We start from the raw sequence: 57671 nt of genomic DNA, 5'->3' as shown, positions 1-57671 counted from the left end.
GGCGGATGGGTAATCTATGAAGGAAGGAACGATAACAACAGCTTTGGGAAGGAGTGACGGAGTATGCCTCAACTCGAAACCGCAATCAACCCGAATCTGGGGCGCGTCAAGGACCGGGTAGCGTTCGTGACGGGAGCCGGCTCGGGAATCGGCCGGGCTGCTGCGTTAAAGCTCGCGTCGGAAGGCGCCCGAGTATGTCTTGCGGATCTCAAGGACAACCGCACCGACGAAGTGAAGCAGCTGATCGAGGAGAAGGGCGGTGAGGCGTTCGTCGCCGACGTCGACGTATCAGATGAAGCGAGGGTCCGGGAAGCCATCGAGAAGGCGGTAGGGAAATGGGGCCGTCTCGATATCGTCTTCGCCAACGCCGGAATAAACGGAACCTGGACGCCAATCGAAAATATGACATCCGAGCAGTGGGACGATACGCTGGCGACCAATCTGAAAGGGACGTTTCTTGCGGTCAAATATGCGATCCCCTATATGAAGGAGCACGGGGGCAGCATCATCGTCACCAGCTCGATCAACGGCAGCCGCAAGTTTTCCAGCTTCGGCGCGTCCGCCTATAGCGCTTCGAAAGCGGGACAGGTCGCGTTCGCCAAAATGGCTGCACTCGAGCTGGCCCGATACCGCATCCGGGTAAATGTCATATGCCCGGGAGCGATCGACACGAATATCGGCGAGAATACGAACATCACGCCGGAGCTGAAAACCATTCAAATTCCGGTTAAATACCCGGAAGGCAGCCAGCCGCTGGAGCACCGGTCCGGCAAGCCCGAACAGGTGGCGGATCTCGTGTTGTTCCTTGCCTCGGACGAGTCCAGCCATATATCCGGCACGGAGATGTTTATCGACGGGGCGGAGTCGCTGTTGTAACTGCTGTAAAGGCGGCGCCCAAACCAGTTTAGACGCCCTGGTATTTCAATAAAAGGAGCCGGCATAAGCTGCCGGCTCCTTTACTATAGTCCACGATGCTTACTTGCTGGTCATTTCCTTCAGGACGGATTCGATCGCTTCCAGCGTGATGTCTACTTCCTTGTCGGTATGGCTGTAGCTGAGGTGATTGCGCTTCAGGTTCATCGGCATTTTGTAGATGCCTTTTTCGATCAGCTTTTTCCGGTACGTCACGTAAAACTCGGCGTCGTTATGCTGCAGGTCCGTGTAGTTTTTCGGTTCGAAGTCCATGAAGTAAGTCGTCCAGGTCGAGCCGAAGCCCGCGACTTGACCGGTGATGCCCAGACGGTCCAGGATACCGCGAATTTCCGTACGCATCCGGTCGCCGAGGCGGAAAATGTGCTCATGAACCGGCTCGTTCTCCATGACCTCGATCGTGGCGATACAAGCAGCGGTGCCTACCGCATGGCCGTTGTACGTGCCCGCGAACCACACGTCGCCGCCCGGCTGCGTGTTGAAGCGCTGCATATACTCTTTCTTGCCGGCTACGGCTGCGATCGGGAAGCCGTTGGCCATCGCTTTCCCCATCGTCGTCAAGTCCGGAGTTACGCCGGCTACTTTCTGGTAGCCGCCGAGGTTGTGACGGAAGCCGGTAATAACTTCATCGAAAATAAGCAGCGCGCCGTTGGCGTCGCACAGCTCGCGAAGTCCTTCCAGGAAGCCCGGCTGCGGCATAATGATCCCGATGTTGTGCGGAATCGGTTCGAGAATGATGCAGGAGATTTGGTCTCTATTCTCCTTGAACGTCCGTTCGACGTCGTCCAGATCGTTGAAGGTGCAGACGAGCGTATTGTCGATCGCTTCTTCGAGCATGCCCGCCGATCCGGGATCGCGCGTGCCGATTTTGTCCCAGGAGCTGAGCATGTTGCGGGCGACGTAATCGTGCCAGCCGTGGTAGCAGCCTTGGAACTTGATCAGCTTCTGACGGCCGGTTACGCCGCGTGCCAGACGGATGGCGTGGAACGTCGCTTCCGAACCGGAGTTTGCGAACAGCACTTGCTCGGCGGAAGGAACGTGTTTGTTGATTTTGCGTGCGGCTTCGATCTCGAGATCCGTCGTGCCTACGCCGTACATATCGGTTCTGCTGAGAGCCTCGATTACTTTGTTGTTGACGTAAGGAAAGTTGTGACCAAGAATATAAGGGCCGAAGGCGGCCTGGTAATCGATGAATTTATTACCGTCGGCGTCATAGATGTAGGCGCCTTCCCCACGGGTAAATACGTGAAACGGTTCTACGTTTCTTGTGGCCGAATGAACGCCTCCCGGCGTATACAAATTAGATTCCTGACGAAGTCGAGCGCTGTTGTTCATGTCGTTCCTCCGAATGTTCAATATATTAAATTCCATTCAATAAGTTGATTATAAGGCGGACTCAAATCGGAAGTCAACAGCCGATTGACTGAAATCGCCGTGCTGGTCCGATGAGTAATATCCTTTATAGATAGCGGGCCAATGAATATGAAACGATTGTGCTTTATCAATTGACAATAAAAAAGGGATTCCACTATTATTATATTGAACATTGTTCATTATATTAAGTTATCTATCCGAATCAGATGTCGGAGGAGGAACCTACAGAATGAAGCTTGCCGGTAAAAAAGTGCTGATCACAGGCGGCGCACAAGGGATCGGGCAAGGCATTGCCGAGAAATTCGCCAAGGAAGGCGCCGACCTGTTTCTACTCGATGTCAAAAGTGAAGAGCTGAAGCAAACCGTGGAGCAGCTGCGAGCCGAAACTTCATCGCAGATCGAAAGCCTGGTGTGCGACCTGAGCGATCTGGACGCCGTACAGGCGGCGGCGGATCGTGCCTGGGAGCAATGGGGCGGGATCGACATCCTGATCAACAATGCGGGAATCGCATTTCGCGAGCCGTTCACCGCAATATCGCTCTCCACCTGGAAGAAAATTATGGACGTCAACGTCAACTCGATGTTCGTGCTGAGCCAGGCGATCGCAAGCAAGATGCTGGAGCGCGGTCAAGGCGGATCGATCGTGAATATGGCTTCCAAAAACGGTCTGGCCGGCAGCTCGATGCTGGCGCACTACAATTCGTCCAAAGGCGCGGTCGTGCTGCTTACCCAATCGCTCGCCGTCGAGCTTGCGCCTCGCGGGATTCGCGTGAATGCGGTCGCTCCCGGCTTCATCGATACGCCGCTTGACCGCAAGCTGAAGCAACTGGACCAGTCACTCGATTTGACGGCACGCACACCGATGGGCCGCACCGGGACGGTGGAGGAAGTCGCGAACGCGTTCCTGTTCCTCGCTTCCGACGACGCTTCTTATATTACAGGCACGACACTCGTCGTGGACGGCGGCCATCTGGCCAACGCAGGCGAGCTGTGAGCATAACGAAAGGGGAGGGACCGGCCTTGAAAAAACAGCCGAAAGAATATTCGGTTCCGGCCATCGACAAGACGGTGGCGATCCTGAATGCACTTACCGAGCGGCAGCTGTCGATTCAAGACATCCATTCCACCTTGAACGTACCGAAGTCAACCGCTTTTGTCATCTTGAACACCCTCGAGCAGTATTCACTGATCCAGAAAACGCCGGAAGGCAAATACCGGCTCGGTCACGGCGTGCTTCGCTGGGGAATCGGTTATATGAAATCGATGGATCTCGTGGCGATCGCCCGTCCGCATCTGGAACGGCTGGTCGCGGATACGCCATATACCGCGCATCTGGCTGTAGCCGAGAAAGACAAACCGGTTTATGTCGATAAGGTCGAGGGCAGCGGGTTCGTCCGGTTCGCTACGAAGATCGGGCAGACGCAGCCGCTCCATCAATCGGGCGTAGGTAAGGCGATCGCTTCCGGAATGACGCCGGAGGAGATCGAGCATGTCGTGCGCGCCGAGCTGGAAGCGGCTCCGGATAAGATAAGCAAGGCGCTGGACAAGATGATGGAGGATGTCCGGCACGTGCAGCAGTACGGCTACTCGATCGAGGATGAAGAATTCGAGGAAGGCATACGCTGCATCGGAGCTCCGATCCGGGGCGAGAACGGGCAGGTGTTCGCTTCCATCAGCATCACCTCGCTGAACAAAGACCTGCCGGCGACGAAGTACCAGCAGATCGGCAATTTGCTGAAAAGCACGGCTGACCGGATCTCCGCGGAGCTGGGATACTTGCCGGATGAAGTGTTGCCGGGCGAAGCGCCGGGCAATCAGAGCACAAGATCGTAACTTGCAGATGCCAGGACGGCATCGTTTTCTATACGTGCGAGTTCAAAAAGTCCGGTTTTCAGCACCGAGAAGATGGGATGAAGCTAGGAAATGAGGAGCGGAGCGTAGTGAAGCTACGTGAGCACCGGAAGTTCCGGCTGAATTCCATATTCGATGTCGAGTACGCTTTCGGATCGGCTTCGTGATCAAAAGTGGACTTTTTGAACATCCTCTATACGATGAAACGGAGTGGATCAGGGTGACGTTAAAGGTTGGGATAGTCGGAGCAAGGGGCCTAAGCAATCTGCTGGGCTTCCGGGCGATTCCGGACGTAGAAGTAACCGCTTTATGCGATTTGCACGAGTCGTTTCTCCAGGAGCAGGCACAGAAATTCGGAATTCCGAAGACGTACCGGATTTATGAAGACATGCTCGAGTCCGACATCGACGCAGTCGTCGTCTCGACTCCGATGCAGTTGCACGTGCAGCAGACGATCCAGGCGCTGGAGGCGGGCAAGCACGTCCTGTGCGAAGTAACCGCCGGCGTGACGATGGATGAGCTGTGGTGGCTGAAGGAATCGGTGGAGAAGCACAGCGACAAGGTGTATATGTTCGCCGAGAACTATTGCTATATTCCGACTAACCAACAGATCGCGAATATGATCAGCCAAGGCGTATTCGGCGACATTTACTTCGGAGAAGGCGAATATTTGCACGATATCAAATATTTGACCCAAGGCTTTAACCGCCGCGTCTCCCAAGAGGATGCGTCCGCGAGCAAAACGTCCTGGCGCAATTACTGGCAGTTCGGCAAACGGGGCAATTTTTATCCGACGCACAGCCTCGGTCCGCTGATGCAATGGTTTAGAGGGGACCGGATCAAGTCCGTATCGACGTTCGCGACAGGTTGGCATACGGCGCCCGAGCTGCGGCAGGAGGACACGTCGATTACGATGTGCCAGATGGAGAGCGGCAAGCTGATTAAGCTTCGGCTCGATTGCGTCTCGAACCGCCCGCACAACGGCGCATATTACACGATCCAGGGGACGAAAGGCTGCTACGAAGCGCCGAGAGGGCTTGGTGACGACCACAAGATCTATATCAAGGCGGACGGAGAGCATCCGGAAGATGCCAAATGGCGTCCGCTGTCCGATTTCCAGGAATATATGCCTGAGCGGTATCAAAACGTGACCGAGGAACAAAGTGAGGCCGGACACTGGGGCGGCGACTTTTTTATCGTCCAGGATTTCGTCAACGCGATCCGCGGCGGCACGAAACCGCCGATCGATGTGTACGACGCTTGCGAGTGGACCGCCGTCGCGCTGCTCTCCGAGCTCTCGGTCATGAACGGCGGCAGAACGATGGATATGCCGGATTTCCGCAAATCGGGCTCGTACAAAGACCAGATCATCCGTCTATAACGGCGGCTTACGGGAGGCGCATGGCTGTCCATGCGCCTTTGGCCGTCTGTGTCTGCTGTCGGGGAACCGGAGGACGGATCGGCAGAACGACGGATAATCGGATGAACCCGGGATTCCATTTGCGAAACCGCTTCCAAAACTCGCATCAATCCGAAGGCCTGCTGGAAAAACGGCGGCGGCGAGCAGATGGAGAAAGAAGCGAACGAATGGTTCGCCAAGCTGAAAAAGTAACAGCCGTACGCTGACTCAGGCAGGCGATGCAGACAGAGGGGCGCTACGTGTGAAGTCCCCGCCTTAGCTTGACCAGCGGACAAATCCCAAAGACGCCTTCATTTCCACTTTCCTGGTGGATTTGGAGGCGTCTTTTATCCGATTCCTGATACGGGCCTGGGCCCGTTGAGCGGTTACCCTTTGGGGTGAACTTCCCCGGGTTGTTGGGTCCTCGGGAGTATGGGGCAAGGACAAGACGATACGCCGTCCAGCTTTTCCGCAGGTACGGAGCGCAACCGGTCCAGCACAGAGAAGGGAACGCCGGTAGCCGTCCATACGGTGATAGCCGGCAGCAGCAGGATCAGCGCCCCGATACGTATAGCTTTCCAGCGGCTAAGCCGGATCGTAGCCGCTTCGCCAGGTTTGTGTTCAGGCAGATAACTGTTCGTCTGCAGCACCCGGGCCAACTGGTTCATGAACTCGGCGATCAGTAGCGTGCCGACCATGCTGTAAACGACCAGAGACACATACAGATCGATTGGCCGGTGCAGTTGAACGAGTACGCTCATCAATCCGGTCACGAGCATGGTGAATACGCCAAATGGCAGCAAGCGGAGGATCAATTGAAAATAAAGCCGCGGAGCGATCCGGAAAGCATGCCCCAGCGGGCAATCGAGTAGAACGACCAGATAAGGCACCAGCGAATACAAAAACGCGGCGAATAAGAGGATCGAACTGCTCCAGCCGAACGCCGCCATCATCCATGAACCCGAAGCGGAAGCGATGAGAAACAGCGCCGACCAAACGAACATCCGTCGGAAGTAGAGACGGCCGTATTGAAGCAGAGGCAGCGGCTTATCGCGGAGCACGGCGCATTTGATCCCGCCCAAAAAAATCGCTCTGGCGAAACTTTGCACAATAAGCACTCCGGCCGAGATTAGGATACTCCACCCGATGGAGCCGATCCCGTTCGCGGGCAAAAAGGAAAGAGGCGACTTGAGATCCCGGGCCGAAGGCATCCACATCGGGATAAACATGCGGAAGCCGGCCGAGTCCGGGTTGTGCAAGCTGCCGCTCCAGGCTGCCGGGTATAAGGAAAAGCCGAAGTAAACCCCTAACCCGGTCATCGCGGACAGAAACAAGTCCGTCAGCAGGACAAGCACGATCATCTTGGCATACAAGGCAGCAGATTTCCTCTCTAGTGTGTTTACTACTTAAGACTCCGCCAGAGAAGGAAAGGTTGCTGCTGGGTGGAAATGAGACGGTTGGACAATTAAACGATCAGTGCGATTGCCAGCAAGTCGAATAAGACGAGCGGGAGAATAAAGGGAGCGAAGAAAAAGCGGGTTCCGGTCTTCCCTTTTTTGCGCCGGCTTTTCTGCAAATAAACATGAGTATTGGTTACTTTGACGACTTTCCCGATATGCGTTTTTCCGGATTTCATCCGGATACGTACACGGCGGTTCAGCAGCGAGCGGCAAGAATGATAGATGGCGGTCATGGCGGTCACCTCCCTCATATTCTAGTGTATGTCCGGCATCATAGATTGTGAGGGCGCGTCCAAGATTCATATGGTAAACTTTGTGTAGATCGGAATCATCAAATGCTGCAAGAAATGACAGTTCCGAACAGGGAACGATGCACTAGCGAAGGAGGCGATTCGTGTGTACATAGTAGCGAATCCGGCCCGGATACAGGGAGAACAATATATGGAGACGGTTGAAGCCGGGGCGCAAGTCGAACTGCCCGCCGGATACCGGCGATTTCTCGAGCAATACGGGCCGGGAACGTACCGGGATTGGCTGTATGTTCAACTGCCGGACCCGGAGGTGCTGAAGCCGTTCGTGGAGTACGAGTTCTGGGAGCATGACGAGGAGAGTCCGATTACGCTGGAGCAGCTCGCCGAGTGCGTGGTGACGATGTCTACCAGTGACGGCGACTTTATCGCCGTTCATCCGGCTGTAGACGGGTTGATTTGGCTGCCGCGCCATTCCGAGCAGCTGCGCGTATGGACCGTGGAGGCAGGGGAGACGTGGACGGAGACGATGGACCGGATTATGAGAGAGTCCAATGTGCAGGACGTGTCCGGTGTTGCGACTTTCGATCCGGAGAGCGAGTCGCGGCAGTTTGTATTTATGCTGCTTCCGGATGGAGGGACAGAAGCGCTAAGGCAGTTGGCTTCCGAGTGCAGCCGGCAGTTAGGCGGCTTCGACCTGGTTAAGGAAAAGGAGCACAGCTGTTATCAATACGTGAAACGGATGGGCGGCTGGATTCGTTACAATTATGCGTACGGGAAAGAAATCGCGGTTTGTTATGAGGCCGAACAGGAGCAGGTGGCGGAAACGTTCATCCGGTGGCTGGAAAGCCGGGGGTGCAGACGCCATGCTACCTAACCGGGAATCGCTCGTTGGAGGCATGCTGCGGAAATGAAGCGGAGTAATGAGGGCTGTGGCGGCAGCGACGTACATCCGGTAGGTCCCGCGGTTCCGACTTTCGGATCATTTCCGGACCTGAGCTTGCGCGAGTCCGGCGTCGATCGATATAGTGAAAGGAATAACTTGCGAACAAGAGGAGAACGAGACAGTGAGCGAACAAGTGTTAAAGCAAGACTTGAACGAAAAAAGCGAGTTTCAAAGGTTGTTTCAAATGTACTTGTTGTTTGAAGAGCAAGCCGAACGGCCGGATGCGGCAACGATCCGGGAGGCGCTGCAGGCCCGCTGCGGACAGGTGGATACGGTTTCGGGGAATGAGGCGTTGTCTTCTTTTGCGATAGAGGCTTACAAGGTGGCTTACCGGGACGGGGAGCTGCCTGCGCAGGTGATGATGGCGGATGTGACCCCGTTTCAGCAAGAGACGATCACCGATCTGGAGCGCACCCAGTTCTGGACGATGCCGGATGGGGAAGACGTGCTGCAGCGCTGCCGCTACAAGCTGTTGATCAGCGACTTTATGGCGGCGGGGCTGGACTACCAATCGCGGGCGTCCTTGCTCGCCGACTGGCTCGAAGCCGCCGTCAGCCTGTTCCCGACGTGCCAAGCGGTCTGGATTCCTTCGAGCGGCAAACTGCTGGTTCCGTCCGAGATTGCGGACAATCCGTACGAAGGAGCGAGCCGGTTTTTGCAGTTCGGCGTTAATATTCGTTTTTTTAACGTGCACGGAACTGAGGACAGTCTGATCGATTCGCTTGGCTTATTTGCACTCGGACTGCCGGACGTCCAATACCACTTTCACACGCTGGACCCTAACGATGTGTCGCGCCATGCGTTTAATGTTGCCGCATATATATTCGAAGCGGAGGCGCCTGTCCAGGATGGCGAGACGATCGCCGGATTGCGGGACGGGGAGATGGCACAGGATGTGTACTGGACGTGTCAGTATGAGATGTCGTTGATCCAGCCGTCGAGAGACGTGATGGACGTCTGCCCCGGCGAATATGCGGCGGGAGGACGGGAATGACGGACGAGATCGGGCAACTGTCGAGGCAGTGGAAGGAAGAAGGGCTGCGCTACGCTTCTGAAGTGAACGCCTTCGTACGACGCGGCTTGGCAAGCAATTGGCAAGAGGTCGGGCCGGAACCTTCGGAAGATACGCGAGGTGAACTGGCGTCCCGCGTGTTCCGGTACATCCAGCAAGCGAATCGATCCGGGGATACGGAAACGTTGCGGGAACGATTTCCTCCCGCCTCCTGGCCGTTCAACAAGTCGCACCAGCAGCTGATGCGGGCTGTGCAGCCGGTTGCGCTGCTCACGGACGGCAGCGCGCTCCTGGCCGGACGCAACAAGGACCAGACCAACGCGATCTATGTGGCCGACCTGGAACGGGTGACGCAGGTGGAGCATCTCCGGGCCGCGAGCTGCTCTGCGGATGGGCGGGATGTCGCGCTGATGGACGAGCGAGGCGTCCGGGTCGTTCGCGAACCGGATCGGACTTTGCAAGGACGATTGCTTGCAGCCTATACGTGGGAGGATATCATCCGCCGCTTGCGCGAAAAATATCCGGAGATCGAAACCCTTCAGGAACAAAGCTACCAGACGGCGGATGTCATTCCGTTCGCGAACGGACAAAAGCTGCTTTTTGTATCACATGACGGCATCTACCTCATCGAAGAGAACGGGGTGCTCCTGCTTCATCCGTCGGAAGAGGAGCTGAAGGAACAAGCGGACGGGGACGAGCTAAACGCGTCGCTGGCGATGCCGCACGGCGCTGTGTCCAGAGACGGCAAATGGATTGCATTCGGCAGCCAAGGCAGCGAGCATTTACTGCTCGATGTGGATCGCAGAATCGTATACCCGATCGAGCCTGCATCGAGCTACCCGCACTACTGTTTGTTTTCGAGCAGCGGTCAGCAGGTCTGGTTCAATGCGTGCCATTTCTACAACGGAGATACGATCCGGGTGTCGCTTACCTCCCTAGAAGCCGATATCGAATCAGGGGATTGGCCGTCGATGAACGGCGAGATGCGCGTATATGCCGGCGTTGCGCTTCGTGAAGGGAATATCCTCGGAGATGCATACGGATATTTGCGATTGATCGATCATGAGGGGCAAGAATTGTGGCGGTACCACGTCTCGGGTACGATAAGCGGAATGGCGCTGAGCCCGGACGAGAAGACGCTGCTCGTGGGAACGTACAGCGGGATGCTGCACTGGGTCGACTTGACCGAACAAGAACCGGATCCATACTGTATCGGAACGGCGCCGATCCGGGAGATCCGCCGCTGGATTGTGTGGGAGAACAAGCAGCCGCTGCTTTGGTAACGGATGGGCTTGGAAACATGACATAGACAAGCAGAGGAACGGATCACGCTCTTTGCTTGTTTTTGTTTATCTATTCAGCCTCTTAAAGGAAGTGATCAAGCAATTAGAAAGGGGAGTTTTTATGTGCAGATATGCGATGTACGGTCCTTATAAGGATGTGTACGCCTGTTTTCGGTGCCGCAAAGTATTTAAGCAAAAATCAACATCGGAGCTAAGCCCGGCCGAGGTTCAAAACAGATCCTATGCATGTCCGCAATGCCGGGAGACGATGAAGGATATGGGACACGATTTTCAGGCGCCCCAACAACAAGACAAGAAGCAGTGGGAGAAAGTCGAAATTTTATATCGTAACGGGTTTACCTACCATTCTTGCGGCTGCGGAGGTCCCGGTTACAGACCGGCTCAATTAAGCGAGATCGCCGCGTTTCTCGATGCTCACCGGCAGTACCGTTCGGAGGGAGAACGGCTGTTGCAGAAGCTTTCGGTAAGGGCATGATCCGCCTGAAACAAATTGACTGCGGGCAGGAGTGTGAACTTGAATGCATCGTGTGAGGTCATGCGAGCCGGATGATCTGCCTGCCGTTATCCGTTTGTCCCAAGCGTGGGCGGAGGAGCGGATTACCAAAGGCTACGAGAATGTGAACTGGACGGAGGAAAGTTTGGCTTCCAAGGTGGGGAATTACTTTTTGGTTGCCGAGCTCGAGGATCGGATCGCCGGGTATACGTTCGGAACGGTCAAGACGAGCGGAGGAAGCTCGGTGATGACACCCGGAGAGAACTATTTGGAGATTTACGAGGTCTACGTAGACAAGGAGATCCGGTCCGCCGGTTTGGGAAGGAGTCTGGTCCGGGCCTTGATCGAAAAAGCGGAGTCCGAAGGGGTCACCCGCGTCACAGTCGGATCATCCAATACGAACTGGAGAGAAACGGCACAGTTTTACGAGAACCTTGGCTTCGGCATGTGGTATTTTCAGATGATTAAGTAGGTGTTCATGGAATAAAATGGTATTTTCGAATGCAGTCTGCTAAATGACGGTATTTGTCGAAAACCAATAAATAAGTATACCCCGGTATTCGTCGAATGATTTATAATAGGGACGGGACTTCAAGATCAACCAATTACAAATTCAGAGCTATAGATGATAAGCTCTGAAATTGTACCAGAAGAAAGGGTCATCCACATGGACAAGCTAAAGCTATGGATGAAAGCTTCCCGATTTCGTGTCCTCCCCGTTATGGTCATTCCGGTCGTGCTCGGCGGCTTGGGAGCTTACGCGTGGGACGGCGTGTTTCATCCCGTGTTGTTTCTGATTACGCTGCTCGGTGCCGGAGCGGCTCATTTATTTTCCAATATGATTAACGATTTGTGGGATTACCGGAACGGCGTGGACGTAGCGGCCAAAGAAACTGCGGCGGCGATCTCAACCAACTCCGGCTTTCTCGCAGGCGGAATGATGGCGCAGCGAACGTTCGCAGCCGCAACCTGGTCTTTGTTCGCGCTAGCGGTCGTTTGCGGCGTAGTCGTCAGTTTGGCGAGCGGCTGGTGGGCTTTGGCGTTTGGCGCGCTCGGCGGGCTGATCGCTTATTTTTATGTGGCTCCGCCTCTGAAATTCGGGTATCGGGGCAAAGGATACAGCGAGATTGCGATCTTGCTTTCATTCGGCATTTTACCCGTTATGGGCACTTATTATGTGCAGGTGGAGCAATTCGGCTACCGTCCGCTGCTGCTCTCGCTTCCGATCGGATTGCTGACAACGCTGGTGCTGTTCAACCATCATTTTCTGCATTGGCAAGCGGATCGGAAGTCTGGCAAACGAACGCTGGTCGTCGTATGGGGCGAGAAAAAAGCGCTCGTTTTCTCGAAAGGGCTGGCGGTGATCGCCTACGTCTCGCTGGTCGTGTGCGCCGCTGCGGGAGCCGTGCCGTGGTACGCTTTGCTGGCGCTGTTCACTGCAATTCCGCTATTTCGCGTCTACGGGACGATGAAGGACGAGAACGAGTCCAGAGCGTATCTTCCGCTGATGGGGGCGTCGCTGAAAGCTTCGGTGCGTTGCGGCGGGCTGATGGGACTTGCTCTGCTCGTTCAAGGACTGCTGCATTAATTCCGATTTGAAAACCGACAGAAGAGGTGCAAACATGGAAAAACAGTTGACTTTCGGAGATTTTCATACCATCTTATCCGAGGGAGAAGTGTGGAAGATCGGCGGATTTCCGCTGCAGGACGGATCGTTCTGGTCGTACCGCGAGCCTAACGCCGTCGTGATCGTGCGCAACGGCATTTTGTATGTAAGGGCGCCGCTCAGCCGCAGTCATGATCATGTACAGATTCTCGACAATGCCAAGCATATGTACTACTCGGTCGAGCAGGTGGAGGTACCGGAGTCCGGCGAGGTCAGCTTCGAGCTGCAAATTCGCGCGCGTTCGCAAAATACGGCTCCCGGCGATCTGTACGACGGCTACGTCTCTCTTAATCTGCTCGACTTCACCACCGGCGGTGCGCTTGATTTCTTCGCAGGCAACGATAAATATGCGAGTGTGTATGCGGTACTCCCATTCCCGGGAGTTCAGGTGCCGGAGTCGGACAAGACGAGATATTTTTGCATTTTCAAGGAAGATACGAACTTTAAACCGAGGGAGTTCAATACGTACAAAATCGTCTACAACCGCGGCAGCGACGAAGTCGTCTTTTATGTGAACGGCGAAGAAGTACGGCGGGACCGCGATGTGCCGGTCAAGTTCAACCGGTTCACGATCGCGCTCGGCATTATGACGGAAAAGGACCTGACGCCCGAAGGCAGCGTATCCGTCCACGGCCAAACGGTCATCGGCGAATGGTCGCCGGTACAAGTGACGATTAAGGAATAATAGAGCCGGCCTCATCCCATTTATGTAACCCGCGCCTCTTTCGGGAGGGCGGGTTTTGGTTTGCCCGCCGCCGCGCGGATTATCCGAGCCAGTGGGTCAGCGCAATCATCGTGACCGTCCCGACGATGAACGCAAACGTAGCCGGGATCTCATGGCCGTCGCCGTGGCTCTCTGGGATGAGTTCTTTGTAGACGACATACAGCATCGCTCCGGCGGCGAAGGACAGCCCGTAAGGGACGAGCATCCGAAGCTCGGTTCCGAAATAATAACCGAGGCAGCTGGCCAGCCATTCGGTCAGCGCGATCATGAACGTATAAGCCAGCGCCTTGGACGGCTTGGCCCGCTGGGTAACCATAAGCAAGGCAACCAGGAAGCCTTCGGGGATGTTCTGCAGGCCGATCGCCACTGATACGAGCTGACCGAGCTGGCGGTCACCGCTTGCCAGACTGACTCCCGTAGACAGTCCTTCCGGCAAATTATGAAGCAGCATAGCGGTCATGACGAGCAGATGAGCAGACTGCCGATCGTCTCGCGGCGGAAAGGCATGGTCCGAATCGACATGGGGAATAACCAGCTCCATGACCGTCAGCAGCACGGTGCCGAGCAGGATGCCGGCGGTCAGCACATACAGGTTCGATAGCTTAAGCGCCGAAGGGATGAGGCCGTACGTGGAGGCGGCAACCATGATGCCGGCCGTATAGGCGAGCAGCATATCTTTGGCGCGGTGGGATACGTTGCGGAACAACAGGGTGGGAAGGGCTCCGAGTATGGTGCATAAGGAAGAGAAGACGGTCCATTGCCAAAACACGCTCATGGCGACCTCCAGCGTCCGATTGCAAAGCTTATCTCATATATATGTACAAGTCCAAGCCGCATACCGTTTTAGTTTCACGATTGAACTTTTTACATGCCCCGACAGTCTATATGGTGGAAATCAATTCACGGAGGGATTGGGTATGAAAACGATGAAGAAGACATGGTTGTCCCTTAGCGTTGCGGGAACGGTTATGATAGCGGGGTATGCGCTGCCCCCCGTGCCGGTGCTTGCTGCCGAAGGCGCTGCGGTTCCGGTTTCCGCGAAGACGGACGGCGCCGTTCAAGCGGAGTTTATTACCTCGACGGAGCTCGGCTCGAAGAGCGAATGGCTCAAGACGAACGTAAAAGTGCCGGTGCTGCAAGGGCTCCAGGATAAAAAATATCAGGAAGAGCTGAACTATATCATCCAATCCCATGCGGAGAAGGACATTGCGAACTGGGAGAAGGAAGCGGAAGAAGCCGCAGCCGACATGAAGAAAAACGGATACGAGATGCGCCCGTACGAGCTGATTGTCGATTACGAACTGAAATCGGACGGCAGCGGCAAGCCGGAGGGGATCGTCTCGCTGCGAGTCGTTACATACGCCCAGACGGGCGGCACCGGTATGCCGAGAGTCGATACATATACGATTCGGGACGAGGCGGAAGCGACCCGCGTGACGCTGGCCGAGCTGTTCGGCGACAAGTATAAGGAGACGATCGACGCTTTCATCAAAGCCGAGATCGCCAAAGATCCGGATAGTTATTTTCCGGAGGAGTTCAAAGGCATTTCAACCGAGCAAGCTTTTTATGTGGAAAACGGAGAAGCGGTGATCGTTTTCCCGAAATACGCGATCGCGCCGGGTGCTGCCGGCAATCCGGAATTCCGTCTTCCGATTCCAGGACTCGAGACGGATAAAGGCTCGGAAAGCGAACAGGCGAAGGAATCTTTCACGCTGTACCGGAACCAGGTTTTCGCCGATGCGAGCGGCAATACGATGATCCCGCTCCGGCTGGTCGCAGAGCGGATCGGCTTCGAGATCACGTGGGTTCCCGATACGATGACCGCCGAGCTGAAGAAAGGGGCGAACTGGACGACGGTGACGATCGGTAAAGACGCTTATTTCTTTGCGCGGATGGCTCCGATGCCGTTGGGGGCGGCTCCGGTATTGGTCGAATCGTCCACGTACGTGCCTTTGAAGTTCATGACGGACATTTTGAAGGCGGACGTGAAAGAGGAGAACGGTTCGATCGTAATCTCATGGTCCTGAGTGTCAGGTTGTAGCGACGGCCTTCCTCATGTTCCATCCTTCAATGGATAAACCTATCGGTCAGGCGGAGCGAAGAAGCTCCGCCTATATGGGTTGATTCATAAAAATACAATCTGTTACAATAACAGCAAGAATGTTTGTGGATGAAGCGGAGCGGAGAAAATGAGAAGAAGACCGACCAAAGAACAGTTTCAGCAGCAATTGCAGCAGATGGTTCAGACGATCCGGGACGATATTCTTGCCGGCGTCTATCCGGCGGGGGACTATCTGCCGTCGGAGAAAACGCTCGTCTCCCAGTTCGGGATGAGCAACAACTCGATCCGCATCGGTCTTGAACAACTCGTAGAAGAAGGCTGGATCGAAAAAGTGGCGAGAGTGGGCAACCGGGTAGCTCCCGGGCGCCCTCCGGTGAAGCTGAAGCTGCTGTGCAACGAAATGCCGCTGCGTAATTTGAAGCTGAGACAGCTGCTGGACGGATTTCATAAAAAGTACCCTTGGATTACGGTGGAAACGACAGTTGCCGCCGGGCTGCTCGGCTTAGGGAGTAAGGAGGAGCCTATTCCCGGCGATGTGGTGCTGCTGACCAGCTATCAATTCCAGCAGGCGGCCGAGGAAGGCAAAACCGTATGGCTGGAGGAGACGGCGGAGAATCCGGCTATTTATCCGCAAGTGAACGCGTTGTACCGTCATAAGGACGTGATGTACATGCAGCCGCTTATCTTCTCCCCAATCATGCTCTGCTACAACAAATCCCACTTCCGCGAAAGCGGACTGCTGGAGCCGGACGGCAGCTGGAGATGGGACGATCTGATCCGGCATGCCGAGCTGCTGTCGGACGGCAAAAGCCGTTACGGCTTCTGCTTCCATATCCCGGACGGGAACCGCTGGCCGGTCTTTTTGCTGCAAAGCATGGAACGGTTCGAATGGGACGAGAACGGCAAGCTGAAGGACATACGCGGATCGAAGCTGATGGAAAGCATTCAAATTTGCAAACGGATCATCCTTAATGCGAAAGCGTTTCCCCGTTACTTGTCGGAAAGCAACGACGATATCGACAGAATGTTTATGGAAGGCAAAGTGTCGATGACCTTAACCAGCTATATGGCGCTGAACGGGCTTATCGATTCCGGACTGGAGTACGACGTCTCGCCTATGCCGTTTATCCGGGAGATGCGGACGCTGGGCATCGCCTTGGGCGCCGGGGTGCTGCGCCAGTCCGGCCGCAAGGAGGAAGCGGCGCTGCTCGTCGACTATTTAACGTCCGTGGAAGGACAGACGTTTATCCGTACGAATACGATGAGCGTTCCGAGCGTCGGGAATTTGCCGGGCCCGCCGGAAAACGGCGGAATGTACCGGCCGTCCCGGGCGATGATGTACAGGGAAATTCTGTCCTCGCTGCGCACCCACGGCGAACTGAACGTATCGCTTCAAACGCTGTACGGCATCGGTAATTTGCTGAAAGGGTATTGGGCCGATCTGATCGACGAGGAGGAGCTGTGCAGCCGGCTCAGCGACCAATTGTCCAAGCCGCAGACAATCCGGGAAGCGGCGCCTGCCGGTGACTGGGGATAACGGGACGTGAAGTCCCCTGCATAAAAATTTGACGCCCCCGAACTTTACCTAAGCTCGAGGGCGTTTTGTTAACGATTCGCCGGAATGTTTAAGCTCGCTATTAAGATCGTTATTAAGTTCGTTATTAAGATCGCTATTAAGATCGCTATTAAGATCGATAAAGCGATAAAGCGATAAGGCGATAAAGCGATAAGGCGATAAAGCGATAAGCGAACCGAGGTATTCGGAACCAAGTTATCCTATCAGAAAAGCTGCTTCTTACGCAGGGCCATTCGTCGCGGCGAAAGGCTTCGTTTAGAAGCTTTTCTTAATCCGCCAGAACGTTAATATTCTTTTTCATACTAAAGGGAAGGGAAGAGATTTCCTTCCTTGGCGTTAGGGAACGTATGCTCAGGTCCGATGGCTAACGAATCGTATCGTGCTTATGGCCAAAAAACGACGTTATTCCAGACGTAACGAATCCGGGGATCGTTATCGAACCGAAAGTGGAAAAAAACGATCCGAATTGCGGGAATAACAATACAAGAGTTCGTTACAAATTCAAACGTCCGCATTCGGCTCTGATAACGAATATTGGGTTCGTTAGCGTTGCTACCGCATGGAGACGAGGGAGCTAGCCTAAGTCACGCTGGGTGTGAATCTGTCATGAACCAAGCCAAAATCACACTGGGTGTGAATTTGGCATATACCACGCCAAAATCACACTCGGGCGGCAATTGAAGTCGTGTTTCTACCGCCAAGTCAAACAAGACAACACGACTAGGGGCGAGCGGCTGGAGCGAAGATCCCTAGTCCCTTCCTACATACAAAACGTATGAGTTTGCACGTCAAAGGACCGCCCGGACGCTTTCCGGACGGCTTTTCATAGTGTCTGGCGACGAAGATAGGTAAAAAACTGTGAGCCTATGGAAGGAAGTTTGGTTATCGCTTGTGACGATTCCTAGCAGCGGAATCAGAATATATAAAAGATGAGACCTTTCCCCTCGGCTGCAGTTTGGCTGTAGAAACGGCGGATTTCGTTATAATACTGCAGGATGTAGGCAAAGAACTCGTCTTGATCCTCGTCTGAAACTATGTCAGGATCAAGAGGATATACCTCCTCCTTGACCATGGCCGGGAAATCATACCGCAAGCGGAGCTGCGCTTCATCCAGCTCGGATATAGCCCGGGCCGCTTCTGCAACTTGCTCGCCACGCAACACAAACGCCCCGAATGAGCCGAAATCGATGCCTTGGTCCGACGTTATCGGAACAACATACCCAAGAGGGGGCTCTCCATCGGCAATATTTCCGCAAAGCAAGTAGTGAATCGCCTCCCAGGATCTATCGATGTCCAGTCCGGGATAATCGTCCACTCTCAAATTTTTCAGTGCAAGTTCACCTGCGGCGATTTGCTGTATCAGCTTGTCATCCAGAGCAAAGTAATATCCGCGCATTGCCAAGTTGTCATCCCTCATTCCCTTGTAGTGACTTATGAGTCTGTCCGACGAAACATTTTTAGCAATTATTTATCCGTTTCGACTGAATATCTTGCAGTTTACCTGCATGAAACGGACCGCTATGCATGAATATTTCACCGATTTCAATCCGTCGGACAGACTCCTATACTGCTTGGATTAATGTAACATCCGGGAAATGTGTATTCAAGGAACCTAGGACATAAACGTCAAGTCTAATCCATTTCATTCAAACTTCCGAATCGCCGTCATCAAAGGGTCTAAAGACCCGGACACAACCGGAAACATGAAGGATGCACAATGAAGGGGACGATGTCCGAAACTCCCTTATGAGAGCAGGCTTCCGGGTATCGCGAATTAGTTAAGGTCGCCTTCCTGTCGTCAGCGATTCAAGCTTCAAAAGGCGCCGCCGTCAGCAGCAGCTTGCTTGCCGGATCACTGTGTCAGGTGCCTATTATCCTGATTCACCGTTTAAGCAACCACATGTATCCTTAGCCGACGGTCCCGGAACCCGACTCCAATTCGGCTGTCTAGGGGATATTTCCGGCCGTTTTTTCACATTCAAACGCATGGTTTGCGGTACCAGGCAAACAGCCGGATGGCTATGAAAGCTAGCAAAATAGATATTGACTCATAAAATTAATAAATATATTATTATGATTCATAAAAATATGAATTGACAACGGTTTCAATCCTGATAAAATGAGATTTAGATTCAGGAATTGATCTGATTTTTACAATTGACTCGTATGTATTCTAAATTTATGAGTCAATTAGTTTGGTGTCGATTTCTGTCAACAGGTCGAGTCATCACAAAGGGAAGCGGGCGCCGCAAGCATTGTCGGCATCCGGTTGAACGAAGCGCAGGATACAAAACGGGGGGTAGAGGATTGATGAAGGTAAAACGCTATGGCGGTCTAGTGATGGCTGCGAGTCTGGTTGTGCTGACAGCGTGCGGAGGCGGCAATACGCCGCCGGCGGCGAACGCTCCGGCTCCGGTTGAAGAGAAGAAGAAAGATCCGGTCGAGCTGGTTTTTTATTCGCAGGTCGCCGATTACGACCAGACGTTTATGGATACGTTCGGCAATATGATCCAGACCAAATTCCCGCATGTAACCGTCAAGCATCTGCCGGCAGGCAGCAACAAAATCGCCGACGTCGTGGCCAGCGGCCAGACGATCGACGTCATGTTTATGTCCATCGGCCAGGCGGACAGCCTGACTACGTACGATTATCAATACGACATCTCCGAGATGATCAAGACGAGCAAGTACGATCTGTCCAAGCTCGAGCCGTCGGCCGTCGAGCTGCAGAAAGGATTTGCGAATAACGGGATGTACGGCTTGCCGGTATTTACGAACACGCTCGGACTATTCTATAACAAAAATTTATTCGATAAATTCGGTGTGGAATATCCGAAGGACGGCCTGAACTGGGATCAGCTTAAGGACCTCGCCAAGCGGCTGTCCCGTACGGAAGGCGGAGTCAGTTACAAAGGGCTGGTCATGTCGTCGTCCGCCAACATCGTGCTGAACCAATATTCCGCGGCATATATCGACCCGGCGACCAAGAAATCGATCTTCACCACCGATTCGTTCAAGAAAGCGTTCGAGTTGTTGACGAGCGTATCGAGAATTCCCGGCAATGAGCTGACCGCTCAAACCTGGAGCTTGGCCGAGCAGCAAAAAATGTTTTTCCAGAACCAAAATGCCGCGATGCTGCTCCACTTCGTTGTGTTGTCACTGTCCACGCTTAAGGATCAGTTCGACTGGGACATCGCGACGTTCCCGCAGCTGGCGGATAAGCCGGGTGTCGGTCCGCAATCGTACCCTACGTATTTTTATGTAACGAAAACGAGCAAGCATAAGCAGGATGCGTTTGATGTCATCGCCTATTTGACGACGGAGGAGTTCCAAAATCATCTGGCCAAAAAAGGAATGCTGCCGATCCTGAAAGACCGCGTCGCGGGCATGTCCCAGTTCGGGCAAGACGTACCGACATTGAAAAACAAAAACGTAAAAGCGCTGCTGCCCGAGAAGTTCGCGCCTTCCGCGCTGACCAAAGTAGAAGTAGTCAAAGCGCAATCCCCCGGGCATACGGCCTACTTCGAAGCTTACCAAAACACGGTGCTCGGACAAAAGGATACGAATACGGCGCTTCGTGAGGCGGGAGAAAAGTTGGACCAGAAGCTGGCGGACCTGTTCAAGTAACAGGGGAGCGAGCAGTATGACAGGTTTACGCCTATAAGCCGGAGTTTGTACGGTGCGAACGGGCTTGCGTTCGGAGATCAGGAGCTGGCGGTTAACCCGCCGGCTCCGGTTCGTTAATCCGGCATTGCGGAGAAGGACCAAGGGTACGAAGCTTCATAGCAGCAGCTGTTATCGACACAGAGAGAGGGAGACGGAAGATGAAAACATACAGAGCCGCAATTATCGGTGCAGGAGTGATCGCCAAAGTACATGCCAAAACGTTGCATGAGAATGCGAGGACGGAGCTTGTCGCCATAGCGGATATCGCGGAAGATCGGGTCCGGGAGCTGGCCGCCGCCTACGGAGCGGCGCCTTATACGGATTACCGCGTCATGATCCGGGAGCGGGCCCCCGATATTGTCATTATTACGCTGCCGCATCATCTGCACAAAGAAGCGGCGATCGCATGCGCCTCGCTGGGCTGTCACGTGCTGCTGGAGAAGCCGATGGCGCTTAACGCCGCGGAGTGCGCGGATATTATCGAAGCGTCCGTTACCCATAATGTAATGATGGCGATCGGACATATGCAGCATTATTACCCGGCCAATCAGAAGGCGAAGGAGATCGTCCGTTCGGGACGGCTCGGCCAGCTGGTTGCCATTCATGACCGCAGACACCATCCGTACTTTTTGCCCGAACGTCCGGCGTGGTTTCTCGAGAAGTCGCTTTCCGGGGGCGGAATCGTCATCAATATCGGCAGCCATTCGATCGATAAAATCCAGTGGCTGACCGGGAGCCCGGTTCGTCAAGTGAAGGCGAACCTGACCTTTTACGGCGATCGCGGCAATGTGGAAGGCAGCGGCATCTTGTTTATGCAGACGTCGACAGGCGTGACGGCAACGGTTTCTTTATGCGGGTATCGCAACATTACGGCTAATGAGACGGAGCTGCTGTTTACGGGAGGACAACTGAAAATCGCAGGCAATAAGCTGTGGGTGTCCGGGAGCGAGCGCGAATACGAGGAGATTCTTTTGGATGAGCCGGGCGAGCCGTTTCAAGCCCAATGGAACGACGTCTTGAACGTTATGGACAAGGGGACCGGATATGTGGAAAGCGCCGTGTACGGGCAAACGGTGTGTGCGGTTGTAGATGCGGCATACCGCTCTCACGAGTCAGGGGCGGAGGAATTGGTCGCCCAGCTCGCGGATTCCCCGGCCGGCGCCGCCCGATGAGTGGCCGGAAAACCCGGAATAGGGTATAGTAGGGGGAAACATGAGGGAGGTTCGGCCGATGGGGAATGAATTCTACCATAAGCTGGGCGCTGCTTTTCTGTTCGCCGCCGCCATCATCTATACGGTGGAACGGTTCGGACAGAAGCTGGCGGGGCTGGCTGTCGGCGAGGCCGGTTTCTTCAGCAATCTTTTTGTTCCTGTATTTGCGTTGATCGGCATCGTCATCTTTGTATTCGGCTTTCCGGGCAGCCGGAGATGACAGGCGGGCGTAAAGGGTCCCAGGGAGAGAAAGAGCGGTTAGACGCTCTTTCTTTTGTTTTTTTAGTTTTTTTCAGGTAAGCTGGAAAGCAGATTATTAGGATAAAAAAGCCAATCGAAAGGGGACCCATATGACGACCGTTATTCTGTTTCGAGGACGTCCCGGCGTAGGCAAAACGTCGGTGTCGAACCGACTAAGCGAACGGCTGCGTTACCCGATCATTCGCAAGGACGATATTTATGACGTATTGGCGGGCACCGTCGACGGCCACGATAACCGGAACCGGCTCTGCTACGGAATTTTGTATCAAATGCTGGATACTAACGCAAGTAACGGAAGCAGTGTCATACTCGATTTTCCGTTTAACCGAAAAGAAGATATGAGCGCTCTCCGCCAGTGGCTCGACAGTAAACGAATTGTTTTCAAGTCGGTGCTATGTGTCTGCAGTGACGAAACGATATGGGCGAAGCGGTTCGAGGAGCGGAAGGAGAATCCGTTGCCGAACCAGCTAATTACCGATTTCGAACAATTGAAGCGTCATTACGGTGGCGATCTGACGATTGTTCCGGTAGACGGGGAACTGGTCGTCGATACGATAGAGCCACTGGAGCGGATTGTAGAGAAGGTAATGGAGTACATCAGCGCCGTTCCGTACAGCTAAACAAGACGAATCACCGGGTTCGCTTGGAGAATCTAGTCCACAGCGCGATGTAGAGAAGTAACAAAACAAGGCTGGCGATCGTAAAGAAAAGGCTGAGGAGCAAAGGCTCGATCGTCGTGTAAGAGAGTAGAGTCAGAATACCGAGCAATCCCATATTTTCTTTGTTATATTTGGCAAACCGGATCTTCACCACCCGGTATCCAATAAGGGCGAGCGAAGACAAATAAACCGCAACGGCAAGTATGGAAAGCATCTGATACGTCTCCTCGTTCAAAATGATCGTGGGCCTGCCGATTAATCGGTCTGATCCGGCGCGCTTAACCGCTCGTTCACATCCGAGCCGGACTGCCGGACCCGCAAGTGCAGAAAACACATCCCCAGCACCAACCGCCCTCCTATGTCTATACCCTATTGTAGTCTATTTTTTTCATCCGGGTAACCGTTCTTGAAGAACAGATTAGCGCGCCATGTCGTCTGCTTCTCCCAAGGCCCCCCGACTTCTCCCCCGAGCTCCGAATATGTATGAACGTATACATAAAAGGGGGACCTCACAACATGAACAGACGGCTGCAGCCTTTGGCGAACGTAATTCGTCTCTTTCGGGGACAGCTTAAGCATAAAAGGAAGTCTCGTTCCCTGCCCCAGTTCCGCATAAGTAAAGCAATGGCGCTTGTCGCCATCGTCTCGGTGTGCGGGTCGGCCGCGCTCGGCGCTATCTTCTGGGTCCGCTCGCTCGATATATCGAAACTAGCCAATCCGCTGCTGGCGCCGACCCAACTGATCGATAAAAACGGCGGGCTCGCCTCAGAAATTTCTTCTTCCAAAATCGTTCCGGTCTCGCTCGAACGCATCCCGCTTCATCTTCAGCACGCGATCGTCGCGGTGGAGGATAAACGGTTTTACGACCATGCGGGCGTCGACGCGATCGGCATCCTGCGCGCCTTGATGCAAAATCTGAGGGAGGGGGGAGTGGCGGAGGGGGGCAGCACGATCACCCAGCAGCTCGCGAAAAACATGTTCCTGTCGCACGATCAGACGTTATCCCGCAAAGTGACGGAAGCGGGGTATGCGTTCAAGATCGAGCAGACGTATGATAAAGAACGAATCCTGGAGACCTATCTGAACCAGATCTATTTCGGCGAAGGCCAGTGGGGCATTCAAAAGGCCGCCAATACGTACTTCGGGAAAGACGTCGCCGATCTGACGCTGCCGGAGAGCGCGATGCTGGCCGCATTGCCGAAGGCGCCGACCCATTATTCGCCGTTCAAAAATAAAGAGAAAGCGCTCGAGCGGCGCAATCTCGTCCTGGACCTGATGCTGGCCGGAAAATATATCAGCGAAGACGATTACCGCAGGGCTGTCGCCACGCCGGTCGTCCTGGCGGAACATCAGCAAGAAAGCCTGCGCGGGTTGTATCCGTACTACATGGATCAAGTGATCGAAGAAGCGATTGAACTATACGGTTTCACCGAGCGCCAGCTGCTCGCCGGCGGACTTCGCATCTATACCCGTCTCGATCCCGCGGTGCAAGCCGCTATGGACAAGGCGTTCAGCAACGACTCATTGTTCCCGAAAAGCGCCCCGGATCAGCTCGTGCAGAGTGGTGCCGTCATTCTCGATCCGTATACCGGCGGCGTATTGGGACTGGTCGGCGGCCGCGGCGAGCATGTATTCCGCGGCTTCAACCGTGCGACTCAGCTTAAGCGGCAGCCGGGGTCCTCGTTCAAGCCGCTCGTCGTATACGCTCCTGCGCTGGAGCAAGGGTACGGTCCGAATTCCAAGCTGTACGACGGTCCGCTGGATATTAACGGCTACAGGCCGACCGATTGGGATAAACGGACCCGTGGCGAGGTTACCATGCGCGAGGCGATAATCCGTTCGTGGAACATCCCTCCCGTCTGGCTGCTGAACGAGATCGGTTTGCAGACCGGTCAGGCGTTCGTCCAGAGGATGGGAATTCCGCTGGCGCAAGGGGACAACAACCTCGCGATTGCGCTCGGCGGGTTGCAGGAAGGCGTATCCCCGCTGCAGATGGCGCAGGCTTTCGGAGCATTTCCGAATCTCGGCTCGATGATGCCTGCTCATACGATCGAGAAAATAACGACGGCCGACGGCCGGGTGTTAGCCGAAGCAAAGCCGTCCCCGGTAGCGGTCATGTCGCCGTCGACCGCCTTCGCGATGACCGGCATGCTGCTGGATGCCGTCCGCGAAGGGACCGGCTCGAACGCGGCGCTGAACCGTCCGACCGCCGGCAAGTCGGGAACGACCCAGCTGCCGTCGGGCGCGCCGTTCGAAGGGATCGAGGGCGGTACGAAGGACGCCTGGTTCGTCGGGTATACCCCGGAGCTGGTCGGAGCCGTATGGATCGGGTACGATCAGACCGACCGGAACCATTATCTGAACACATCGGGCGGCTACAGCTCCGCGATCGTCTTCCGCGAGATGATGAGCTCGGCCCTTCAGGACGTGCCGGCCAAGTCGTTCAGGCAGCCGCCGGAGCCGGGGAAACGCACCGACTCGTTTGTTCCAGGTAAAGGAAATAGCTCGAAGGACGACGAGCACAAGAAAGAGCCGCCAGGCCAGAAGAAAAAAGAAGAAAAAGAAAAGGAAAAGGAAAAAGAGAAGGAGGAGAAGAGGAAGCGCGAGGAAGAGAAGCGCAATAAGGACCGCAAGCCGGGTGAAAAAGAGGACGATGACGACGACTGAGCCGGCAGGGGAGCCGGAAACGCAGAGCAGCCGGGTTCCACATAGGGAAACCCGGCTGCTCTGCGTTTAGTCTTCGAAGCTGTTTGTAAACTCGTCCAGACTGCGGTCGGCTTTGCTTTGATTGCACAGGCTGCAGGCGCAGACGCAATTGGCCGGAGTCGTATGCCCTCCTTTGGCCCGGGGCAGCAGATGGTCGATCGTATCGCCGTATTCCCCGCAGAAATGGCATGTATAATTGTCCCGAGTCAAAATATAACGCCGGAAGTTTTTGTTGCTGTAAATCCGGCGTATCGTATGCCGGTTCACGACGACTGCGGCCAGCTCCCGGACGAGCGTCACCGCCGTCTCGAGATCGGTCTCCTGATGCCAGCGGCGTCCTTTGTCCGTCTTGCCTCTCATCCGGATAATGCCTTGACGGGTCGGGACGAGCACCGAGGCGTCGGGTCCTTCCGGCTTCGGCGGCAGGGGAGGCATAGGCCTTTTCGTTCTGCGTTTCGGCGCAGCGGTGTATGCGGTCTCGGCATTTGCCTCATCCCGTTCAAGGGTTGGCGCGGGCACCGGCTCCGGCTTCGCTTGCTTTCGGCAAGACCGGCAGGTGCCACGGCGGGAGGTTTTCCCGGAACGTTTGCCGCTCCGCCGGAGAAAATGGGACAGCGGCTTTATTTGGTTGCAGCGCGAGCAGCGTTTACCGGAAAAAAGGTCGTCGCCTGTTGTTTGATCCTGCTCGGTTGTAGGGCCATTCGGATCGATGATGTCCACCTCAAGTTCTGTTGTCCTTTCGTTTGCGAAGTAACGATCGATGAAGCCGGCTGGTATGTAGAAATGATTTGATATTAGTTCGTCAAGCTGCCCGTCTGCATCTCCTCGATCATCAGAAACGAATCGATGAGATCGGGATCGAAGGCGGTCCCTTTATTCTCTATTAAATAAGCGAGAGCTTTTTCCTTCGACCATATTTCCTTATATGGTCTTCGCGAGGTCAGTGCGTCGAATACGTCGACAACGCTTACGATTCTCGCTTCCAGCGGGATGTCGGTCCCTTTTAACTGATGGGGGTAACCGGTGCCGTCCCATCGCTCGTGATGACTGAGAATGATGTGGCGGGCGACGGAAAGCTCGTCTTTGAAAAAGCTGTCGGTCAGCTCTACGTTAATTTTCGACAAAATATCGACGCCGATTAACGGATGCATCTCTACGATCAGCCGCTCATACCCGGTCAGCGGCCCGGGTTTGTACAAAATTCCTTCGGGAACGCCGGATTTACCGATATCGTGCATAATGCTGGAATGTATGATGCTTTGCATATAGTCTCCCGACAAATTGAGGCCCATCCGTTTATTGTGCACGGTTACAAGCTGCTCCGTATACTGCTGGACCCGGATCAGATGTTCCTCGATCGCCGGATCACGAATTTCGCAAGAAATCGCCAGTACTTTGAGCAGGACGCCCTGGATGCTGTTCCTGCGCTCCTCCGCGACGTACACGCCTTCGGCCAGATGCTCCAGCTCCCGGAATATGCCGACGTAGTAGATGTCCCCACCGATATGGTAAGGTGTGATGGAGATGGAGGAGTGCCACAAGCAGCCGCTCGCTTTTTTGTTAATAAATATACCGGACCAGCTGCAGCCGCGGTTCAGCGCCTCATACATGCTGCGGTAGGTGTCCTTGCTCGTAAGCTTGCTTTTGACGATGCTGGCTTTCGCTCCCAGAATTGATTCCCGTTTGTAGCCGGTAATGTTCTGGTACGCATCGTTCACTTCCACAATGCGGTGATTGGAATCGGTTATAATAACTGCATCTGCTAAGGTTAGAAAAATGCGCAATGTGTCAATCATGATCGGTCTCCTGTGACAGGTAAACATAATATACGGTTTCTACCGTTTTGCTTTGCTTTATACAGCGCTTCGTCGGCAAGCTTCACCAAATGTTCCGGGTCCGTCGATAGCTTAGGGATTACGGTGGCCCCGCCGATGCTGACGGTAATCCGGTCCGAAATTTTCGAATAACCGTGCGGGATCGCATGCTGGAGAACGGACTCCCGAAGCAGCTCGGCAATCGAATACGTCTCCGAGGCGGACGAGCCCGGAAGCAGAACCGCAAACTCCTCTCCGCCGTACCTGCATATGCGGAAGGTGCGGGGCAGCCGCATCGCCAGCACGCCTGCCGTCTCGCGAAGGCAGACGTCCCCTTGCAGATGACCGTACATGTCGTTGTATTCTTTAAAATAATCGACGTCGATCAGCAGCAGCGACAAATAACTGCGAGTCTTGGCAAGCGACTTCCATCTCCGCTTCAAGCTGTCGTCGAAGTACCGCCGGTTGCGGATGCCGGTTAACGAGTCGATATGAATTTGACGTTTGAGCAGTTTATTGTCGGACTGCAGCTTCGTCTCGATACGTTTTCTCTCTGTAATGTCCGAGAATACGGCCGCATAATGCGTAATGTCGCCCTGTTCGTTTCGCAAAGCCATAATGTTTTGCCATTCGATAAAAATCTCACCGTTTTTCCTTTTATTCCATATTTCCCCTTGCCAATGTCCTTTAATCCGGATCGACGACCACAGTTGCTTATAAAATCTGATGTCGTGATAGCCGGATTGCAAAAAGCTCGGATTTTTGCCAATCGCTTCTTCGAACGAATAGCCTGTAGATATCGTGAATGCTTTGTTCACATAAATGATCCGCTTGTCGGCATCCGTCAGAATGATTCCATTCGTCGTTTGTTCGGCCAACATGTAGAATAGTTCGGTATTATGCATCGGCGATGAGGCTCCCATTCATGGAGGATGGAATTCACGGTACGAATGAATCAAGTGATATACCGATTGTACCACAAAAGCTTGAAATAAAGATGAATTTGCGTCCTTGTCACATGCGGCCGGTTATGATATTTTGTCGGTAAGATCGTAGGCGACGACTGCCCTGCGAAACTGAAAGCACTTACATCTCGTCCCCTGCGATCCAAAAGCTGGAGGTGGGAAAAGATGTCAAGGAGACGATCCGTCAAGGTATGGAGTATCTGTCTGTGCGTATGGTCGCTTCTGGTTGTTCAGCTCGCCTGGGCGGAACCGGATGCGCCTGCAAGCGGAGGAGGAGGGCAATCGATGGACAGCGAGGTGTTAAGCTTCACCAACCGCATAGCTGTCGTACCGCAGACCGGACACGTTCCGGCCGTAGACGGAACAATGGAGCCTTTATGGCAGTCGGCATTTCAGGCGGACGGCTTCGTCACCATGTTCGACAACCACCCGGCCGGGTCCGGCACCAAGCTGTATCTACTGTACGATGATGCCAATCTATATTTAGGTCTGGAGGGACTTTATGAACAGCCGGGGACAGCCCCGGACACGGAAATAGTGGAGGTATTGCTGGCCCCGGGAACGGCCCGTGCCGACGTATACCGGCTGACAATCCCGATCGCGAGCGGGGATAGTCCGATCCGCAGCAATTGGGGGACGGCGGTAAAGGAACTGCAGGGAGCGGCGGTTCAGATCGGCCGGGGGGCCGGTTCCTGGACGGCGGAAGTGAGAGTGCCTTTCCAATCGCTCGGGAAGACGGAGCCGGCCGAGGGAGAGATGTGGTCATTTAACGTGATGCGTTATTTTGGAATCAACTCGGAGCCGTTCAGCTCTTGGGCGCCGATCCGCAGTTCCTACATCGTGGATCAGGGAGGCAGCTCGATCAGCCTTGTCTCTCATGTGCTGAACGAGTCCCGCATGGCGCCGTTATACTTTGTGAGCACGCCTCCCTTACATGACGCGCCGGGCAGCCGTACCGAGCGGTGGCAGCCCCCGAACGGAAAGCTCACCTATGTGAACTACACGACGAAACAATTCGCTGTGAACGGCAATGCGATTCATAACGGGACAGAAGTGCGCCTGGCGTGGATATCGCCGGATGGCGTAACGACCCGCCTGGAGCCGCCTGCCGTGGAGAAACGGGGCGGGCAAACCTTTCTTACGTTTAATCATCCGAAACCGCTGGCAGCGGGACAATACCGCTTGCAGGCCGGTTTCCGGCAAGGAAACGGCATCTACCATTACTTCGAGCTGTCGTTCGACCGGAACGCGCTGATCGAAGCCGGGGATAAGCAAGCTTCGGGGATCGTTTTCCCTGCGGGGCCGATCCGGGAAGTGTTGAATGCGCCGGCTTCCAGTCATGTCGAAACGGTGATGCGGCTGATTCCGGAGAAGACCGGCTTTATCTTTACCGGACTTCCGGAAAATCCGACGCTTTCCCCGTATCAGCTGTACAGCTGGAACGTGCAGAACCCGAATCAGATCGTCTCGAAGACGACCGGGACCGTCTATCCGAACAGCACATACCCGGAGACGCATAAGCTGACCGTAACAAACCGAAAAGGCGAAACGGTCGAATACCCGTATTACGAAGACGGCGAAGGCCGCAAATATTTTCTGACCGCCCATCTATGGTACTTCCAGAAAGACTATACGCTGCGCGAGACAGCCAAAATCGCGGCGACGGATCCGCTGGGAGCGGCCCGTCTGTTGAACCGGTGGGCCGACGTTTACGCCGGATATTTGCCGACCAACGACTATTACTGGACCAACTACCCGGTCGTCAGCGGGCCTCCTTACCATTATTGGGGCGGGGTCTGGTACAGGTGGTATACCGGAGAGATGACGAATATGAGCTATCTGATCAACGCATACCGCGATGTGCGCAAGACGAACGCCTTTGCGTTATTAAGCGCGGAGCTTGGCTTCGATGTCGAGAAGAAGCTTGTGGAGACGGTGTTTGAGCCGTCGTTCGACTTCGTCCGGTCGTTCCCGGTGCTGAATCACAATATGGAGTATACGACCTGGCTCGGTCTGGTCCGGATGGCCAAAGGCTCGGGACAGCCTGCGTACATGCACGAAGCGGTGGATCTCATTCAGGACTTCGCTGCGAACAACTTCCTGTCCGACGGGTTCTGGAAAGAGGTGACACTCTCTTATCACAATCAGTCGATTAACGGTCTGGTGCATAGCATGGAGGAGGCGAAAGGGTGGAGCGACCCCGCCGGCTATTTGTCTCCCAGGGACGGCCAGCGCCTGGACAACGTCGATATGACGGGGACGTATCCCGCGCTCGGTAATGCGCTTAACATGAAAAACGTAGTAGCTTATCCGAACGGCAGTTATGTACCCATTCAGGATACGTGGGCGAACGAGAAAACCGCGTTGCCTCGCACCGATCTCGGCTCCTATCTGCTGCCTGGCTCGGGCATATCCCGGCTTGCGCTAGGAACGGGCGGCCGGCAGTTGCAAACTTATTTGCAATTCACGCCGAAATACGGCCACAACCACTACGATCCGCTAAACTTAACCCTGTTCGCGCAAGGACAGGAGCTGCTCCCGGATATCGGGTATACGCATACGTTTTACCGGAGATGGACGTCTTCGACGCTTGCGCATAACACGGTCGTCGTCGACGGGGAGGATATGAATCTGAGCGGACAAGGGCTGCATGGCGGGCGGATCGAGTCGCTGGTAACGGGAGACAGCGGCGTACAGATCGTCCGGGCCAGCCAGCCGGATGCCTACCCGGTAACGGACGAATACAGCAGGGAGCCCTGGGTCATTCCGTTCGGAGACGGCGAGTCGGCGGAGGACGGCTATGTGGTGGATCTGTTCCGCATAGCGGGCGGCAGCCGCCACGAATATACCCTCGGAGGCGATGCGAACCGCGACGGCGTATTTACAACCGACGCGGCTATAGAGCCTTACGGCCCCTATTTGCTCCCGGAAGGGACGCAGGTGACGATGCCCGAATCCGAGAACGACACCGGTTCCGCGCAGGGGAACTATTACGGTTATATTTACGTGCAGGACGTACAGCGCGCGGAAATTCCGGACGGCCGCTATCAGGTTACGCTCGAGACGAGCGACAACGGTACGGATCAAGGGAAGCTTGCGATTACCGGTTTTACGGACGCAAGCGGGGAGAACGAACTGTTTATCGGCCGCTCGCCCTCGCTTCGGGCGACCCGTCTATCCGGCACATCCAAAGATATCAATACCGAAGCGGTCAAGTATTGGATGCCGAAGCTGGTCGTAAGAAGGAGCGGCACCAATCTGTCGAGTACCTTCGTCCATATCATCGAGCCGTACAAGGGAGCGGGTCCGAAAATCGAATCAGTTGAGAAATTGGTACCCGACCTGCCCCATGAAGGCGGGGTTGCGCTGCAAATCCGTTACGGGGCGATAACCGATACGGTGCTGAGCTCGTCGGAGTCCGGTGCGACGCTGAAGGTAGGGGACATGGAGCTGAACGGCAAATACGGCTTTATCCGAACCGAAAACGGTACGGTGACGAAGATGGTGCTCTCGGAAGGAACGCTGCTGCGCAAAGGCGGTGAAACGCTAACCGGTCCGGGGCCGGCGACCGGGACGGTGACGGACGTAATGCGAATCGTTAACGGCGATCCGGCCGATGCGATCGTTACCGAAACGGCCGTGCCCGCATCGTATACGGGCAGTACGCTTGTCGTCACTCATCCCGACGGCAAAACTCACGGCTACAAAGTGAAGGAAATCCGCCGCGAAAACGGGAAGACGTGGATCGTGCTGGATCATACGGATTCGGGCTGGGATTACAGGCCCGACGGCAGCTCGAGAATGACCTCGCATCCGTTCCTCGAATGGCAGGGCATGCATACGTTCCGCATCGGCAACGTGTCGGTCCGTTAACAGCAAAGCGCCTCCGGACGTTTGAATGAATCCGGGGGCGCTTCTGCGCGTTTCTGTGTATTTAGGGGGTCTTAAGCGGTGCAGTCGTAAAGTGCGGATCGGATCGTTGCTTCCGGCAATATTAATTGACACGCCCCTTGTATTTGCCGGTATGCAGCAGGCTGATCTTCACTTCGATCTCGCTGATCGAATCCGGCGTCAGCAGGAAGTCGCCCCTCGCGTGCCGCTCCCGCCACAATTTCGGATGGTTCCGGTACAACACCTCGTCAAGCTTGAAGATGTCGGCTTTAATCCGCAGCCCTTTCTTATAGGTGGCCATAATTTCTTCCTTGATCACTTGCGCCGCCTGGTCTTCGATTTCCTTTTCCGTAATATCGCGGATCATTTCGTCCAAGTAGGCATGCAGTTTGACGTGAATCTTATATTTGACGTCGCCGTCGATAACGGCTGTCACTTTAAACTTGGGCTTGGTCAGGACGAGTGCCACGGCAGGGTTGGAATCGTTCGGTACGTTGATGGGCGAGCGTTCCAGTTTTTGCTGCAACCAGCGGTATCCTGCCAGGTCGTTCTCGGGCAGCCAGCCGATCATATCCAGCTTTCGAAAAAAATAGGCGCCGTTAATTCGCAGCATCGACTTTTTTTTCTGATCTTCCGTCCAGTCCCCCTTGGCCACCGTGATGGAAGGCAGCATGATCGGTGATCCCGCCTCGTTGAATTGGGCGATCAGCTTAAACCCGTACACCGGCAGGATAAAAGATCGCTGCGTATATATTTGCGAGGGCGTGCTCATCACCGTATCGATCGGCGAGAAGTTAAGCAGCGATTTTTGAATGAAAATATCCCGCAAGTTATCCTTCGTTCCGTACAACAGCACGTTATAGCGAATTTCGCGATACCGGTTCACCATATCGTAGGCTTCTTTGATGCGTTGACCGTTCTGCATAAAACTTTCGGTACAGACAATCGCTTTGATATGCCCCCAAAATATCCGGATCTGGGACGTGGAGTAGATGTCCGTGAGCGATTCGGTAACGGTAATCCCCTCTCCCTTGCCCACCCATACCGGCACCGATTTGCCGACCTGCGATGTTTCCCCCTTGGCGACGTTGGAGAAGTTGAGAACCTGCACATAGCTAACAATTTTGCCGTCCGCATAATCGAAGCCGAGCGCGGTAACGTAAGCCATCTTCTGGACGTCTTTGGAGTTCCAGCATCCGCTGACCAGCAGGGCGAGCATCACCGCCGCAAGCATAGACCCGATCGATTTCAAGGCTCCTCCTCCTTAGCGTAATGGTCCGAATCGATCGTATGCAACGTTTCCGGTCTTGTACGCCGCTTGCTCCACGGCATTCTCAAGAAGGACGACAACATATCCTTGAAGATCGGCGGAGAGAGCGGAGCGAGGAATGGAACGCCGAACGAATGCAGTCTGGACATGTAAAACGTAAGCAGGATCATCGAAAGGATGAGCCCGTACATGCCGATCATCGAGCAAAGCAAAAAGATAATCAGACGGATGACGCTGACGACCGTGCTTAACGTCTGATTAACCAGCGTCGCGCCCGCCACCGCCGTCATTGCCCCGACGACGACGACTGACGGAGAGACGAGACCTACCCGGATCGCGGCGTCCCCGATGATCAAGCCGCCGACGACGGTAAGCGTTTGTCCGATCGTGCTCGGCAGGCGTACTCCCGCTTCCCGGAAAATCTCAAGTATGATCAGCAGCAGAAACATCTCCATCTGGGCGGAGATCGGCAGCCCGAGCCGGGCTACCGCAATGGTTGCCATAAGCCGGAACGGAATCTGATCCTGATGGAAAGCCGACAACGCTACCCAAAAGCCCGGCAAGTAGACGGCAATCAGGAAGCTGATCAGACGAATGAGCCGCGAAAACGTCGTATACTGGAACGTAAAATGAATATCTTCCGGCGATTTCAGAAGCAGGGAAAAGTTGCTGGGCCCGATCAAAACGATCGGAATGCCGTCGACAATAATGACAAACCGGCCCGCCAGCAGACTGGATACCGCATAATCCGGCCGCCCGGAGTTGTCGAACGACGGGAAGAGGGAATACTTCGCATCCGCCAGCGCCTCTTCGAGCTGGCTGACGCTGTATATGCCGTCCACGTCGATCTTGCTCAGCCGGGAACGGACTTCGTTTAAGATTTTCGGCGAGATGATGTCCCGAATGTACAACAAGCCTATTTTCGTTTGGGTTCTCCGCCCCAATAGCGTCGTTTCATAACATAACGTATCGGTGCGTAGACGTTTGCGGATCAGCGCCACGTTAACCGAGACGTCTTCGATAAAGCCGTCCTTCGGACCTTTGATCGATATTTCCGTGTTGGATTCCTCCGGACTCCGCTCGGGGCGGCTGCCGATATCGATCCGGAACATCTCGCCCTGACCGGGGAAGAGGAGAACCAGATTGCCCTGGAAGACGGAAGCGGAAATCTGATCGATTTCGGTCCGGCCTTCAAAAGGGATCAGGGGCAAAAGCCCGAACAGCCGGTTCGAGCCGATATCGGCAAATTTCGTCTGCTGGTAAGCCTGATGCAGAGAAGGGAGGATCGTTCTGCCGATCGCTTCGTTGTTGCATAATCCCTCTGTATAGACCAGAACGACGTCCGACGGTTCGTTGTGCGGGCCGAAACGGTACGAATGAACCTTGACGTCGGAAGATAAAGCGAATATATTTCTCAGCTTCTGCTCCGTCCATACGGTCGACTCGTTAGGATTCGGATCGTTCATGCCGGATCTCCCCCTTTTTCCTTGACCAGAACGCTATGCTGGTAGTTACAACGCTAAGCAGCAGTGTGACTACAAGCGTTATGGGAAAATAGGATTGGTAAATGCGCAAATAGAGCGCATTTTGAGAATTCGTAAACAATATACAGCCAACATAGCTTAACGTAAGCCCCCACAAAAACAGCTGACGGACTTTCGGGCTGTGAATGGGCAGCAGGTCGGCCAGCAAAAACATGGCCACACTGATCCGTACGGTTGCTCCGGCCAGCCATTGGTAGACGGATAAAAAGTCGACATGTTCGATATAATCGCCCAATCGGACCAGACGCCACTGCTCATAAGGAGATACCATCTGCTTCGCCGCTTCTTGGGGACCGAACTCCGTAATGGCCCCTACGATCGGCCCTAACGTAATAAAGATGAGAATTAGCGCCAGAAGCATCAGTTTCCATGACTTAATTCCCGACTTCATCCGATGTTGCAAAAGGATAATTAAAAACAGCTCCGAGAAGCTGCCTCCGGCGAATACCATACCGTGGTAAACAGGCTCCCAGCCGTTCTCGAGGAAAGGCTTCAACATTCCATAGTCTTTCTCCGGCATATTCGCAATCGCAACGAAAAAGCCGAGTCCGATGACGGTCGGAAGCAAAATGCCCGAGCTGATCGCAATGGCCTTAAGTCCGTAATTGGCCGCATACAGGCATACCAGCACCAAGACGATCGTTAGTACCGATGTCGGGGTGGCAGGCAAATAGTTCGTGGCCGTCCAGGTGACCGTCTGTTCAACAGTCATTCCCCCGATCAAGTACAACTGCAAGATGATAGGGGCTAGCAGCAACCAGGAGATGACCGGAGAAGTCTGTTTGGCTAACCAAGGCTGAATTCTTTCTCCATTGGCAGAGCGCATAATGTAAACGATCAGCGCGCACCAAGGGAGGAACCAGAATGCGGTGCAGATGACTGCAATCCATGCATCGCGCCCGGATGCGTCCAGCAACAGCGGATTTACGATGACGTGATCGGTCAAGCCGTTCATCAGCATCAGAATCATGCATAATTGCAAAAAGTTGATTTTGCTATTGGACCTGCTCATGGGCATCGCACTTTCTATCCGTAATGATCGATCACTTAGTACGCTTTCCCATTTCTGCCCGAAACATGCACCGCTGCGGAAGTTCTCCGGCATGGCGGGGCCGGGAGCGGACAATAACAAACAGCCTCCTTTCACTACCGTGAAAGGAGGCTGTTTGTTCGGATTGGGCGGATCAGCAGCTGCCGCCGATGCCGGGTAATGCTTTGAGCTGAATGCCGTGCGGCATCGTTCCTACTTTAATTCGCTCGCCGATCTGACGCGTCTGCGTATCGATGACGGCGACTTCGTCCGAGCCCGCGAGCGTGACGTACGCTTTGGACTGCAGCCGGTTGTAGGCGATATGGCGGGCGCCCGGCAAATCCTGAATCGTCTGGACCGGTTTGCCGCCTGCGAGGTCGACAAACGTGACCGAATTGCCTTCCATGGACGTGACGATGCCGCTTTGTCCGTCTTCCGCGATGACGACATCGGTGGCGCCGGCTCCGACCGGAATTTTGGAGAGCAGCTTGCCGTCCTCGGTATTGTACGTTTCCAGGTTGCCGTCCCCGGCGGTCGGAACGAACAGCTTTTTGCCGTCGTCGCTTACTTTGACGGCTCGCGGCGTTTTGCCGGTTTCGATCGTAAGCACTTTTTCTTTCGTTTTCACATTAACGACGTACACCTTATGATTCTCATGATCGCTAATATAGAGCTTGTCGCCGAACAAAGCCATGTAGTTGGTCTTCGCCCCGGCTCCCAGATCGATTGTTCCGGCTTCCTTGCCCACCTTCGTATCGACGAGGTAGACGAACTGGTCCGCCACCGCCGCGACATACAGCGTCTTGTTGTCCGGCGACAGCACGAGCCCGTGAGGCATCGGGCCGACCGGGACTTCCTTCTCCACCTTTAATGTCTGCGTATTGATGAAGGAGATTGTGCTGCTGTTCATATTGGCCGCATACGCTTCCCGCATCGTACTCGAGAAGACGACCGTCGCCGGTGCTTCCGACAGCTGGACGGAGCCTACGACTTTGCCGGTCGGTACGTCGATGACCGACAGCTTGTTCTCTTTCTCGCTCGGCACATAAAACTGGACGGCCGTCAGCTTCCCGGCTTCTCCTTGCGGCGCAGCGGCGCCCGCTTCCCCCGTCTGGGGGCTTCCGCCTGCCGACAGACGCTGGCGCGCCTGTTCTTTCGTCTCCATCGCACATCCGCTCAGAATCAAGACGAGCGCTACTCCAATTGCGATAACCCGCTTCCTTTGTCTCATTGCAATTCTCCTAGTCGATTTGCTGAAATTAATCCTTGTAACACACTCGGGATAGGTGTATTATACTAGGGAAACGATCTAGGGCGCAAGATGCAGAAGGTCCGGAAGGAGAGAAAGATTCGATGAAAAAGAAAATGGCACTTCTTTCATTGGTAGTACTTGCGGGGATTGTCGGAGCCTGCAGCAGCAAGCCGGACGGCAGCGCAACGAATGCGGCGGGGGGCTCGAATACAGGCAACAAGGCGGTTCAGGAAGTCAAAGCGACGGACCCGTATCCGAATGCACAGCTGATCGCCGATGTGAAATGGGTAGAGTCGAATGCGAAGGACGCAAAGGTCAAAATTATCGACGCCCGTTCCAAAGGATACGAGCAGGGTCATATTCCGGGGGCGATCTCGATCAATTCCGGTCTGCTGAAAGATTCGAAAAACAACTCCATTATTTCGAAAGAAGCGTTCACCGAGCTGGTCCAAAAGGCCGGGATCAACAGCGACTCGACGATCGTCGTGTATGACGAAGCTTCGGGCAACGGCGCAACCCGCGTTTTTTACGCACTCGAATATTACGGTCTGAAAGATAAAGTAAAAGTGCTTAACGGCGGATATGCCGCATGGACGGCCGCCGGCAAGGAAGTGTCTACGGAAACTCCGGCTGTTGTCAAGGGTAATTTCGCTCCACAGCCTAATGACAAGCTGATCACTACGAAAGCGCAGCTACTGAGCGCCGATCTCGCCCAGTGCACAGTGCTCGACACCCGCTCGGCGAAGGAATACTCCGGCGAAGATCTGCGCGGCAACAAAAACGGCGGACACGTCAAGGGCGCGGTCAACACCGAGTGGAGCGAGGCGATCGACCAGACTCCGGCGGACGGGGTGCCGAAGTTCAAAAGCTACAAAGACCTGAACGATATTTATACGAAAGCCGGAGTGACGGATAAGGAAAAAACGATCATTCCGTACTGCCAGACGAACATTCGCGGAGCGCATTCCTACTTCACGCTGCGTCTGCTCGGGTTCCAGGATATTCGTCCCTACGAAGGCTCAATGGCCGAATGGGCTAACGCCGACGATACGACGCTGGTGAAATAAGGAGGAAGCCGCATGCCGCACAAAATCGAAGAAGTCTCTCACCTGGATTGGCAGGAGTTAAAGGATATACTCGAAGACCCGAACCGTACCGCCGTCGTGATCGACGTCCGGGAACCCGAGGAGTACGAGGCGGCCCATATTGCCGGACTTCCTCTCATCCCGATGGGCGATATTATCGACTGGACCGAGAAGCTGGATCCGGAGCAGGAATACGTGTTCGTCTGCAGAAGCGGACGAAGAAGCTTTGAGGTCGCCAAATATTTTCAAAATAACGGCTTTTCCAACGTTCATAACTTTGCCGGCGGCATGTTGAGCTGGGCGAACGAAGGCAACGGCATTGAAACCGGTGCCGCGGAGCCGATCGAAACATACGGACTCGACAAATCGAAAGGGGTTAACGGACAATGAGCCTAACCGAACAACAATTGCTGGAAATTAAGCCCGACCATATCGTAGACGCAGTAGGGGAAGTGTGCCCGCATACACTGAATCTCGCTTTGGACGGACTTCGCAAGGCAAAATCCGGAGAAATCGTCGTCGAGATTACCGATCACAGCATCGCTACGAAGACGATTCCGGCTGCCGTTAAGATGAACAAAATTGGGGAGTTTTTGGGTGTCGCCAAAAAAGGCGGACAATACCATATTTTCGTGAAAAAGTCGTAATGAACTAAGGAAGGTTGGCTCCGATGGCTTACACTTGGGATGTTTTTCTGCTGGCCGCATTTTTCGGATTCAGCTACGGATTTTTGCTGCAAAAAGCGGACTTTTGCTTCGTCGCTTCGATTCGCGACTGGATCAGCGTGCGCGATACGCGCATCTTGAACGGCGTGCTCGTGCTGATGGCTACCGCCTTGCTGGGCTGGGCGCTCGTACTGACGACCGGCGCCAAGGGGATCGCCGACTTGTGGACCGTGCCGATCGGCGGAGCGAACCTGCTGGGCGGACTGCTGTTCGGGATCGGCATGACGATCGCTGGAGGTTGCGGCTCGGGCACGTTGTACCGGTGCGGCATGGGGTATGTGCAGTTCTGGATCGTGCTTCTGTTTGCCATCGCGGGCAACCTGCTGTTCGCTCTGATCTACGATCCGTGGGCGCGCGATGCGATCGAACCGCTGACGGTCGTCGAGTCGGGGTATACGCTGTATCATTTGCCGCTGCCCGGGTATGTGATACCGGTTGCTATCGTAGTCATTATGGTGGCGATCGCAGTCGCCCGGTTCGGTGTGAAAGGTTTTGTGCAAGGGTTCAAAAGTGCCTTGACCGACTGGGAGGGCAATCCATTCAAGCAGTCGCACTGGGACATTCGTCTCGTGGCGTTTCTGATCGGGGTCGTCGCTACGGTTCAATTCGCGCTGATGTCAAACGTCGGCATCACCGGTCCGGAGACGCGGATCGGCGCGGTGGCCGTCGCTCAGATCTTCGGGGACGATTTCGTGTTTAACAACACGTATCTGAACGCGCTGTTCGCCGACTTTCCGAAAGTAGGGCTCGGACCAGAGGAGACGCTAGTCATCTTCCTCGTCATCGGATCGCTTTCCGCCGCCTTGCTGAGCGGTAGCTTCAAGCTCCGCTTCCCGCGCAGATCGCGTCTGCCGGCCGCCATCTTCGGCGGTTTGCTGATGGGGATCTCGTCGCGGATCGCGCCGGGCTGCAACATCGCCAACGTCATCACCGGTGTCGGTGGGCTGTCGATCAGCAGCGTGCTCGTACTGGTCGGCATGATTATCGGCATTTTCATCGTCGTCGCTTATGTGTTCAAAATGCCACTGATGCTGTTCAAGCGGGACGATTCGTTCGGAGCTTGAGCGAAGTTAGGATAAGAAGAGAAGCGGGAGGACAACGCAGGCTTCGCCTGGGCGTTGTCCTTTTTTTTGTGCGGCGCAGCTCGTGAGGCCCGCAGCTGGATAAGCAGGCCGAAGCTTCCGCTGCCGAAACAGCCGGGGGGGGGTTATTTGTAGCTCAAAAGGTCGCCTGAATTTGTTTTAGTAATAGATCGGCAGCGGCGGAGAACGTATGGTGAGAAAGTAAAAATTATCCTAAAAAAAGATATCAAAGTCCAATTACAGTAATTAAAGTTTGTAATAATATATTCTCTGAAATGTGTTAAATTTCCACTAAAGGTGAGAGGAGGATTTTTATAGGAAGCAATGTAAATTTTATTTAAGTAATCAAATGATATTCGATTTGCAGTTAATTCCGGGAAAGTGTCATTTTATTCATGAAAGGTTGAGTAGAGTGAGAAAATTAAAAAGTAGAAAAATGTTTAAGGTGGTACTTTTATTCTTGATCTGCGTTCCTCTGATACAATGGAGCGTTAGCAATGCAAATGCCGGTAATGACAACGCAACGTTTAATTCTCCATTAGTATCTACATCAGTAAATGAAAGCGTTTACGATATGGGAGAATATCATCTCTTCTTTAATGATAAAACAAGTAATAGATATCAAAGTATGGAAGCAAAGTTACATCGAAAAATCACAACATTAAGTCATGCTTTGTTCGCGTTGATTAAAGAAGCTAATCATGATCTTACATTATCTAAATCGATTAGCAATACATACTATCAATATAAGATAGTACATGACAAAATAATTCGAGAATCCAGCATTGGTGAAGATATAACTACCATTGAAAGAGAATTAAATGATTTAATAAATGCATACTTAGCCGCAATTGAAGAATTTTCTGGGGAATTGAACACTAGTAACATCATGTCTTTTTCAACAGTAGACGGAACGTTATACACTGAAATGTGGTTCCCTGTAAATATGCATACCAATGGTCAAAAGACATATAGCTTTGTTCCGCTGGATGACTTCACTTATCGATTCTATACAGCTGCAATTCAACAGAATAATTACGTGAATACTTACCTAGAGCTGTTGGATCAATACGGGAATGTCCTTGCTGCAAATGATGATGCCAGTGGCTCCCCCTTTTCTACTGTACTCATTCAGTTGACTGCGAATACACAGTACTTCGTTAGAGTGTATGCCACAAGTGTAGACTTTCCAGATCAATCCATTCCAGTTTCTTTTTTATTGGGGGCATTATTTGAGAATGGGGTTGCAGGTTTAATTGCATCGGAAAATGGGGTTGCTGATATAAGTTTGAACCCTTATCAAAATGCAGAATATTATTATAATCCGAGTGATATTGGATTTTATACAATAATGGCAGATTACATTCATGGCGGCAATATTATATCTGACCATAATCTCTCATTATTCTTTCTTGGGGATGATAACCGACAGATAGGTTTATCTTCAGGACCATTTTCAAGTATAAGTGGTAATTTTGTTGAAACAGATTATTATTATAAAATTCATATTGATAGCATTAATGGACCAAACGCTGAATATACACATCTTCGATTAAAGACATTTAAGTCGATGCCCACTTACACTTGGATCACAGAAAACTATTCAGTCCATATGGATATACCAGCAGGATTGGTTGGTTTCCATAAATTTATTCCTGACGTTACTGGGGTTTATAGTATTATTACACTACCGTTTGAGCGCTCCCAAGATGATTCTGTGCTAAGGTTATATGAAGATCCAAACTTAAATTATATGATCGGTTATAACGATGACAAAAATCTTGGGTCTGATAATAGATTCTCCAGAATCGACGCATATTTAACTGCAGGATATACATACTATATTGGAGTCTATGGATATCAAGGTAGCCCCCTCTCAGCAAAACTAAAGGTTATGAGATCTGAGTTTGTAGACGATACACTAGCACCAAACCCACCTGATAACCTGTCGATTATAGGGAAGACCTCCAATTCCGTTTCTTTATCGTGGACTAGCTCAACTGATGATCTTATAGTGACAGGTTATAGTATTTATAATAGTGAAAAGTTCATTGGGAGCGTGACTGAAGCAAGTACGACAACTTACACCGTTCCCAATTTAGAGAGTAATATTACACACACTTTTACTGTTAAAGCAGAAGACGTAGCAGGAAACATGTCCGCTAGCAGCAATTCAGTTTCGGTATATTTCGATACATTGGCCCCTACGGCTCCAACCAATGTGTCCGTAGTTCATGCAGGTGCATCAGCAATTACGTTAAGTTGGACTCCATCAATAGATAACGTAGGTATAGCGGAATATGAAATTTTTAATGGAAGTTCGGTAGTTGGACTTGTACCAGCGGGTTTGAACTCGTTTACTATTGGAAACATAAACGCTAACATCCCATATACATTCATGGTCAGAGCTAGGGATACATCTGGAAATATATCTGCATGGAGTAACGCTATCACTGCAATCATAGACACAATTCCGCCTTCCGTCCCTACCAATCTTCAGGTCAGCGGAAGGTCTGCAAATACTATAACACTTACATGGGCGGCATCGACGGACAACGTAGGGGTTAGTGGATATGACATTTATGATGAGTCGACATATGTTGGAAGTGTATTAGCAGGAACTAATTTTTACACGATCAGTATCACTAATCCTTATTTAAATTACGTATTTTCCGTAAAAGCTAAAGATGCCGCTGGTAATTTTTCCGATGCAGCGACTATCACTGTTACGCCTAAACAAGAATATCAGTATAATTCAATTGGCAGATTAGAAAGGATCCTCTTTCCCAATGGTATGACTATTGAAATTCAATATGATTTAAACGGTAACCAAATAGGTAGAACTATAGGCAATTGAGGGAAACCTAGTCAATGGAGGGATTAACTTTGAGGAAGCTAGTTACTATATGGTTGATCTTAACTATGCTTATTTCTGGGCTGTTACCAACAATCGGATTCGCATCGACAACAAATTTACTAGAAAACGAATCAAATTATAACCCGGAAGAACCACCTGCTCCAATAATATTGCATTCTCCAAGTGGTGGTGGCATTGGTAATGAAAGTAATGTGTCTCAGACTGTATATGGAAATGTAAGCGATTCAGTTTACCGTTCTAACTTATTCTCATCGACTCCAGAATATCCGCAAAATTATGACCAAATTGCTGCACGAAATATTAACATAAAAACGGATCAGGCACCTTATAGTATAAAAAGTGGAGGAGGAAGCGTTTCTACATTAACGGGGGGGCTATCTGTTACATCAACAGATTTAGTCTTACCAGGTAGGAATGGACTATCCTTTGCACTTACGCGATCTTATGACAGTACCTCGTCTCAGTTCTATGATATGGACACAGAGAATCATGATATTTTCTACTACGCTGTCTTCGGGTCATTAAATATAACATACGATAGAAAAAACCTAGCTGGAACGGAATTTTATGCGTTCGATTCGGTGATAATAAATCAGGCAGACCTAGGTTTTACACCTGAACCTGGGAAAATCCTTGGAAAACCAAATGCATATGAAAGGAATAATTTATACGTTTATCCTGAATCTTTTTATGCATACTATGTGAAAGAAAATGAAATTAATTCTAAGTATAGTGAAGCCTATTCAAACTTTGATTATTGGCAAAAGAACCAGATTGGTCCTGTTTTTACAATTCCTTACTACGGTCCTTATAATGATGGTTTTTATTATAAGGCATGGGCATCTTATGCCCCTTTAATATTGTCTCCACCTCGTCCTGTAATGAAGAAACTATATACAGGCATATTCAATAAAACAATTGACAAATCTTATGAAGAAAATATTTTTCCAATAGGGAAAGGATGGTCTTGGAACATTAGTTCCATTCAATCAAAAAATGGTAAAAGGTATTTGCATCTCGCTAATCGGGGATCATATGAAATAAATGGTAGCAATCAATTAGTTGGTTACCCTTGGAAAGACTTGGTACTTTATAACAATACCTCAGTCACCGTGAATAACGAAACTTCGTCACATGAACTAAGATCCCTTGATAAAACAAGTCAATATTTTAATGGAGAAGGAAGATTAATTCGGATTGCAGATGTACATGGGAATACTGTAGATTTCACTTATTCACAAATAACTCCCTATGGAAAAGTTCTTACCAGTATTAAAGACGCTATAGGGAATACTATCAATATTTCATATACTTCGACCAATGTTGTTCTTACACAAGATGACAAGACTGTAACCTATAATAAACAGATTATTAATGGAAAGGAATTTCTTGGTGGCGCGACAGATTCGCAAGGCAGGACAACGAGTTATTCCTATCAAGTATCTAATGCGCAGTTCAACTTTCCTTCAAACACGAATGCCAATCAACCTGCTAATAATCCATATGGACTATTAAAAACTATAACTCATCCTACAGGAGCAAAAACACAATATCGGTATGAGGCGAATCCTGTTACTCGATATTTTGGACCGATTGGGTATAACCAAGCTTACCGTGTTCATCAAAAATGGGAAGAGACTGCTGGAGGATCTGGCGGTAATTTCAATTTTGAGAGTTTCTCATATTCCGGGGATATTGGGACCTATGGTAGTAGCTATAATCTTACAACGACTGTGGACAATGGCCGAACCCAAAAGTTGTATCAAAACTACAAACAACATGTTAATGATGATATTCCAGCAACCTATTATACTCAAAAAATTACTGAGAGATCTGGGAATCTAAGTCGAATTGAACTAAGGGATTACGACTATTCTCTTTATCGCTCAGTACCAAAGAAATCCACTACATATGTTGAAAACATCAGGCAGGATGGTTCTGTAGAAAAAACCGAATTTGCAGTCACAAGATGGGAGTTTGACGAATATGGAAACATTACTAGCCGGACGGATCCGAACAATAACGTCACCCTAAACTCCTACGATTCAAGCACACATCTATTAAAAAATGTTGTATTTCCTGTTCAAAATGGGTTAAGTCAGTACATGGAGATTGAACGGTACCCAGACACAAACAGAATCATGGAAATTAGAATTAAAGAAAATGGTTCAGCAGGTACTTTAAAAGCTCAGACTAGTTATACGTATGATGCACGAGGAAATCCAAGCACTGTTACTATTAAAGATGATGATGGGCGGCTCATAGTAGTTACTAATTCATATGCAAATCTAGTAAATGGTGTTGATTACAATGGTGGATACCTTACTTCACAATCAATCGTTGCAACAAACTATATTGATAATGTCACAGAAACATTAACTCAAAGTTTTGAGTACAATAAATCAACTGGTGAACTAACAAGATCTATAGATGGAAATGGTAATGATACAGAATATTCGTATGATCTAATCGGTCGATTAAAACAAATAAAGTATCCTGACAATGGAGTCCTTACCTTATCATACGATGATACATTACATCAATTAACAGTCGTAGATCCGACAGGCGTAGCTTCGGTAACAAAATGGAACGAATTTGGATGGAAGAAATCCAGTGGACTTTTAGGAAAAAACCCTGAAGAGTATGACTACGATAATTATGGGCGTTTACTATGGTATGAAGATGGAGGAAATAATCGAACCAATTTTGTGTACGATAATTGGAATCGCCTTGTAATAACAAAACATCCAGGCTCGAGTGCTGCCCTTACATGCAACGATAATGCTTTCACTTGCATCACATATGACGACATTAATCAAACGGTAACGACAAAAGATGAGGAAGGGAACATTTTTAAAGAGTATTATGATTTAATTGGGAGGATCTCACGTATGGAGACCTTCAATAATTCTAACCAACTCACAAGTTCAGTTAAATATTCATATGATTTTGCAGGGAACATCGAATCTTTAACAAATGGTGTTACTGATCCAATTGCATTTGAAAGTGAGAAGACAACTCAATATTTATATGATGTTCTTAGTCGACTAGTTTCTGTTCAAGATCCTGATGGTTATTTGACAAAATATAAATACTCTTTGGCTAATCAATTAACAGAGATTGAGTATCCAGACGGTAACAAGGTACAGAGGAAATATGATGAACTCGGAAGGCTTGTTCAAAAGAAAGACCCTTCAGGCCAGATAGAAATGTATGCCTATGATAATAATAGCAACTTAACCAAAGTTCTAGATCGAAATGGCCAAACAAAAACATATAGTTATAATAATCGTAATTTATTAACATCTAGTTTAACTTCCGATGAAACTATTACTTACGATTATGATACAGCTGGAAGACGTTTATGGGTGCAGTCTAACACTGAGAGAACTACATATTCTTACGATGCAACAACGGGATGGTTAACGAATGTTGGGTATCCTGATAGTCGTTCCATTCAATATGAGTATAACAACGACGGGCAACGGACCAAAATGACTGACCCATTCGGGATTGTAACGGTCTATGATTACGATAGTAGAAATAGACTGCGGGCAGTTGGTCCATCGTTAAACATTTGGGATGTCCAATATGATTACAAAGATAATAACCTCCTTTCAAAGCTAAACTACTTGAATGGGATTTCTGTATCATATGGATATGATGAAATGAATCTTATCACATTAAATCAAACCAGATCTGGTGGTCAATCTGTTAATTCATTTGCATACGATTATGATTTGCATCGGAATATCAAAAGCAAGAGTGAGAATAGCACTACGAATACGTTTACTTATGATAAACTAAACCGAATTGCTGCATCCACACAATTTAATGAACAATATTTTTATGATGCACGGGGGAACCGAACAAGCCACCTCAGTAGTAAACCTATTACTTTTAAGGGTGGAAGTTATCAGTATGATAATCGGAATCGCCTCAAACAAGTAAGTCTTGAAACCGGTGTTCTTGTAAGTTATAAATACAACGGAGACGGGCTTTTGTATGAACGGACAGAGAATGGCACAACTACACGATATTATTATGACGGGGAGAACATGGTTGCGGAAGGAACAGTTGGAAGTACTGGTGCAACTGTTCACAAAGCGAGTTATATCCGAGGAAAACAGCTTATTGCACGTGTAGATGCAAATGGAGGCAAGACGTATTACCTCCACAATGGTCACGGAGATGTGGTAGGACTTACGGATGGTCTTGGTAATGTACTGAACCAGTATACGTATGATATTTGGGGGAATCCTATTACAGAACATGAGATGGTAGAGAATCCATTCCGTTACAGTGGAGAGTTTTGGGATAGCAGCGCGGAACTCCAATATTTGCGGGCACGCTGGTATGATCCTGATATGGGGCGGTTTATTAATGAGGATACGTATGAAGGGGATATCTCGAATCCGCTAAGTTTGAACTTATATACGTATGTGAGTAATAATCCGTTGAGGTATATTGACCCGAGCGGACATATGGGATGTGCACTGGGTAGTAGTTGGTGTAATGATTACTTTAGTGCAGCAGGAGAGTATTTTACAGATAAACTCAAAATGGCGACTGATAAAACTTATAGGGCAACAAAAGCAGTAGCAGATTTCTTGATAGTCGATGATATTAATACGATTATTGACCCAAATGCTTCTACCTTTGATAAAACACTTTCAGCAGCAAGTTTTACTCCTGTTGGTAAATTAATCAAAGGCGGAAAGTTAGTAATAAGTTTAGAAAACAAATACAAGACGGTTATGAGAGAGATAGAGCTTACAGCGGATAATTGGAATGTTGCTAAATATCTTGCATGTAATTGTTTTACAGCCGGTACGAAGGTTCTGACAGACGAAGGGGAGAAGAATATCGAAGACATTCAAGTCGGAGATAAGGTTCTTTCCAAGGATGAGAATACTGGTGAGGTAGCCTATAAAGAGATTACGGCAACTTTCAACCACGAAACGGACGAGATTTACAAAATCCATGTAAACGACCAAGTCATTGAATCAACCTTTAATCATCCGTTTTGGGTGGACGGCAAAGGATGGACGTTTGTCAAGGACCTCAAGATCGGTGACTTGCTTGTTCAGAGCGATGGTAATAAACTCAAAATAGAGAGCATCGAGCTGGAGCACAAGCACGTCATCGTTTACAACATGACGGTTGATGAGTTCCATACATATTTTGTTAGTGACCTTGGAATTTGGGTTCATAATACTGGACCGTGTCGTTTAAGTGCAACGACCCTTGCTACTATGGGAAAAACTAATAGAGGTATTGCCGGATTAGAAGATGCTTATATTTCAAAAGATAAGGTACTAGATACTGTGAAGGAGTTTGTGGGTGAAGGTTATTCAATGGGAGTAGCCCAAAATGGGTATACAACATATGTAAGTAAGAATGGAAACTATGTTGCTAGATATGGCTATAAGAAGGATGGTTCACTAGAACTAAATTTAGAAAATGATATTGGCGGTAACTTCCATATTGAAGTGAAATAATACAAAGGTGGGGGTGTTTATATGGTGATACCTGTGCTTAAAGGTATTGATTATATCGGAAACACAGATGACCTAGATAATTCTAAAATAAGGGTAACTGCATATATTTCAGAAGAAAATGATATAGGGGCAGACTGCTTTCATTTCCAAGTGATTTCCTCCGAATATCTAGCGAAATTTTTAAGTGAAAATAATACTTTTGATGGCAGGGCAACATTTATTGTTAATAAATTTGATATAACTCAGTTGGAAATAGAAATAAATAAAATATTGAAGGATTGCATTCGCCCTACTTGGGATGAAGTGGCAAAAGCTATTAATCGTCATTTGAAATGGGAATATGACAATATTAAATATATGACGAGTGAAGAAATATTGACAAAGATTGATCAAGATAAATAATAACTAATGCCTTGAGGGTGACAATCCTCAAGGTCTTTTTTGTATAACTCACATTCCGCACCCCTACGACTCTGAAAATGGCGAATTTTGGTGTATGCTAGAGTCATAGAATCGAGAGCCGGGTCGGGAGCGGATGATGAACATGCAAATGGAAAATTTCTATGAAGTCGGTTATCTGCCGTTACTCAGCGGCATCCTGAACGATCTGGGATTGCGCCGGAAAATCTATGAACGCGTGCCGGTGGATCGGCAATGCCGAACGACTGTTGGCGAAGCCGTCCAATTACTGGTGCTCGACATGCTGAGCGGCCGAAATGCCTTGATGAACGTGGACAAATGGGCCGCGGAGCAGGATTTGGATCAACTGCTTCGTCCAGGTTTGCAGGCGTCCTGGTTCAATGACGACGCACTTGGACGCCACCTGGACCGATTGTATGAAGCGGACATCCATCAGCTCTACTCCGCCTTTCAACTGCATGTGTACCAGCACGAGCGCATCCCGATGAGCGTGTTTCATGGCGATACGACGAGCATGTCCGTTTACGGCGCGTACACGAAACCGAGCAAGGCGCTGCAGATTGTCGAAGGGTACAGTCGGGACCGGCGAGGCGCCAAACAAATCCAGTTCGGGTTGATCGGAAATAGCGATGGGATTCCCCTTTATGGCGATGTGCACGACGGAAACACGTCAGACAAAACCTGGAATCCGGATGTGCTGGAGAAACTCCATGCGCAGTGCGCTGCCGTAAAGCTGAACGATTTTGTTTACGTCGCCGATTCGGCTGCGATGAGCAAGGCGACCCTCGACGCCGCAAAAGGCGCAAGCGCCTATCTTTTGACCCGCGCGCCCAACCAATTAAAAATCGTCAAAGCCGCACTGGCGTCTGCCGATGCACCGGATGCGTCGTGGTCCGAGCCGGTGTCGTTCGTCTCGTCCAAGGAAGGCGCCACGTACCGCTGGCGGGCCGCCGAGGCCGAGCATGAAGGCCATGGGCTTCGACTGATCGTGGTGGAGTCCAGCGCGCTAGACAAGAAAAAGGAAAACACATTAACCCGCGAACGAGAGGCTGAATGCGATCGGCTGATGCAAGCCGCAAAGGAAGCCGCCCAATCGCCGTTTCACTGTCGGGCCGACGCAGAACAAGCTGCCGAAGCCTTCCGGGAGGGGCAATCGTCCCGGTTTCATCAGGTGGACGTGACCGTTCGGCCGCAGGAAATCGTTCGCAAAAAACGTGGACGTCCGAAGCTAGGCGAAGTTCCCCAAGTCGAAACGGTCTACGTTGTGCAGGCCGCGATCACACCGGACGAAGCACGGTTTCAGGAAGCTCGAAGACGGGCGTCCCGCTTCGTGCTGGCTACCACCTTGCCATCCGAGTGGCGCGGCGAAACGATGGATGGGACGACGCTTCTCGGTTTGTATAAAGGGCAGATTCACATCGAAATGAATTTCTCCTTTTTGAAGGATCCTGTATACACCGACGAAATATACCTGAAGAAGCCGGAGCGCGTGAAGGTGCTGGGGTACTTGTTCTTGCTCGCGCTCACGGTTTACCGGGTATTCCAGCGACGCATCAGGCTGCACATCACCGAGCAAAACCCGATGCACGGGTCGGGAGGCCGGATTCTGCGCAAGCCGACAGCCGCCGCCATCTTCCAAATCTTCAAGTACCGGAAGGTCGTCGTGTTTCGCCTGCCGGACGGGACCCGAACCCGACAATTCGCCCGCCCCTTGAGCAAAGAGGAGAAGCGCGTGTTGACCAGTCTCGGTTTGGATGAATCGGTTTACCTCGGCTAATCGAATCGACTTACTCCAGCGGTGGTTTGCTCCTTGGACCATCGCTACACCCGTTTAGCGGCTGGTTGACCTCTAATAATTCCATTCGCTACCACATACTAGGGGTGCGGAATGTGAGTTACCTCATTTTCTTATGGGATTCAATCCGCTTGAAGGTGGGGACAGTTTGACGCTTACACTGTAAAGTGGAGGACAAGGTCTTTTTCCTAAAGAAAAATCAATTCTAAGTGGGTTCAAAAAATCACAAATTGACTTGGGGACAGTCCCTTTGTTTTATAAGAACCCCTCAGTTCGAAGGGGCTCCGGGATTTCAGAGCAACAAAAAGACCATATGCTGATTCTCCCGTACGACCTTTACACGATTGAGAAAATCAAAGTAGGATTTAAATGAATCGTCACACTGGGTCTGCGAACGATGCCGAGCGAAAGGCCTGATGGGATGGGGCGTATCAGTCGACTGCCAAGGCACCGACTTTGAGAGGTTAACCGGGTTTCATCGCCAAATGCGATTGTCCTTTACAACCACCCTTCAGTGGAAGTCTTCGATGTCGTATCGCTCTTATTTGAGCGGCAACGGCTTGCCTGTAAGAAAAATAGCGGTCGCTTCCTGTCTAAGTTTATTATCGATGTTCGTATTACTTCTATATTTCTTAATCTTCTTATTACTGGCCTTCTTATAATTGGGGTAAAAATGCTCGCGGCGCGCAGCAACGCCGAGTGCCGCACGTTGGGAGTTACACCGGGTGTGGGAAAATTTCAATCCTGTGCACGCGCAGCTTTTTGGCCAGCGCAGCGGCTTGAACTCCACTGTGCTAAAGTGGGAAAAGGGGTCCAGTTTGAGGTAGAAGACAGCTTGTAAGAGATCAAAGGGAAGGGGTATTGAAGCGGAAAGTTTGAGTGTGAATTTGGCAAGAAACACGCCAAAATTACACTCGGCCGCCTTAGAAGTCGTGTTGTATCTATCCATAACTCCTCCTCTAAGACAATGAGCAGCTGTAGCGAAGGTACCCGACTCTTCCACGCACAAACGTATGGGTTTGCACATCAAGGGACCGTCCGCGCGCCTTTTAACAGAATGTTTTTCTTAAAAATTTGTCCTCGGAGGCTATAATGGAGGGAAGAACTGCAGACTTGCTGTCCGGAAGTCTGGAGCTGTTCAGGAAGCTAACAAGCCCTATACTGGCGGAGGGAATTCCTATGTTGGATTTGTCGCTCGACGAGCCGGAATTGTTGAAGCAGGTCGCGCATGCGCTGGCCTCCGACGTCCGTCTTGAGATCATCAAGCTGCTCAATCATCGCAAAATGAACATTATCGATATAGCCGAGCAGCTAAGCTTGCCGGTATCCACCGTCGCTCTTAACGTGAAAGTGCTGGAGAAAACCGGGCTGATCGTGACGGAAACGCTGCCGGCCAGGCGGGGAACGATGAAAGTATGCTCCCGCAATTTCGATCTGGTCCGGATGAAACTGCATACGACGCTTGGCAACCATAATCCGAAAAACTGCTATACCGTCGAAATGCCGATCGGCCATTATTCGGACTGCGAAGTCGCCTCCACCTGCGGGATGGCGCTCGAGTCGGGAATCGTGGAGCCGAAGGAAGATCCGTCCGTCTTTTATATGCCTGACCGGGTATCCGCGCAGCTGATCTGGTTTCGGCAAGGCTACGTGGAATACAAATTTCCTGCGGCGTTTCCGCGCCAAGCGTCGATTCAATCCATTCAGTTTGCGATGGAGCTATGCTCGGAAGCGCCGACCTACGACCATGACTGGCCTTCGGACATTACACTCTGGATCAACGATACCGAGATCGGCACCTGGACATGCCCCGGCGATTTCGGAGACCGCAGAGGCAAGCTGAACCCGGATTGGGTGACCGATGCGGTGACGCAGTACGGGCTGCTGAAAACATGGAAGGTCACTGGCAGCGGAACTTATTTGGATGACGTGCTGCTGTCCGGCGTCACTTTGCAGGAGCTGAATATCCGGGCGCGTGCGCCGGCGCCGGTCAAGCTGCGGATCGGCATTAAGCCGGATGCCGTCAACATCGGTGGCATCAACTTGTTCGGCAGACGGTTCGGGGATTACGAGCAGGATATTATCATGCGTGTAATGTACGAGTAGCGCGTTGGCGGGAAGCTGGGAAACGGATGGGTAGAAGGACAGGAGACAGGCACGGAGGCGCCAATCGGACGGGATTCGTTCGGAGGCGTCTTTTTGGTGCATATAGAGTTTAAGGAGTTGGCTGGTCTTAGGGGAGGCTGTTGCTGGGAAGGAGTGGGGCGGAAAGAGTTGGTGCGGATGAAGTATTGTAATGTTTGATTGTCGGAGATGATGGTTTGATACATGTTTGATGAAATAAAACTCTTGATTGATGGCGTTTATGATGCTATTTTTATTTTATTACAATATATATGTAATGAATGAAGGGCATTCCGATCGTCAAGCAAGCGGGGCACACCACGGATCTACTTCATCGGAAGCCTCAATCAGTTTGGAATCGGACAGGAAAGACGGATGGGGAGAGGATACGGACGATGAAGCTCGAATTGAAGCACATTCATTTGCGGGACCCGTTTGTTTTGGCGGATGAACGGTCGCGGAGCTACTACATGTACGGAACAACGGGGAAGACGGCCTGGAAAGGGAAGCCCGAAGGATTCGACGTGTACCGGAGCGAAGACCTCGTTCATTGGGAAGGACCCGCGCCGGCTTTCCGCCCGGCTGCCGGTTTTTGGTCGGACCGGGATTATTGGGCGCCAGAGGTACACGAGTGGAACGGCCGGTATTACATGTTCGCCAGCTTTAAGGCGGAGGGGAGATGCAGAGGCACGCAAATTCTCGTTGCCGATCAGCCGGCGGGTCCGTTCGTCGTCCACAGCCCGGAGCCGGTAACGCCGCCCGATTGGGAGTGTCTGGACGGGACGCTTCATGTGGACGAAGCGGGCGACCCATGGATCGTATTTTGCCACGAATGGCTTCAGGTTGTCGATGGGGAGATTTGCTGCCAACGGCTGACACACCGGCTCGATGCCAGCATCGGGGAGCCGCAGCTGATGTTCCGCGCATCGGAGTCCGGCTGGAGCGCGAGCGGCAAGGCGGGCAACCGGGTGACGGACGGGCCGTTTCTGTTTCGAAACGAAGCTGGCGAGCTGCGGATGATCTGGTCCAGTTTCGATAAGCGGGGCTACAATGTGGGGGAGGCCCGCTCCGTAACCGGGCGGTTGGCCGGCCCTTGGGTGCATGAGCCGAACCCCATGTTCGGGCCGGCGGGGGAGGACGGATCGCTTCGTTCGGGGATACCGGCGGAGGGTGGACATGGCATGTTGTTTCGCACGTTCGGGGGACAGTTGCTGCTGGCGATCCACGCTCCGAACAAACACCCGGACGAACGTCCGGCCTTCGTCCCTGTTAAGGAGACGGGAGGGAAGCTGACGATCGGCGGTTGAGCGCTTGGCAGGCATCAGCTGAAGAGTCGAGGATAGGAACAGTCGGACGCTGCGGCGTACCGGCTTTTTTGTTGTTGTTCGTTGCAGGCCCGGCCAAGTCAGCCGCTACCAGCCGGTGCGAGTCCGGCCGAGGCAAGAGCGAAGTAGCTCGTTGCAAACGGGCAACGGTGGAGCGATTCTAAGGCTGGAGCCCCATGACACAGCTGCCGTGGAAGTGCGAGCCGGTCAGCAGGTTGTGCCAGGATTGCGCTGCATAACCTAATGAACCCCATGCAACTGGGGATAATTCGATGGCCACAACGTCACTTTGCCGGCCGCGCTCGGTTCGAAATGGAATGAGTAGTGCGGAGTGGAGTATCAAGGGATTCCGGACAACCTGTTTGAGCAGAAGAAGGTAATTTTTCACTTGGAACGGCCTGCTAACACTTGGCTCCTGTGTGTGGACGTTGCGAAATCATTGTAACATTATAATATTGTTGACAATACTTCATTTCTCCATTATCCTTTAATTACTCGTTGGTGAAAGCGCTATTTTACGGAGTTAGATATAAGGCGTATTCCATCCGCTTTATATAATTGAATGCTAAAGGGGAGCTATCACTTGAAACAAACATGGGGGAAAGCACGACAGACCGGAACGGCATTAGCGCTAGTTGGGATGATGGCGGCGACGCTTGCGGCTTGCGGGGGAAAGGCGGCCGAAGAAAACGGCGGTACGACGGCTCCAGCTCCAACACCGGCGGAAAGCGCAAAGCCGGTGAAGCTGCAGGTGCTGATACCGGGCGGCGTGAACATGGATTGGTTTATGGAACGGTATGGCAAGTCGATTCAAGCCAAATATCCGCACTATTCGTTCGAAGTTATTGAGAGTACCGGCAACATCGCTCAAAATATCGTGACCGAGAAACGCAAGATCGATCTCATGATCGGGTCTTTCGCCACGTATCGGAATCAATTTAAACCGTTTGAGCTGGTTGCCGACATGTCCGATCTGGTGCAGAAAAACAAGTTCGATCTGAACAAGATCGAGCCCGCATACTTGGAAATGATCCGCAATCTGGACGGCGGCAAGCTGAGCGGTTTGCCCTTGTACGACCTAGGACTGCTGCTCTATTACAACAAAGATATTTTCGATAAGTTCGGCGTTCCGTATCCGACGGACAAAATGACGTGGGAAAGCTTGGTGGGCGTAGCGACCCGGCTGACCAGAAACGAAGGCGGCGTTCAATACAGAGGTTTTGTGACAGATCCTTCCCATCTCGTTATCGGCAACCAGCTGTCGCTCGGATTCGTAGACGCCAAAGGGGAAAAGGCTTCACTCCATACGGATGCATGGAAACAATATATCGAAACGATGGTCCCGCTGTATAAAATGGCCGGTTATGATGTGACCAAGGAAATGATCACCGGCACTGCGATCAAAAACGCCTTCTTCAAAGAAAAGTCGTCGGCCATGTTCGTGATGTACAATTCCGATGCGCCAAAGCCGGATGAAGGGATCAACTGGGACGCCGTCTCCCTGCCGGAATTAAAAGGCGCGCCGGGCACCGGTTCGCAGCCGTATCCCGTCTATATTTCCGTGTCCTCGTTGAGTGAGAATCGGGACGACGCTTTTAATGTCATCGCCCATTTGTTGAGCGACGAAGTCCAAACCAAGCTGTCGTCGGATTTCGCACAGATCAGTCCGCTTAAAAATGATCAGGTCAAAGCGGCCTTCGGCAAAAGCGTCGCCCAGTGGCAAGGGAAAAATATTGCTGCGATCAAAGCGAAGAAGCCTGCCTCTCCACCGGCATACGTAGGGGAATATAACAACTTCGGCCAGTCCGCAGCGGCGAATGCGATGCGTTCCGTTATCGTTGGGGAGAAGGACGTCAATACGGCTCTGAGGGATGCTGACGAAGAAGTAAACAAAAAGATCGAGGAAGCGAAAGCGATGAAAAAATAGCTGAGCCGGACTTCCATCCGTATCCAAAAAAAAGAAAGGGCCGAACCTAGCGTCGGCCCTTTTCGCTGTGTACCGCTATAGTGTATCCGCCCCGGTTCCCGCCTCGTGTGCCGCCATGTTACGTCTGTCTTTCTGTTACAATCTGTATAGCTTCTTGTGATCGTATACAAGCCTTGCTCCCTGATTTCTCTCTTCAAGGCGTTGTAGTCCTCTTCATCGTCAGAAAAAAACCGAAAAAAACGAACCGAACGGCCCGCTGCTCCATCTAATGCTTAGTTACAATGGAGGAGTACGAAAGGAGGCTTCGTAATGTGGAGCTGGAAGACGATGTAATCCTTGCCCGGGAGGGCGACCGGGAAGCTTTTATCCGCTTGATCCAGCGGCTGGAGATGAACATGTATCGAGTAGCCCGGGCGATTGTGAAGCGGGATGAGGATTGCGATTCAAGAGACGATCCTGAAGGCTTACCAGTCTGTGCGGACGGTTCGGGAACCTGCATATTTCAAGTCGTGGCTGCTGCGCATCTTAATCAACGAATGCAATCAGATCCTTAGAAGGCAAAAAAGAATGGTGCTCTCCGAGCCCGATCCGGCTTTATCCGCAAGCTCGAGCGAGTATGACATGGTAGATGTGAAAGAGGCGGTCGACCGTCTGGAGGACACACTTCGAATGGTCGTCACTTTATACTATTTCGAGGATTTGCCCCTGAGACAAATCGCCGAGCTGCTGGAGACGACGGAAGGTACCGTTAAATCCCGGCTGCATCGCGCCCGATTGACTTTGGCGGAGTGGCTTTGCATTCCCGCCGTGGAAAGGAAGGTCGGCTATGAAGGATAAGCTGGATCAGGAGCTGAAGTCACGGATGGGGGGGGACACGGATCAGCTACCGGACGTTGTCAGGCAGCGAATCGACCTGACGCTGTCATCTCTGCCTGCTTCGGGAAGGGAGACGGCACGGTCCGAAGCGGTTCTTTCCCGAACAAGCCGCAAGGCGTGGAGGCTTGCGATCGGGGCGGCGGCGCTTCTGATCGTTGTCGGCATCGTATCCGTATTTGCTGTACCTTCGCTGGCCGAACGGATACGATCCTTGTTTGCCCGCGACAATGTCGATATCGGATTGCTGCGCGCTCAAGAGTTCGGACTTGTGCATCGCCCGAATATCAAGGTGAAGGACAAGGGCTATACGGTCAAGGTCGACGAGGTCGTGGCCGATCCGACGCGAGTTGTGATGGCGCTGCAGCTGTTCGGGCCGGACGGGCAGCATGACCGCAATCGACTGGTTTTTCGAAAGGATAAAAACAAGGTGACGATAAAGGATGAAACGGGCAGTATTGTCGGGAAATTGTATGATATGGGACAAACTAACGATTTCTACTACATGGTTGCTTTTTTCCCCGAACCGCTGCAGACGGATTCGATTACCCTGGAGGGCCAGATTACGTCGCTTGGAAACGAAATTCAGAATATACCGGTCACCCATGGGGATTGGAGCTTC

Annotated in this window: 47 protein-coding genes (1 of these 47 only partly in view); 33 read left to right on the top strand and 14 right to left on the bottom strand. The window is 51.9% G+C overall.

Going from position 1 to position 57671, the window contains the following annotated elements; translation table 11 throughout:
- The first annotated feature begins 63 nt into the window (after positions 1-63).
- Positions 64-876 (top strand): SDR family oxidoreductase, encoded by an 813-nt coding sequence (locus PV433_RS23845; RefSeq protein ID WP_332074533.1) that lies wholly within the window; start codon positions 64-66, stop codon positions 874-876.
- 99 nt (positions 877-975) lie between these two features.
- Here the strand turns inward: PV433_RS23845 and PV433_RS23840 are convergent, their stop codons facing one another.
- A complete protein-coding gene (locus PV433_RS23840) occupies positions 976-2265 on the bottom strand; it encodes an aspartate aminotransferase family protein (protein WP_332074532.1) in 1290 nt (429 codons plus the stop codon).
- A gap of 268 nt (positions 2266-2533) precedes the next feature.
- Here PV433_RS23840 and PV433_RS23835 point away from each other — a divergent pair, with 268 nt between their 5' ends.
- The 3 genes from PV433_RS23835 to PV433_RS23825 all read left to right on the top strand — a co-directional run bounded on the left by PV433_RS23835 (position 2534) and on the right by PV433_RS23825 (position 5536).
- Positions 2534-3298, top strand: a complete 765-nt coding sequence (locus PV433_RS23835) for an SDR family NAD(P)-dependent oxidoreductase (protein ID WP_332074531.1) — start codon at positions 2534-2536, stop codon at positions 3296-3298.
- Positions 3299-3324: 26 nt separating this feature from the next.
- Positions 3325-4137: an IclR family transcriptional regulator gene (locus tag PV433_RS23830; RefSeq protein WP_332074530.1), complete on the top strand. Its 813-nt coding sequence runs from the start codon at positions 3325-3327 to the stop codon at positions 4135-4137.
- Positions 4138-4375: 238 nt separating this feature from the next.
- Positions 4376-5536: a Gfo/Idh/MocA family protein gene (locus PV433_RS23825; RefSeq protein ID WP_332074529.1), complete on the top strand. Its 1161-nt coding sequence runs from the start codon at positions 4376-4378 to the stop codon at positions 5534-5536.
- A 404-nt stretch (positions 5537-5940) separates the two neighbouring features.
- Here the strand turns inward: PV433_RS23825 and PV433_RS23820 are convergent, their stop codons facing one another.
- Together PV433_RS23820 and PV433_RS23815 are read right to left on the bottom strand one after the other, a co-directional pair.
- Positions 5941-6927 (bottom strand): hypothetical protein, encoded by a 987-nt coding sequence (locus tag PV433_RS23820; protein WP_332074528.1) that lies wholly within the window; start codon positions 6925-6927, stop codon positions 5941-5943.
- Between the two features lie 92 nt (positions 6928-7019).
- Entirely contained in the window at positions 7020-7247 is a 228-nt protein-coding gene (locus PV433_RS23815; RefSeq protein ID WP_190931167.1) for a hypothetical protein, read from the bottom strand.
- Between the two features lie 163 nt (positions 7248-7410).
- On the opposite strand from PV433_RS23815, the gene PV433_RS23810 reads away from it, so the two are divergent.
- The 7 genes from PV433_RS23810 (at position 7411) to PV433_RS23780 (ending at position 13368) form a co-directional block, all read left to right on the top strand.
- A complete protein-coding gene (locus tag PV433_RS23810) occupies positions 7411-8139 on the top strand; it encodes a hypothetical protein (protein WP_332074527.1) in 729 nt (242 codons plus the stop codon).
- Positions 8140-8329: 190 nt separating this feature from the next.
- Positions 8330-9202 carry a DUF4261 domain-containing protein gene (locus PV433_RS23805; RefSeq protein ID WP_317891293.1) on the top strand — a complete coding sequence of 291 codons (873 nt, stop codon included), beginning with the start codon at positions 8330-8332 and terminating at the stop codon, positions 9200-9202.
- Entirely contained in the window at positions 9199-10503 is a 1305-nt protein-coding gene (locus tag PV433_RS23800; RefSeq protein ID WP_332074526.1) for a PQQ-binding-like beta-propeller repeat protein, read from the top strand. Before PV433_RS23805 ends, PV433_RS23800 begins: the two co-directional genes overlap by 4 nt.
- 277 nt (positions 10504-10780) lie before the next feature.
- A complete protein-coding gene (locus PV433_RS23795; RefSeq protein WP_332074525.1) occupies positions 10781-10999 on the top strand; it encodes a hypothetical protein in 219 nt (72 codons plus the stop codon).
- Positions 11000-11042: 43 nt separating this feature from the next.
- Positions 11043-11489, top strand: coding sequence for a GNAT family N-acetyltransferase (locus tag PV433_RS23790; RefSeq protein ID WP_332074524.1), 447 nt, complete (start codon positions 11043-11045; stop codon positions 11487-11489).
- A gap of 195 nt (positions 11490-11684) precedes the next feature.
- Entirely contained in the window at positions 11685-12605 is a 921-nt protein-coding gene (locus PV433_RS23785; RefSeq protein WP_332074523.1) for a prenyltransferase, read from the top strand.
- 34 nt (positions 12606-12639) lie between these two features.
- Positions 12640-13368 (top strand): DUF6081 family protein, encoded by a 729-nt coding sequence (locus PV433_RS23780; RefSeq protein ID WP_332074522.1) that lies wholly within the window; start codon positions 12640-12642, stop codon positions 13366-13368.
- Between the two features lie 79 nt (positions 13369-13447).
- Here the strand turns inward: PV433_RS23780 and PV433_RS23775 are convergent, their stop codons facing one another.
- Positions 13448-14182 (bottom strand): ZIP family metal transporter, encoded by a 735-nt coding sequence (locus PV433_RS23775; RefSeq protein WP_332074521.1) that lies wholly within the window; start codon positions 14180-14182, stop codon positions 13448-13450.
- Positions 14183-14324: 142 nt separating this feature from the next.
- Here PV433_RS23775 and PV433_RS23770 point away from each other — a divergent pair, with 142 nt between their 5' ends.
- On the top strand, positions 14325-15434 hold the full coding sequence (locus tag PV433_RS23770) for a stalk domain-containing protein (protein ID WP_332074520.1): 1110 nt from the start codon (positions 14325-14327) through the stop codon (positions 15432-15434).
- Between the two features lie 162 nt (positions 15435-15596).
- Positions 15597-17006 (top strand): extracellular solute-binding protein, encoded by a 1410-nt coding sequence (locus PV433_RS23765; RefSeq protein WP_332074519.1) that lies wholly within the window; start codon positions 15597-15599, stop codon positions 17004-17006.
- A gap of 952 nt (positions 17007-17958) precedes the next feature.
- Here PV433_RS23765 and PV433_RS23760 read toward each other — a convergent pair.
- The gene (locus PV433_RS23760; RefSeq protein ID WP_332074775.1) at positions 17959-18441 is read right to left on the bottom strand and encodes a YfbM family protein; all 483 of its coding nucleotides are present in this window, start codon (positions 18439-18441) and stop codon (positions 17959-17961) included.
- 914 nt (positions 18442-19355) lie between these two features.
- Between PV433_RS23760 and PV433_RS23755 the strand changes: the two genes are divergently transcribed.
- The 4 genes from PV433_RS23755 to PV433_RS23740 all read left to right on the top strand — a co-directional run bounded on the left by PV433_RS23755 (position 19356) and on the right by PV433_RS23740 (position 22803).
- On the top strand, positions 19356-20672 hold the full coding sequence (locus PV433_RS23755; protein ID WP_332074518.1) for an ABC transporter substrate-binding protein: 1317 nt from the start codon (positions 19356-19358) through the stop codon (positions 20670-20672).
- Positions 20673-20869: 197 nt separating this feature from the next.
- Complete coding sequence (locus tag PV433_RS23750) at positions 20870-21883, top strand: Gfo/Idh/MocA family protein (protein ID WP_332074517.1); 1014 nt, start codon at positions 20870-20872, stop codon at positions 21881-21883.
- Positions 21884-21941: 58 nt separating this feature from the next.
- Complete coding sequence (locus PV433_RS23745) at positions 21942-22142, top strand: hypothetical protein (RefSeq protein WP_332074516.1); 201 nt, start codon at positions 21942-21944, stop codon at positions 22140-22142.
- Positions 22143-22272: 130 nt separating this feature from the next.
- Positions 22273-22803 (top strand): AAA family ATPase, encoded by a 531-nt coding sequence (locus tag PV433_RS23740; RefSeq protein WP_332074515.1) that lies wholly within the window; start codon positions 22273-22275, stop codon positions 22801-22803.
- A gap of 10 nt (positions 22804-22813) precedes the next feature.
- On the opposite strand, the gene PV433_RS23735 is transcribed toward PV433_RS23740, so the two are convergent.
- Positions 22814-23056 (bottom strand): hypothetical protein, encoded by a 243-nt coding sequence (locus PV433_RS23735; RefSeq protein WP_332074514.1) that lies wholly within the window; start codon positions 23054-23056, stop codon positions 22814-22816.
- A 302-nt stretch (positions 23057-23358) separates the two neighbouring features.
- On the opposite strand from PV433_RS23735, the gene PV433_RS23730 reads away from it, so the two are divergent.
- The gene (locus PV433_RS23730; protein ID WP_332074513.1) at positions 23359-25509 is read left to right on the top strand and encodes a transglycosylase domain-containing protein; all 2151 of its coding nucleotides are present in this window, start codon (positions 23359-23361) and stop codon (positions 25507-25509) included.
- A gap of 66 nt (positions 25510-25575) precedes the next feature.
- On the opposite strand, the gene PV433_RS23725 is transcribed toward PV433_RS23730, so the two are convergent.
- The 3 genes from PV433_RS23725 to PV433_RS23715 all read right to left on the bottom strand — a co-directional run bounded on the left by PV433_RS23725 (position 25576) and on the right by PV433_RS23715 (position 28267).
- Positions 25576-25983: an HNH endonuclease gene (locus PV433_RS23725; protein WP_332074512.1), complete on the bottom strand. Its 408-nt coding sequence runs from the start codon at positions 25981-25983 to the stop codon at positions 25576-25578.
- A 359-nt stretch (positions 25984-26342) separates the two neighbouring features.
- A complete protein-coding gene (locus tag PV433_RS23720) occupies positions 26343-27344 on the bottom strand; it encodes an HD domain-containing phosphohydrolase (protein WP_332074511.1) in 1002 nt (333 codons plus the stop codon).
- Positions 27341-28267 carry a sensor domain-containing diguanylate cyclase gene (locus PV433_RS23715; protein ID WP_332074510.1) on the bottom strand — a complete coding sequence of 309 codons (927 nt, stop codon included), beginning with the start codon at positions 28265-28267 and terminating at the stop codon, positions 27341-27343. Before PV433_RS23715 ends, PV433_RS23720 begins: the two co-directional genes overlap by 4 nt.
- A gap of 225 nt (positions 28268-28492) precedes the next feature.
- On the opposite strand from PV433_RS23715, the gene PV433_RS23710 reads away from it, so the two are divergent.
- Positions 28493-32200: a heparinase II/III domain-containing protein gene (locus tag PV433_RS23710; RefSeq protein WP_332074509.1), complete on the top strand. Its 3708-nt coding sequence runs from the start codon at positions 28493-28495 to the stop codon at positions 32198-32200.
- 121 nt (positions 32201-32321) lie between these two features.
- Here PV433_RS23710 and PV433_RS23705 read toward each other — a convergent pair whose 3' ends face one another.
- The 4 genes from PV433_RS23705 to PV433_RS23690 form a co-directional block, all read right to left on the bottom strand.
- Positions 32322-33470: a Ger(x)C family spore germination protein gene (locus PV433_RS23705; protein ID WP_332074508.1), complete on the bottom strand. Its 1149-nt coding sequence runs from the start codon at positions 33468-33470 to the stop codon at positions 32322-32324.
- Complete coding sequence (locus tag PV433_RS23700; RefSeq protein WP_332074507.1) at positions 33467-34954, bottom strand: spore germination protein; 1488 nt, start codon at positions 34952-34954, stop codon at positions 33467-33469. The genes PV433_RS23705 and PV433_RS23700 overlap by 4 nt, the downstream gene beginning before the upstream one ends.
- Complete coding sequence (locus PV433_RS23695; protein ID WP_332074506.1) at positions 34935-36044, bottom strand: GerAB/ArcD/ProY family transporter; 1110 nt, start codon at positions 36042-36044, stop codon at positions 34935-34937. The genes PV433_RS23700 and PV433_RS23695 overlap by 20 nt, the downstream gene beginning before the upstream one ends.
- 172 nt (positions 36045-36216) lie before the next feature.
- The gene (locus PV433_RS23690) at positions 36217-37293 is read right to left on the bottom strand and encodes a YVTN family beta-propeller repeat protein (RefSeq protein WP_332074505.1); all 1077 of its coding nucleotides are present in this window, start codon (positions 37291-37293) and stop codon (positions 36217-36219) included.
- 122 nt (positions 37294-37415) lie between these two features.
- Here PV433_RS23690 and PV433_RS23685 point away from each other — a divergent pair, with 122 nt between their 5' ends.
- From PV433_RS23685 to PV433_RS23650, 8 genes are all read left to right on the top strand, one after another.
- The gene (locus tag PV433_RS23685) at positions 37416-38381 is read left to right on the top strand and encodes a sulfurtransferase (RefSeq protein ID WP_332074504.1); all 966 of its coding nucleotides are present in this window, start codon (positions 37416-37418) and stop codon (positions 38379-38381) included.
- A 12-nt stretch (positions 38382-38393) separates the two neighbouring features.
- On the top strand, positions 38394-38789 hold the full coding sequence (locus PV433_RS23680; protein WP_332074503.1) for a rhodanese-like domain-containing protein: 396 nt from the start codon (positions 38394-38396) through the stop codon (positions 38787-38789).
- A complete protein-coding gene (locus PV433_RS23675) occupies positions 38786-39046 on the top strand; it encodes a sulfurtransferase TusA family protein (RefSeq protein ID WP_332074502.1) in 261 nt (86 codons plus the stop codon). The genes PV433_RS23680 and PV433_RS23675 overlap by 4 nt, the downstream gene beginning before the upstream one ends.
- Before the next feature lie 23 nt (positions 39047-39069).
- Positions 39070-40188, top strand: coding sequence for a YeeE/YedE family protein (locus tag PV433_RS23670; RefSeq protein ID WP_332074501.1), 1119 nt, complete (start codon positions 39070-39072; stop codon positions 40186-40188).
- A gap of 430 nt (positions 40189-40618) precedes the next feature.
- A complete protein-coding gene (locus tag PV433_RS23665) occupies positions 40619-43063 on the top strand; it encodes a fibronectin type III domain-containing protein (RefSeq protein WP_332074500.1) in 2445 nt (814 codons plus the stop codon).
- A 29-nt stretch (positions 43064-43092) separates the two neighbouring features.
- On the top strand, positions 43093-48585 hold the full coding sequence (locus PV433_RS23660) for a polymorphic toxin-type HINT domain-containing protein (protein ID WP_332074499.1): 5493 nt from the start codon (positions 43093-43095) through the stop codon (positions 48583-48585).
- A 21-nt stretch (positions 48586-48606) separates the two neighbouring features.
- Positions 48607-48987: an Imm8 family immunity protein gene (locus PV433_RS23655; protein WP_332074498.1), complete on the top strand. Its 381-nt coding sequence runs from the start codon at positions 48607-48609 to the stop codon at positions 48985-48987.
- Positions 48988-49123: 136 nt separating this feature from the next.
- Entirely contained in the window at positions 49124-50782 is a 1659-nt protein-coding gene (locus tag PV433_RS23650; RefSeq protein ID WP_332074497.1) for an IS1634 family transposase, read from the top strand.
- Positions 50783-51341: 559 nt separating this feature from the next.
- Here the strand turns inward: PV433_RS23650 and PV433_RS23645 are convergent.
- Positions 51342-51749 (bottom strand): hypothetical protein, encoded by a 408-nt coding sequence (locus PV433_RS23645; protein WP_332074496.1) that lies wholly within the window; start codon positions 51747-51749, stop codon positions 51342-51344.
- 143 nt (positions 51750-51892) lie between these two features.
- On the opposite strand from PV433_RS23645, the gene PV433_RS23640 reads away from it, so the two are divergent.
- From PV433_RS23640 to PV433_RS23615, 6 genes are all read left to right on the top strand, one after another.
- Positions 51893-52906: an ArsR/SmtB family transcription factor gene (locus PV433_RS23640; protein WP_332074495.1), complete on the top strand. Its 1014-nt coding sequence runs from the start codon at positions 51893-51895 to the stop codon at positions 52904-52906.
- 413 nt (positions 52907-53319) lie between these two features.
- Positions 53320-54231: a glycoside hydrolase family 43 protein gene (locus PV433_RS23635; RefSeq protein ID WP_332074494.1), complete on the top strand. Its 912-nt coding sequence runs from the start codon at positions 53320-53322 to the stop codon at positions 54229-54231.
- A 601-nt stretch (positions 54232-54832) separates the two neighbouring features.
- On the top strand, positions 54833-56176 hold the full coding sequence (locus tag PV433_RS23630) for an ABC transporter substrate-binding protein (RefSeq protein WP_332074493.1): 1344 nt from the start codon (positions 54833-54835) through the stop codon (positions 56174-56176).
- Between the two features lie 311 nt (positions 56177-56487).
- A complete protein-coding gene (locus tag PV433_RS23625; protein WP_332074792.1) occupies positions 56488-56730 on the top strand; it encodes a hypothetical protein in 243 nt (80 codons plus the stop codon).
- The gene (locus PV433_RS23620; RefSeq protein ID WP_332074774.1) at positions 56651-57013 is read left to right on the top strand and encodes a sigma-70 family RNA polymerase sigma factor; all 363 of its coding nucleotides are present in this window, start codon (positions 56651-56653) and stop codon (positions 57011-57013) included. The genes PV433_RS23625 and PV433_RS23620 overlap by 80 nt, the downstream gene beginning before the upstream one ends.
- Positions 57003-57671 carry the beginning of a DUF4179 domain-containing protein gene (locus PV433_RS23615; protein ID WP_332074492.1) on the top strand. It continues 825 nt past the right edge of the window, so only the first 669 of its 1494 coding nucleotides appear in the window; the start codon lies at positions 57003-57005; its stop codon lies beyond the right edge, outside the window. Before PV433_RS23620 ends, PV433_RS23615 begins: the two co-directional genes overlap by 11 nt.

Source organism: Paenibacillus sp. GYB004, from assembly GCF_036577605.1.
Taxonomy (GTDB): Bacteria; Bacillota; Bacilli; order Paenibacillales; family NBRC-103111; genus Paenibacillus_AB; species Paenibacillus_AB oceani.
The sequence above is the reverse complement of the archived record's forward strand: the minus strand, read 5'-3'. Positions and strand labels throughout refer to the sequence as shown.

Bases quoted from the DNA above. Each gene is read 5' to 3' on its own strand.
- PV433_RS23845 (WP_332074533.1), top strand. From the start codon at position 64: ATGCCTCAACTCGAAACCGCAATCAACCCGAATCTGGGGCGCGTCAAG.
- PV433_RS23840 (WP_332074532.1), bottom strand. From the start codon at position 2,265: ATGAACAACAGCGCTCGACTTCGTCAGGAATCTAATTTGTATACGCCG.
- PV433_RS23835 (WP_332074531.1), top strand. From the start codon at position 2,534: ATGAAGCTTGCCGGTAAAAAAGTGCTGATCACAGGCGGCGCACAAGGG.
- PV433_RS23815 (WP_190931167.1), bottom strand. From the start codon at position 7,247: ATGACCGCCATCTATCATTCTTGCCGCTCGCTGCTGAACCGCCGTGTA.
- PV433_RS23800 (WP_332074526.1), top strand. From the start codon at position 9,199: ATGACGGACGAGATCGGGCAACTGTCGAGGCAGTGGAAGGAAGAAGGG.
- PV433_RS23795 (WP_332074525.1), top strand. From the start codon at position 10,781: ATGGGACACGATTTTCAGGCGCCCCAACAACAAGACAAGAAGCAGTGG.
- PV433_RS23790 (WP_332074524.1), top strand. From the start codon at position 11,043: ATGCATCGTGTGAGGTCATGCGAGCCGGATGATCTGCCTGCCGTTATC.
- PV433_RS23785 (WP_332074523.1), top strand. From the start codon at position 11,685: ATGGACAAGCTAAAGCTATGGATGAAAGCTTCCCGATTTCGTGTCCTC.
- PV433_RS23780 (WP_332074522.1), top strand. From the start codon at position 12,640: ATGGAAAAACAGTTGACTTTCGGAGATTTTCATACCATCTTATCCGAG.
- PV433_RS23775 (WP_332074521.1), bottom strand. From the start codon at position 14,182: ATGAGCGTGTTTTGGCAATGGACCGTCTTCTCTTCCTTATGCACCATA.
- PV433_RS23770 (WP_332074520.1), top strand. From the start codon at position 14,325: ATGAAAACGATGAAGAAGACATGGTTGTCCCTTAGCGTTGCGGGAACG.
- PV433_RS23765 (WP_332074519.1), top strand. From the start codon at position 15,597: ATGAGAAGAAGACCGACCAAAGAACAGTTTCAGCAGCAATTGCAGCAG.
- PV433_RS23760 (WP_332074775.1), bottom strand. From the start codon at position 18,441: ATGCGCGGATATTACTTTGCTCTGGATGACAAGCTGATACAGCAAATC.
- PV433_RS23755 (WP_332074518.1), top strand. From the start codon at position 19,356: ATGAAGGTAAAACGCTATGGCGGTCTAGTGATGGCTGCGAGTCTGGTT.
- PV433_RS23750 (WP_332074517.1), top strand. From the start codon at position 20,870: ATGAAAACATACAGAGCCGCAATTATCGGTGCAGGAGTGATCGCCAAA.
- PV433_RS23745 (WP_332074516.1), top strand. From the start codon at position 21,942: ATGGGGAATGAATTCTACCATAAGCTGGGCGCTGCTTTTCTGTTCGCC.
- PV433_RS23740 (WP_332074515.1), top strand. From the start codon at position 22,273: ATGACGACCGTTATTCTGTTTCGAGGACGTCCCGGCGTAGGCAAAACG.
- PV433_RS23735 (WP_332074514.1), bottom strand. From the start codon at position 23,056: ATGCTTTCCATACTTGCCGTTGCGGTTTATTTGTCTTCGCTCGCCCTT.
- PV433_RS23730 (WP_332074513.1), top strand. From the start codon at position 23,359: ATGAACAGACGGCTGCAGCCTTTGGCGAACGTAATTCGTCTCTTTCGG.
- PV433_RS23725 (WP_332074512.1), bottom strand. From the start codon at position 25,983: ATGCCTCCCCTGCCGCCGAAGCCGGAAGGACCCGACGCCTCGGTGCTC.
- PV433_RS23720 (WP_332074511.1), bottom strand. From the start codon at position 27,344: ATGATTGACACATTGCGCATTTTTCTAACCTTAGCAGATGCAGTTATT.
- PV433_RS23715 (WP_332074510.1), bottom strand. From the start codon at position 28,267: ATGCATAATACCGAACTATTCTACATGTTGGCCGAACAAACGACGAAT.
- PV433_RS23710 (WP_332074509.1), top strand. From the start codon at position 28,493: ATGTCAAGGAGACGATCCGTCAAGGTATGGAGTATCTGTCTGTGCGTA.
- PV433_RS23700 (WP_332074507.1), bottom strand. From the start codon at position 34,954: ATGAACGATCCGAATCCTAACGAGTCGACCGTATGGACGGAGCAGAAG.
- PV433_RS23695 (WP_332074506.1), bottom strand. From the start codon at position 36,044: ATGAGCAGGTCCAATAGCAAAATCAACTTTTTGCAATTATGCATGATT.
- PV433_RS23690 (WP_332074505.1), bottom strand. From the start codon at position 37,293: ATGAGACAAAGGAAGCGGGTTATCGCAATTGGAGTAGCGCTCGTCTTG.
- PV433_RS23685 (WP_332074504.1), top strand. From the start codon at position 37,416: ATGAAAAAGAAAATGGCACTTCTTTCATTGGTAGTACTTGCGGGGATT.
- PV433_RS23680 (WP_332074503.1), top strand. From the start codon at position 38,394: ATGCCGCACAAAATCGAAGAAGTCTCTCACCTGGATTGGCAGGAGTTA.
- PV433_RS23675 (WP_332074502.1), top strand. From the start codon at position 38,786: ATGAGCCTAACCGAACAACAATTGCTGGAAATTAAGCCCGACCATATC.
- PV433_RS23670 (WP_332074501.1), top strand. From the start codon at position 39,070: ATGGCTTACACTTGGGATGTTTTTCTGCTGGCCGCATTTTTCGGATTC.
- PV433_RS23655 (WP_332074498.1), top strand. From the start codon at position 48,607: ATGGTGATACCTGTGCTTAAAGGTATTGATTATATCGGAAACACAGAT.
- PV433_RS23650 (WP_332074497.1), top strand. From the start codon at position 49,124: ATGAACATGCAAATGGAAAATTTCTATGAAGTCGGTTATCTGCCGTTA.
- PV433_RS23645 (WP_332074496.1), bottom strand. From the start codon at position 51,749: ATGGATAGATACAACACGACTTCTAAGGCGGCCGAGTGTAATTTTGGC.
- PV433_RS23640 (WP_332074495.1), top strand. From the start codon at position 51,893: ATGGAGGGAAGAACTGCAGACTTGCTGTCCGGAAGTCTGGAGCTGTTC.
- PV433_RS23635 (WP_332074494.1), top strand. From the start codon at position 53,320: ATGAAGCTCGAATTGAAGCACATTCATTTGCGGGACCCGTTTGTTTTG.